This window comes from Nitrospirota bacterium (assembly GCA_030684575.1).
In the GTDB taxonomy this organism is placed as follows: Bacteria; Nitrospirota; Nitrospiria; order Nitrospirales; family Nitrospiraceae; genus Palsa-1315.
In genome coordinates, this window is record JAUXVD010000003.1 from 1 (window position 1) to 57008 (window position 57008).

59 protein-coding genes and 1 riboswitch (1 of these 60 running past the window's edge) are annotated in these 57008 nt (G+C 58.7%); of the genes, 50 read left to right on the top strand and 9 right to left on the bottom strand.

Features of this window, described 5'->3' with window-relative positions; genetic code table 11:
* Positions 1-425: 425 nt before the first annotated feature.
* From Q8N00_00300 to Q8N00_00500, 41 genes are all read left to right on the top strand, one after another.
* Positions 426-728 (top strand): hypothetical protein, encoded by a 303-nt coding sequence (locus Q8N00_00300; protein MDP2381222.1) that lies wholly within the window; start codon positions 426-428, stop codon positions 726-728.
* Between the two features lie 508 nt (positions 729-1236).
* On the top strand, positions 1237-1719 hold the full coding sequence (locus Q8N00_00305) for a P27 family phage terminase small subunit (protein ID MDP2381223.1): 483 nt from the start codon (positions 1237-1239) through the stop codon (positions 1717-1719).
* Positions 1720-1734: 15 nt separating this feature from the next.
* Positions 1735-2091 (top strand): hypothetical protein, encoded by a 357-nt coding sequence (locus Q8N00_00310; GenBank protein MDP2381224.1) that lies wholly within the window; start codon positions 1735-1737, stop codon positions 2089-2091.
* 52 nt (positions 2092-2143) lie between these two features.
* A complete protein-coding gene (locus Q8N00_00315) occupies positions 2144-2536 on the top strand; it encodes a YkgJ family cysteine cluster protein (GenBank protein ID MDP2381225.1) in 393 nt (130 codons plus the stop codon).
* A gap of 153 nt (positions 2537-2689) precedes the next feature.
* Positions 2690-4498, top strand: a complete 1809-nt coding sequence (locus Q8N00_00320) for a terminase large subunit (GenBank protein ID MDP2381226.1) — start codon at positions 2690-2692, stop codon at positions 4496-4498.
* Complete coding sequence (locus Q8N00_00325; protein ID MDP2381227.1) at positions 4458-4670, top strand: hypothetical protein; 213 nt, start codon at positions 4458-4460, stop codon at positions 4668-4670. Before Q8N00_00320 ends, Q8N00_00325 begins: the two co-directional genes overlap by 41 nt.
* A gap of 521 nt (positions 4671-5191) precedes the next feature.
* Complete coding sequence (locus Q8N00_00330) at positions 5192-6514, top strand: phage portal protein (GenBank protein ID MDP2381228.1); 1323 nt, start codon at positions 5192-5194, stop codon at positions 6512-6514.
* Positions 6508-7245, top strand: a complete 738-nt coding sequence (locus Q8N00_00335) for a Clp protease ClpP (protein ID MDP2381229.1) — start codon at positions 6508-6510, stop codon at positions 7243-7245. Before Q8N00_00330 ends, Q8N00_00335 begins: the two co-directional genes overlap by 7 nt.
* A 14-nt stretch (positions 7246-7259) precedes the next feature.
* Positions 7260-8507: a phage major capsid protein gene (locus tag Q8N00_00340; GenBank protein MDP2381230.1), complete on the top strand. Its 1248-nt coding sequence runs from the start codon at positions 7260-7262 to the stop codon at positions 8505-8507.
* A gap of 92 nt (positions 8508-8599) precedes the next feature.
* Positions 8600-9043 (top strand): hypothetical protein, encoded by a 444-nt coding sequence (locus Q8N00_00345; GenBank protein ID MDP2381231.1) that lies wholly within the window; start codon positions 8600-8602, stop codon positions 9041-9043.
* A gap of 2 nt (positions 9044-9045) precedes the next feature.
* A complete protein-coding gene (locus Q8N00_00350) occupies positions 9046-9252 on the top strand; it encodes a hypothetical protein (protein MDP2381232.1) in 207 nt (68 codons plus the stop codon).
* A gap of 3 nt (positions 9253-9255) precedes the next feature.
* Positions 9256-9840 (top strand): hypothetical protein, encoded by a 585-nt coding sequence (locus tag Q8N00_00355; GenBank protein ID MDP2381233.1) that lies wholly within the window; start codon positions 9256-9258, stop codon positions 9838-9840.
* A complete protein-coding gene (locus Q8N00_00360) occupies positions 9840-10238 on the top strand; it encodes a hypothetical protein (protein MDP2381234.1) in 399 nt (132 codons plus the stop codon). The genes Q8N00_00355 and Q8N00_00360 overlap by 1 nt, the downstream gene beginning before the upstream one ends.
* On the top strand, positions 10235-10684 hold the full coding sequence (locus Q8N00_00365) for a hypothetical protein (GenBank protein ID MDP2381235.1): 450 nt from the start codon (positions 10235-10237) through the stop codon (positions 10682-10684). Before Q8N00_00360 ends, Q8N00_00365 begins: the two co-directional genes overlap by 4 nt.
* A 21-nt stretch (positions 10685-10705) precedes the next feature.
* On the top strand, positions 10706-11134 hold the full coding sequence (locus Q8N00_00370; protein MDP2381236.1) for a phage tail tube protein: 429 nt from the start codon (positions 10706-10708) through the stop codon (positions 11132-11134).
* A gap of 42 nt (positions 11135-11176) precedes the next feature.
* Positions 11177-11554: a hypothetical protein gene (locus tag Q8N00_00375; GenBank protein ID MDP2381237.1), complete on the top strand. Its 378-nt coding sequence runs from the start codon at positions 11177-11179 to the stop codon at positions 11552-11554.
* Positions 11555-11613: 59 nt separating this feature from the next.
* A complete protein-coding gene (locus tag Q8N00_00380) occupies positions 11614-12009 on the top strand; it encodes a hypothetical protein (protein ID MDP2381238.1) in 396 nt (131 codons plus the stop codon).
* An 8-nt stretch (positions 12010-12017) separates the two neighbouring features.
* Positions 12018-12326, top strand: coding sequence for a hypothetical protein (locus tag Q8N00_00385; GenBank protein MDP2381239.1), 309 nt, complete (start codon positions 12018-12020; stop codon positions 12324-12326).
* Complete coding sequence (locus Q8N00_00390) at positions 12323-14764, top strand: hypothetical protein (protein ID MDP2381240.1); 2442 nt, start codon at positions 12323-12325, stop codon at positions 14762-14764. The genes Q8N00_00385 and Q8N00_00390 overlap by 4 nt, the downstream gene beginning before the upstream one ends.
* Positions 14761-15096, top strand: coding sequence for a hypothetical protein (locus tag Q8N00_00395; GenBank protein MDP2381241.1), 336 nt, complete (start codon positions 14761-14763; stop codon positions 15094-15096). The genes Q8N00_00390 and Q8N00_00395 overlap by 4 nt, the downstream gene beginning before the upstream one ends.
* Positions 15097-15099: 3 nt before the next feature.
* A complete protein-coding gene (locus Q8N00_00400) occupies positions 15100-15558 on the top strand; it encodes a hypothetical protein (protein ID MDP2381242.1) in 459 nt (152 codons plus the stop codon).
* A 9-nt stretch (positions 15559-15567) separates the two neighbouring features.
* Positions 15568-17247, top strand: coding sequence for a hypothetical protein (locus Q8N00_00405; GenBank protein MDP2381243.1), 1680 nt, complete (start codon positions 15568-15570; stop codon positions 17245-17247).
* 92 nt (positions 17248-17339) lie between these two features.
* Positions 17340-17840: a hypothetical protein gene (locus Q8N00_00410; protein ID MDP2381244.1), complete on the top strand. Its 501-nt coding sequence runs from the start codon at positions 17340-17342 to the stop codon at positions 17838-17840.
* A gap of 2 nt (positions 17841-17842) precedes the next feature.
* Positions 17843-19765, top strand: coding sequence for a hypothetical protein (locus tag Q8N00_00415; protein ID MDP2381245.1), 1923 nt, complete (start codon positions 17843-17845; stop codon positions 19763-19765).
* The gene (locus Q8N00_00420; GenBank protein MDP2381246.1) at positions 19743-20519 is read left to right on the top strand and encodes a hypothetical protein; all 777 of its coding nucleotides are present in this window, start codon (positions 19743-19745) and stop codon (positions 20517-20519) included. Before Q8N00_00415 ends, Q8N00_00420 begins: the two co-directional genes overlap by 23 nt.
* Positions 20513-22057, top strand: a complete 1545-nt coding sequence (locus Q8N00_00425) for a hypothetical protein (GenBank protein ID MDP2381247.1) — start codon at positions 20513-20515, stop codon at positions 22055-22057. Before Q8N00_00420 ends, Q8N00_00425 begins: the two co-directional genes overlap by 7 nt.
* 18 nt (positions 22058-22075) lie before the next feature.
* Positions 22076-22444, top strand: a complete 369-nt coding sequence (locus tag Q8N00_00430) for a hypothetical protein (GenBank protein ID MDP2381248.1) — start codon at positions 22076-22078, stop codon at positions 22442-22444.
* A 75-nt stretch (positions 22445-22519) separates the two neighbouring features.
* A complete protein-coding gene (locus tag Q8N00_00435) occupies positions 22520-22804 on the top strand; it encodes a hypothetical protein (GenBank protein ID MDP2381249.1) in 285 nt (94 codons plus the stop codon).
* 137 nt (positions 22805-22941) lie between these two features.
* On the top strand, positions 22942-23253 hold the full coding sequence (locus Q8N00_00440) for a hypothetical protein (protein ID MDP2381250.1): 312 nt from the start codon (positions 22942-22944) through the stop codon (positions 23251-23253).
* Positions 23254-23264: 11 nt separating this feature from the next.
* Positions 23265-23783, top strand: a complete 519-nt coding sequence (locus Q8N00_00445) for a hypothetical protein (protein ID MDP2381251.1) — start codon at positions 23265-23267, stop codon at positions 23781-23783.
* 135 nt (positions 23784-23918) lie between these two features.
* The gene (locus tag Q8N00_00450; protein ID MDP2381252.1) at positions 23919-24263 is read left to right on the top strand and encodes a hypothetical protein; all 345 of its coding nucleotides are present in this window, start codon (positions 23919-23921) and stop codon (positions 24261-24263) included.
* A gap of 13 nt (positions 24264-24276) precedes the next feature.
* On the top strand, positions 24277-24837 hold the full coding sequence (locus tag Q8N00_00455; GenBank protein MDP2381253.1) for a hypothetical protein: 561 nt from the start codon (positions 24277-24279) through the stop codon (positions 24835-24837).
* 81 nt (positions 24838-24918) lie between these two features.
* A complete protein-coding gene (locus Q8N00_00460; protein ID MDP2381254.1) occupies positions 24919-25248 on the top strand; it encodes a hypothetical protein in 330 nt (109 codons plus the stop codon).
* Between the two features lie 28 nt (positions 25249-25276).
* Positions 25277-25510, top strand: coding sequence for a hypothetical protein (locus Q8N00_00465; GenBank protein MDP2381255.1), 234 nt, complete (start codon positions 25277-25279; stop codon positions 25508-25510).
* A gap of 200 nt (positions 25511-25710) precedes the next feature.
* Complete coding sequence (locus Q8N00_00470) at positions 25711-28665, top strand: DUF748 domain-containing protein (protein ID MDP2381256.1); 2955 nt, start codon at positions 25711-25713, stop codon at positions 28663-28665.
* A gap of 93 nt (positions 28666-28758) precedes the next feature.
* Positions 28759-29394 (top strand): peroxiredoxin, encoded by a 636-nt coding sequence (locus Q8N00_00475; GenBank protein ID MDP2381257.1) that lies wholly within the window; start codon positions 28759-28761, stop codon positions 29392-29394.
* 160 nt (positions 29395-29554) lie between these two features.
* A complete protein-coding gene (locus Q8N00_00480) occupies positions 29555-30034 on the top strand; it encodes a hypothetical protein (GenBank protein ID MDP2381258.1) in 480 nt (159 codons plus the stop codon).
* A gap of 186 nt (positions 30035-30220) precedes the next feature.
* Positions 30221-31480, top strand: coding sequence for a TolC family protein (locus tag Q8N00_00485; protein MDP2381259.1), 1260 nt, complete (start codon positions 30221-30223; stop codon positions 31478-31480).
* Positions 31481-31501: 21 nt separating this feature from the next.
* Positions 31502-32686, top strand: a complete 1185-nt coding sequence (locus Q8N00_00490) for an efflux RND transporter periplasmic adaptor subunit (protein MDP2381260.1) — start codon at positions 31502-31504, stop codon at positions 32684-32686.
* Between the two features lies 1 nt (position 32687).
* A complete protein-coding gene (locus Q8N00_00495; GenBank protein MDP2381261.1) occupies positions 32688-35774 on the top strand; it encodes a CusA/CzcA family heavy metal efflux RND transporter in 3087 nt (1028 codons plus the stop codon).
* Between the two features lie 11 nt (positions 35775-35785).
* Entirely contained in the window at positions 35786-36115 is a 330-nt protein-coding gene (locus tag Q8N00_00500; GenBank protein ID MDP2381262.1) for a YnfA family protein, read from the top strand.
* 100 nt (positions 36116-36215) lie between these two features.
* Here Q8N00_00500 and Q8N00_00505 read toward each other — a convergent pair whose 3' ends face one another.
* From Q8N00_00505 to Q8N00_00515, 3 genes are all read right to left on the bottom strand, one after another.
* Positions 36216-38402 (bottom strand): radical SAM protein, encoded by a 2187-nt coding sequence (locus Q8N00_00505; GenBank protein MDP2381263.1) that lies wholly within the window; start codon positions 38400-38402, stop codon positions 36216-36218.
* A 46-nt stretch (positions 38403-38448) separates the two neighbouring features.
* Positions 38449-39789, bottom strand: coding sequence for a DUF3391 domain-containing protein (locus Q8N00_00510; protein MDP2381264.1), 1341 nt, complete (start codon positions 39787-39789; stop codon positions 38449-38451).
* A 210-nt stretch (positions 39790-39999) separates the two neighbouring features.
* The gene (locus Q8N00_00515; protein MDP2381265.1) at positions 40000-40353 is read right to left on the bottom strand and encodes a flagellar basal body rod C-terminal domain-containing protein; all 354 of its coding nucleotides are present in this window, start codon (positions 40351-40353) and stop codon (positions 40000-40002) included.
* A gap of 105 nt (positions 40354-40458) precedes the next feature.
* Positions 40459-40553: riboswitch (cyclic di-GMP riboswitch) on the bottom strand.
* A 265-nt stretch (positions 40554-40818) separates the two neighbouring features.
* Between Q8N00_00515 and Q8N00_00520 the strand changes: the two genes are divergently transcribed.
* Positions 40819-41382, top strand: coding sequence for a DsbA family protein (locus Q8N00_00520; GenBank protein MDP2381266.1), 564 nt, complete (start codon positions 40819-40821; stop codon positions 41380-41382).
* 26 nt (positions 41383-41408) lie between these two features.
* Here Q8N00_00520 and Q8N00_00525 read toward each other — a convergent pair whose 3' ends face one another.
* Positions 41409-43409 carry a hypothetical protein gene (locus Q8N00_00525; protein ID MDP2381267.1) on the bottom strand — a complete coding sequence of 667 codons (2001 nt, stop codon included), beginning with the start codon at positions 43407-43409 and terminating at the stop codon, positions 41409-41411.
* A gap of 185 nt (positions 43410-43594) precedes the next feature.
* Between Q8N00_00525 and Q8N00_00530 the strand changes: the two genes are divergently transcribed.
* The 3 genes from Q8N00_00530 (at position 43595) to Q8N00_00540 (ending at position 45994) form a co-directional block, all read left to right on the top strand.
* Positions 43595-44029: a CoA-binding protein gene (locus Q8N00_00530; GenBank protein MDP2381268.1), complete on the top strand. Its 435-nt coding sequence runs from the start codon at positions 43595-43597 to the stop codon at positions 44027-44029.
* A 55-nt stretch (positions 44030-44084) separates the two neighbouring features.
* A complete protein-coding gene (locus tag Q8N00_00535) occupies positions 44085-44534 on the top strand; it encodes a DUF4112 domain-containing protein (protein MDP2381269.1) in 450 nt (149 codons plus the stop codon).
* Between the two features lie 107 nt (positions 44535-44641).
* The gene (locus Q8N00_00540; protein ID MDP2381270.1) at positions 44642-45994 is read left to right on the top strand and encodes a dicarboxylate/amino acid:cation symporter; all 1353 of its coding nucleotides are present in this window, start codon (positions 44642-44644) and stop codon (positions 45992-45994) included.
* A 777-nt stretch (positions 45995-46771) separates the two neighbouring features.
* On the opposite strand, the gene Q8N00_00545 is transcribed toward Q8N00_00540, so the two are convergent.
* Entirely contained in the window at positions 46772-47326 is a 555-nt protein-coding gene (locus tag Q8N00_00545; GenBank protein ID MDP2381271.1) for a hypothetical protein, read from the bottom strand.
* Between the two features lie 32 nt (positions 47327-47358).
* Here Q8N00_00545 and Q8N00_00550 point away from each other — a divergent pair, with 32 nt between their 5' ends.
* The 4 genes from Q8N00_00550 (at position 47359) to Q8N00_00565 (ending at position 49438) form a co-directional block, all read left to right on the top strand.
* Positions 47359-47535 carry a CPXCG motif-containing cysteine-rich protein gene (locus tag Q8N00_00550; protein MDP2381272.1) on the top strand — a complete coding sequence of 59 codons (177 nt, stop codon included), beginning with the start codon at positions 47359-47361 and terminating at the stop codon, positions 47533-47535.
* Between the two features lie 162 nt (positions 47536-47697).
* Positions 47698-47883 carry a hypothetical protein gene (locus Q8N00_00555; GenBank protein ID MDP2381273.1) on the top strand — a complete coding sequence of 62 codons (186 nt, stop codon included), beginning with the start codon at positions 47698-47700 and terminating at the stop codon, positions 47881-47883.
* Positions 47884-47976: 93 nt separating this feature from the next.
* Positions 47977-48948, top strand: a complete 972-nt coding sequence (locus tag Q8N00_00560; protein ID MDP2381274.1) for an aldo/keto reductase — start codon at positions 47977-47979, stop codon at positions 48946-48948.
* Between the two features lie 136 nt (positions 48949-49084).
* Positions 49085-49438 carry a hypothetical protein gene (locus Q8N00_00565; GenBank protein ID MDP2381275.1) on the top strand — a complete coding sequence of 118 codons (354 nt, stop codon included), beginning with the start codon at positions 49085-49087 and terminating at the stop codon, positions 49436-49438.
* Between the two features lie 45 nt (positions 49439-49483).
* On the opposite strand, the gene Q8N00_00570 is transcribed toward Q8N00_00565, so the two are convergent.
* Positions 49484-49606 (bottom strand): hypothetical protein, encoded by a 123-nt coding sequence (locus tag Q8N00_00570; GenBank protein ID MDP2381276.1) that lies wholly within the window; start codon positions 49604-49606, stop codon positions 49484-49486.
* A gap of 392 nt (positions 49607-49998) precedes the next feature.
* On the opposite strand from Q8N00_00570, the gene Q8N00_00575 reads away from it, so the two are divergent.
* Positions 49999-51927, top strand: coding sequence for a response regulator (locus tag Q8N00_00575; protein ID MDP2381277.1), 1929 nt, complete (start codon positions 49999-50001; stop codon positions 51925-51927).
* Between the two features lie 150 nt (positions 51928-52077).
* On the opposite strand, the gene msrB is transcribed toward Q8N00_00575, so the two are convergent.
* From msrB to lon, 3 genes are all read right to left on the bottom strand, one after another.
* Complete coding sequence (gene msrB, locus Q8N00_00580) at positions 52078-52497, bottom strand: peptide-methionine (R)-S-oxide reductase MsrB (protein MDP2381278.1); 420 nt, start codon at positions 52495-52497, stop codon at positions 52078-52080.
* Positions 52498-52934: 437 nt separating this feature from the next.
* A complete protein-coding gene (locus Q8N00_00585) occupies positions 52935-55058 on the bottom strand; it encodes an SEC-C domain-containing protein (protein MDP2381279.1) in 2124 nt (707 codons plus the stop codon).
* Between the two features lie 461 nt (positions 55059-55519).
* Positions 55520-57008, bottom strand: the 3' portion of a protein-coding gene (gene lon / locus Q8N00_00590) for an endopeptidase La (protein MDP2381280.1). The gene runs 908 nt beyond the window's last position; the window shows 1489 of its 2397 coding nt (coding positions 909-2397); its start codon lies off the right edge, out of view; it ends in the stop codon at positions 55520-55522.

Consider the following 57008-nt stretch of genomic DNA (forward strand, 5'->3'; position numbering starts at 1 on the left):
TTATCAGTCTCCTCACTTGCCGGTCCGTGACCATGCGCCCTCCCTTGGTAGAGCGAAGAGGGTACAGGACTGGCGGTTAGGAGGCGCGGCACCCCGCAATTCTAGTTGTCGTTACCCCGCAATTCTAATTGTCGCTGAACACAGGGGATTAGTGCGAAAGACCCGAAGCGGTTTCTGCGGGACGGTCATGGGCAGGAGCCTTGGAGAGATTGGATTGAACCGGCCAAGCCACCCGCTCAGACCGCGCCTCCACAAGCGCGGTGTGTCTGGGTGAACGGCGGAGGCTGTGAGGAATATGCGGCGCATCCGTCGAGGTATTGCGCAGAGCATCGGTACAAACTGAGGGCGATCCAAGGGAAAATGAATCGGGCGCCGCATGCTGCACCGATAGCTGGTCTGGATCAGGCAAGTGCAGGGAGTGGTCCATGACGATGCGAACCATCCTGAATCCATCGACGGGTCTGACGTGGCGACTCTGTCCGTGGGATGGCGTCTGCCAGATGCCGGTGAGTACGACGCTCGAAGGGAAGGATCACTACTGCCGATGGCATGCCCGCTGTTGCAACTATCCCGCGCAGGCCAGGGATTTTGATTTGTTCACCCAATGGTTGGAAGGGATGCAGCGCGCCTATCCCTCGTTGGGCTGGTGGGGTTGGGATGCTGAGCTGATCTGGCCCGTTCTGCAAGGCGTCGAGACGATCGTGGCCGCAGAGGAGAAGGCTGCATGATGAGGGAAATGACATGCCGAATCTGCCATTAAGACCCTGTTCATTCTCCGGATGTCCCGTGATTGGCCCATGTTCGACGCATCAGCGGAAGGCGAGGCCAACACCAGATGTGAGGCTGTATGACGATCGACGTGGAAGCTCGACGCAGCGCGGCTATGGATACAAGTGGCAGCAGTTCAGGAAGGACTATATCAAGCGTCATCCGTACTGCTGCAAGTGCGCCGCTGCCACCACAGACGTTGATCACAAGATGCCAAGGGCAAATGGTGGGACGGATGACGAACGCAACCTACAGCCTTTGTGTAAGCGCTGCCACAATATCAAGACAGGAAGGGAGCGCAGCAATGCTGATAGGGGGTAGGGGGGTCGAATCTCTAGGTGTTTTGACTCTAGACCGACTGTCTTCCCTCACGCTATGCCGCCGCGAAATTGCAAAACAAAAAGATGCAGGAATGATGATGAATAGCGGTGAAACGGTTGCGCTATCCAGCGCATTGGGAGGCCTATCATGAAGGGTCGAAAGCCTAAAGATGTCGAGATGAAACTGCTCAGTGGCAACCCCGGCAAGCGACCGACTTCGCCCGGATTGCCATCAGGGTCCGCGGCGCCGTTCACTGCGTCGGAGCTAGAGAAGCCCGATTATCTCGACGAATACGCATCGCAAGAATGGGATCGACTCGTCTCGACGCTTTCAAAGATTCTATCGCCTGCGTCGGCCGGCATGGTGCTGGTGGCCTGTGACGCCTATAGCGAGATGCGCACCGCGATGGACGTATTGAAGGACGGCAAACTGACTTATGAGACCGTGAGTGCAAAAGGTCCATCGATGACTCGCGAGCGGCCAGAGATCGGCATTAAGAACCGGGCCCGCACAGCCTATCAGCGCGCTCTGAGCGAGTTAGGCGCCTCTCCGGTCGGGCATACGCGAGTTAAGCAACTTCCTAATGAGAAACAGACGGAACTGCCAGGGATTGCCCGGTTGATGGCGTAGACAGGGAGGGATCTCGTGGGCTGGTCGATCGGCTATGACGACAAGTGGCAGCGTGACATCGGCTACGGCGTGCCGGCGGAGTGCGATCATCCGGTCTGCAATGAAGAGATTAACCGTGGCCTGAGTTATGTCTGCGGCGGTGAGCCGTATGGCGGGGAGCGCGGTTGCGGATTGTACTTCTGCGAGGCACACCGAGTTCTCTCGGCTCGATTGCCGATGTTGTGCACGAGGTGTAAGCAGCGCAAGCGGCCGTTTGATGCGAAGCCCGATCTTCCGGAATGGATCCAATGGAAGTTGACCGATGACAGCTGGGCCGAGTGGCGGCAGGAGCATCCTGAGTTTGTGCGAGATCACAGCAAGGTTGACGTATGAGAATTAAGGGTCCGCAATCATGAGCGCAGACGTCTGCAGAGAGGGAGAGAGGATGACCGACGAACATCGAGCAGCGTGGGAGCCGGAGTCTGGCTGGATCCGGCAGGGCGAGTGCAACCAGTGCGGGGATTGCTGCCGGCAGGCGACGAATCTCATCACCGTGGGCGTGCCGATCGCCGACGAGGCCTATGGCCGGGTGCGCTATGGCGAGCCGACTGGGCGCATTGAGCAGCTCGGAGGAATTCCCGTGTTTCAGATTCGCGGGCCGGTGTTGATGCCCTGTCCGAAGCTGGATGGCGATCGCTGCTCGATCAACGACACGAAGCCGGACTATTGCCGTGACAAGCCGTCTCTGCCGGAGGATATCGACGGCCTGCCGCGCTGCAGCTATTGGTTCGTACATCGCGAGACGGGGGAGGTCAAGGGCCATGCGCAGAGCACGTGACCTGTTGCTGTACGTGAGATGTCTGATCGGATGGCATCTGCGGGTTCGGATGGAGGTGAATCATGAACATTCGAACGGGGATTACTATTGGCGCGTCTGGCTGCGTTGCGCGCATTGCAAACGAGAAATTACCGTGAAAGAAGAGAGCATGTCGTGACCACCATCACCACCGAGACTGCTGTGCCGCGCAGGCGCCGTAAGAGCACTGTGCCACCACCTGCGCCGTTGTCGCCGATTGCGCAGACGGTGCAGCGGTATATGGCTGGCGTGCTAGATGGGACCATCCCGGCAGGGGAACTGATTCGCCTGGCGGTGCAGCGGCAGGTCGACGATCTGCGCGAGGGCCCTGGCCGCGGCCTGCGGTTCGATCCGGCGAAGGCCGAAGAGGCGGTCGAGTTCTTTTTCTACCTCAAGCACAGCAAGGGCGAATGGGCCGGTCAGGAATTCAGGCTGGAGCCCTGGCAGATGTTCACCATCTGGGTACCGTTTGGCTGGATGAACGCCTCCGGGTACCGCCGCTTCCGTACGGTCTACGAAGAGGTCCCCCGGAAGAACGGAAAATCGACGAAGGCCGCCGGCGTCGGGCTCAAGCTTGCCTTTGCCGACGGAGAGGACGGGGCCGAAGTTTATTCTGCCGCGACCAAGCACGATCAGGCGCTGATCGTCTGGAGCGAGGCGATGCGCATGGTCCGGGCCACGCCGGCGCTGTCCGAGCGCATCCAAGTGTTTAAGAACAACCTCAGCCGGCTGGAGAAGTACCAGAAATATGAACCGCTCGGCGCCGACGAAGACACCCTCGACGGCTTGAACGTGCATGGGGTCGTCATCGACGAGCTGCACGCGCACAAGACGCGGGGCGTCTTCGATCTAATGGAGACCGGCACGAGTGCCCGCCGGCAGCCGATGTTGTTTGCCATCACCACCGCCGGGACCGATCAGTCGGCGGCCAGCATCTGCTGGGAGCAACACGTCTACGCAGAGCAGGTGCTGAGGAAGATCATCACCGACGATACCTATTTCGCCTTCATCGCGTCGATGGACGAGGGCGACGATTGGCAGGACGAGCGGAACTGGTTCAAAGCCAACCCGAACCTGGGCGTGAGCAAGAAGCTCGATTACATGCAGGACCAGGCCCGCAAGGCCAAGAACATGCCGGCGAAGCTCAACAGCTTTCTCCGGCTCGATCTCAACAAGTGGACCCAGCAAGTCAGTCGCTGGATCGACATGCTGCTCTGGGACGCCAACGCGGGTCCACCCATCGATGAGGAGGCGCTGCGCGGGAGACTCTGTTATGGCGGGCTCGACCTCTCCAGCGTCTCGGATCTCACCGCCTGGGTGCTGATGTTTCCAGACCCTGTGGTGACTGACCGCATCACGATCGTGCCACGGTTGTGGTGTCCGGAGGCGCGACTGCACGACGAAACGCGCAACCAATACCGCGATCAATATCAGGCCTGGTCCCGCGATGGTTGGCTCCTGACCACGCCGGGCAACGCCATCGACTACGACACGATCAAAGCGCAGATCCTGGAGGACGCGCAGAATTTTCAGCTGCAGGAAGTCGCCGTCGACCGGCTGTTTCAGGGCTATCAGCTCTCCATGCAATTGGCCGACGAGGGCCTCACGGTCGCCGCCTGCGGCATGGGCTTCATGAGCATGGCCGGGCCCTGCAAGGAATTCGAGCGCCGTCTACTTGAAAAGCAGCTGCACCACGGCGGGCATCCGGTACTCAAGTGGATGGCGAACAACGTCGCCGTGCGCGAGGATCCCGCCGGCAACCTGAAGCCAGATAAGGCGAGCAGTCAAGGGAAGATCGACGGCATCATTGGCATTCTGCTCGCGCTCGATCGCGCCATGCGGCATACCACCACCACCTCGGTGTATGAGTCCCGAGGCCTGCTCACACTAGGAGGCTCATCCAATGGCGATACGCCGGACACGGAAGGCCGGACAAATGTATGACCCGAACGAATTGTTACGTAAGACGAAGATGCTACGTGAGGAAGCGGCGTTTCTCCTGGAGGTCACGCCGCGCACAATCGATCGGTATATGACCGAGGGGAAGCTGGAATATAAGTCGACGCCCAGCGGGAGACGGAGGCCGTTGACCGAATCGATTAAGAAGTATCTTTAGTGCATATAAGGAGAGAAGGCATGAGAATAATCAATCTTGACAGGGTTGACTATCCACCGATTCCGAGGTCGATAGCCTTGAGTGAGCCAGCATCGCCAGTTCCTCTAGCTCTCCCTTCAGATCGGTACACGGAAACTGGTCGGCGGTCACGCGACCTGTATTTACGTCGAAACTATGGGATTGGCCTAGATGGGCACGATGCGCTATTGACGGCGCAGGGCGGCGCCTGTGCCATCTGCAAGCAGGCGCCGTCCGACCGCGGTTCGCTGCATGTCGATCACTGCCATACGACTGGACGTGTGCGTGGACTGCTCTGCACACATTGCAATCGCGGTGTTGGCGGATTCAGAGATAATCCACAGTGGTGTCAGTTCGCCTCCAAATACCTGCTCGGAGAGTAAATCATCTCGATTTTGCCATTGAACATTTTCCGAGACATACCCAGACGTTTTGAGACGTTGCGGGACATTACGGGACAAACTGACGTATCGGACGTTCGTTGATGCTGTTATCACAGCACCATGAACTGGAAGTTCTGGGAACGATCCAACGCCGTCTCGAACGCCTCGCCTGAAAACCCGAGCACGACCCTGAGCAATCCGGCGTCGTGGCTCGTCGACCTGTTCGGCGGCACCACCGATGCCGGCGTGCAAGTCAGTGAGCAGAGCAGCATGCGGACCAGCGCGGTCTATGGCTGCGTGATGCTGATCGCGAAAACCATCGGGTCTCTCCCCTTGAAAGTCTATCGCCGGAAAGCCAACGGCGATTCCGTGGAAGTCCCCGACACGCTGCCCTACTACCTCCTGCACGATGAGCCGAATCCCGCCATGACCTCCTGCGCCTGGCGCGAATTCCTCACGGCGAACGTGCTGCTGGGAGGAAATTCCTATGCCGCCATCGGGCGGAATCACGCCAATCAAGTCATGGATCTATTTCCGATTCATCACACGATGGTCAAGCCCAAGCGAGTTGACGGTCGGAATAAATATGCTGTCGATGTGGGTAACGGACAGACCGAAACGATCGATCAGTCCGATATGATCCACGTGCCAGGGCTCGGATTCGACGGCGTCAAGGGCCTGTCGGTCATCACGGCGGCCGCTCGTCAAGCGGTCGGTCTTGCGCTCGCCACTGAACAGCACGGCTCGAAATTGTTTTCGAATGGCGCGCGGCTCGGCGTGGTGCTGAAGCACCCCAAGACGCTCAGCAAAGATGCGCAGACGCGCCTGAAGGCACAGTTCGATCAGCAGCAGGGCGGGCTCTCGAACGCCTTCAAGTCGATGGTGCTCGAAGAGGGCCTCGACGTGACGAATATCAGCATGACCAGCGAAGACGCGCAATTTCTGGAGACGCGCCGATTCCAAGTGGAGGACATCGCCAGATTCTTCGGCGTGCCACCCCACATGATCGGCCACACCGATAAGCAAACCAGTTGGGGAACCGGCGTCGAGCAGAACACGCTGGGCTTCCTCATCTTCACGTTGCTGCCCTGGCTCACGCGGTTTGAGCAGGAGTTCAATCGGAAATTGTTCCCGCGCTCGCCGTTCTACGCGCAGTTCAAGGTGCAGGGCCTCATGCGTGGCGACTCTGGCGCGCGATCCGCCTATTACGCCAGCGGCCACCAGAACGGCTGGCTCACCACGAACGAGATCCGGAAAGCTGAAGATCTGTCGCCTGTTCCGGGTGGTGACACGCTGTTCGTGCAAACCAATCTCGCACCCATGCAGCAGCTGATCAATACACCGGCTTCGCCAAGCCAGACGCGCAACGCGCTCGACGAACAGACCGATGCCGCAGCCTGGGACGCCGTCGCGCCGAAACTCACCTGGAGTGACCGATGCTGAAATCATTACAGGCTCGCGCCATCCACGACACAGCCCGCTCCTGGTTTTCTATTCAGAACAAGGTCGCGTCCGATCAAGCCGACGTGCTGATCTATGACTACATCGGGTGGGGCGGCGTGACGGCTGCTGATTTCGCCAAAGAACTCCAAGCGCTTACCGTCAAGACGATCAACGTCCGGATCAATACCCCAGGTGGCGACGTGTTCGACGGTCTCGCTATTTTCAACAGCCTGAAGAGTCACGGGGCCACCATCAACGTACAGATCGACGGCATCGCGGCCAGCATCGGCAGCATCATTGCCATGGCTGGCCAGACCGTCACGATGGGCGAGTCGGCTTTCCTGATGATTCATAACCCTTGGGCGCTCGTGATCGGCAATGCTGCCGATATGCGCGAGATGGCCCTGACGCTCGACAAGATCGGCGGGAGCTTAGCCGGGATTTACGCCACGCGCCAGGGCGTCACGAAAGATCAAGCGCAGGCCTGGATGGATGCCGAAACCTGGTTTACCGCTGAGGAAGCCAAGGCGGCAGGATTAGCCGATGCCGTAGCTGGCACCACGACCAACGCGCAGTCTCGCAGCGCATTCGATCTCTCCGGCTATGCCAAGGTCCCGCAGGCGTTGACGGAGACACCAGCAGAGACCCAACCCGATGCCGAGAACACGCGCCGCGCCGCGCTCATGCGCCGACGATTGGCGCTCGTGGAGCGGAACGAGCCGTCACAGTAACCAAGGAGGATTCCATGTCGTTCGAGAAAATCAAAGCCCTTCGGGAACAGCGCGCCAAACTCGTCGCCGATGCGCAGGCGATTCTCAAGCACGAGAAGATGAGCAAGGAGGACGAGGCCAAGTTCGATACCATGATGGCCGATTCTGACGCCATCAAGGCGGAGTTGGACCGGCACGAACGGGCATCGAGCGCCGAGCAGGACCTCAGCCGCCGCATCGAACAACGAGCCGGACGAGAGCATGTCTCGCCGGACCAGGCCGAGGACGACACGAAAAAGAACAATGCCGCGTACTTGAACTATGTGCGCTTCGGCATTGCCGGGCTGAGCGACGACGATCGCGCCCGCATGTCCGCTCGCTATGTGGGCGATCCGCGCATGGGCGGTGGACTGAACATTCGTGCGGCCCAGGGAGTGGGGACCGGTGCAGGCGGAGGCTACTCGGTACCCGACGAAGCGATGCGCCCCATCGTGGAAGCCATGAAGGCGTTCGGCGGGATGCGCGCCGTGTCGACCGTTGTGCCCACGACCAGCGGTGCCGATCTTCCGATCCCCACGGATAACGACACGGCCGTCGCCGGCGAGATCATTAACGAAAACACGGTGCACAACGATGGGGATATCACCTTCGGCCAGGTGGTCCTGCAGAGCTTCCTCTACAGCTCCAAAATCGTCAAGGTCTCGCGGCAATTGCTGCAAGACAGCTCCGTCGATCTGAACGTCTACATCGGCCGCAAGCTCGGCCAGCGCATCGGGCGTATTCAGAATACGCACTTCACCACGGGTGACGGGTCTGCGAAGCCGCGTGGCGTCGTCACCGCCTCGACCCTTGGCAAGACCGCAGCCGGAGCCGCCGCGATCACCTACGACGAAATGGTCGATCTCCTGCACAGCGTCGATCCGTCCTACCAGGACGGCGGGCGCTACATGCTGAACTTCACCACACTCGGTCTCGTGCGTAAGCTCAAAGACTCATCCAATATGCCCGTATGGGCTCCGATGGCGAACGGGATGCCGGACACGATCCTGGGACGTCCCTACATCATCAACCAAGACATGCCAGCGGCCACGACCGGCCTCAAGAGCGTGCTCTTTGGAGATTTCTCGAACTATCACATTCGCGATGCAGGGAACGTGATCCTGCTTCGCCTGGAAGAGCGCTACGCCGACGCCCTGCAGGTTGGGTTCTTGGCCTTCTTGCGGTCGGACGGTGATCTGGTGGATGCGGGGACCAACCCGGTCAAGCATCTAATCCAGGCCTAAGCCTGACGACGTGAAGACGGCATCCTGATCACGCGCTGACCCCTCTTCGGAGGTGCCAGCGACAGGATCAATCTCGGAGATGAGGAGGCACTATGGGACCGATCGGCAATCTACTCGAAGAAACGAAAATCACCAAACTCAATGACGCCACCGCCGCCGGGACGAGCGCCATTAACTCTGGCATCGTCGATATGTCGGGCTATGACGGCGTGGTGTTTCTGACCTCGACCGGTACGGTCCTGGCAACGGGGACCGCGACCATCAAGGCCCAGCAGGGAGCCGTCTCGAATATGGCGGACGCGGCGGATCTCATCGGCACCAGCCAGGCCTTCATCGATACCGATGACAATAGATCTGTGGCGATCGACATCAAGCGCCCGAACGAACGCTACGTGCGCTGCGTGATTACACGGGCGGTCGCGAACAGCGACTGGGGCCCAATATGGGCGTTGCAGTATCGGGCCCGCAAGGTGCCGGTGGCGCAAGGACTCGATAAATACGAATCGCACACCAACCCGATTGAGGGCACGGCCTAACCATGGTCCAGGATTCGCTCGTCACTATCCGGTTCAGCACCTCGCGGGCCACGCTCTGCGGGGTACATCTCAGTGGTGTGGAGTATGCCGTCTCGCGGGAGTTCGCGAAGCAAGTCGTCGAAGGTGAGGGGGTCGCGGCCTACGTCAATCCAGAGCCTGAGATGCTTCCTGGCAGCGTCCAGGTGCATGTGTCGAAACGGAAACGATAGCCCATGCCTATCACCACCGTCCCAGCCTGCAAAGCCTTTCGCAGCATCGATCCTGAGAACCAGGAGCACGATGCCGAGCTGGCGCGCCTGATTACGGCCGTGCAGGAATGGCTGGAGCGGGAATGTCAGCGCAAGTTCGAGCAGGCGACGGTGACGGAGTACTACAGCGGCTGTCACTGGCGCGAGCTGATCATGGTCGCGCGTCCGCCGATCGCGAGCATCGCGAATCTCTGGGACGACCTGCTCAGGGTCTACGCCACACCGATTCCCGTCACATCCTATGTGGTCCCGGCTGTGGATTCCGAGGAGAGCAAGGCAGGGATTGTGCGGCTGGATCGTCTGCGATTTCAGGATGGCATCCAGAACATCAAGATCACCTACTCTGGCGGCTTCGCCACGATCCCCACGGATCTGGAGCAAGCCGCCATCGAAATGGTCTGGGCGGCGCGCGAGAAGGGCCTGAACAACCTGGTGGGGGTTCGTTCGCGCTCTGTGGCCGATGGGAATGTGCAGTACATGAATCTCGCCTGGGAGAGTTTGGCGGACGGCATCCTGGCGAACTACCGCCTGCATCTGGGGGTAGCCTGATGGCGATCGTGCGGATGAAGGTCAACGGCGCGGGACTCCTCAACTACGCCAAGGCCGGGAAAGACGCCGTGCAGGACATCAAGAAGGCGATGCGCCGCGTGTTGAACGTGGGCCGCAAAGAGGCCCGGCAGCAGATCACCGCGCAGTTCACTCGGCGCACGGGGTTTCTGCAGCGGCAATCCCGCAAGATGCAGACGAAGGTGAGCGTGAAGGCCGCCGAGATCAAGGGGCAGATTACGCCGCTTCCGAGACTGCTGAACATCTTTGAGCATGGGGCCACGCTGGCGCATGGGCGCGGCATCCTGAAGCCTCGCCCGGTGATCGCCCCGGCCGGACAATCCATGGAAGCCATGGCCGAAGGTGAATTCGGCAAAGTCCTGCAGCAGGTGGGCCGATGAGCGCACCAGCGGTGAGCACGCGAACGATCCTGCGCGACACCGCGATGCAGCAATTGGCGGTGCGCAAGGGCCAGGCGAGCGTGCGCGTGAAATCGTTTGCCGTGAGCCCACGCTTTCTCACCGAACAAGAGACGAAGCAGGCGAATACCTATTGTGTCGTGGTCACGGATGAGCAGATGCAGGGATTCACGCAGGCGAAGCGGGATGCGAGCCTGACGCTGAAGCTCGTGCTCTACGCCTACGACACGGCGGATCCACGCGCGGTGCTGGACGCCATGATCGAAGATGCGCACGACATTGTCATGGGTCTCGCCAGTCATCCGGATCTGCAGGGTCTCGTGTGGAATATCAAGCCGGACAGTATCACGACCGACGAGGCGACCACGGCCGCCGGGCCGTGGGCACAAGCCCTCTGCCAATGGACCGTGCAACACAGCCGCGCCTAACGACGAACAAGGAGGACCGCAATGGCCACGCAAGCAATTTCAGGATACGGCACCCTACTCAAGCGCGGAGACGGTGGCGCCCCGGAGACGTTCACGACGGTGGGCGAAGTCCGCTCCATCAGCGGTCCCTCCATGGAGACCGACGAGGCCGATGTCACCACGCACAGCTCGGCCGCTGCCGGCGCGTTCAAGGAATACATCTTGACCCTCATCGACGCCGGGTCGGTGGAGTTTGAAACGAACTATGTGCCCAGCGATCCGACCCATATCGGACTGCGGCAAGACTTCCTCGCGCGCACCAAGCGCAACTGGCAGATCGTGCTGCCTGGCGCGATTCAGACCATCAGTTTTGCGGGCTACGTGAAGTCCGCGCCGTTCGAATTTCCGACGGACGATGCGATCACGCAGAAGATCAGCATTCGCTGCACCGGTGCGCCGACGTTCAGCTAACGACGATATGTGACGACGTTCGACCGATTATAAGGAGGCTCTATGGCACGCACGACGATCCCCGCTGCATCGATCATCACCCCGCTCGGGCCTTATCCCACGTTGCCGGTGTCCGCCTTGGCGCTGGACCTCGCCTGGCAAGCCGCCGATGCGTCGAACTTGAACCAGTTCGCGCTCGGGACCGGCAAATACATCGTGCTGGCCCGCAATGTTCATGCGACGACGCCCTTCACCGTCACGTTGACCAGCTCTGCCGATGCCCGGAAGCGCAGTGGCGACATCACGACCTATTCCATCGCGGCCGGCAAGCAGATCGCCTTCTTGCTCGACCAGCAAGAAGGATGGATTCAGAGCGACGGCATGTTCTATCTGACCGGCAGCGATGCCAACATTCAGTTCTGCATCATTCGACTGACCTAGCACAGCGTCCGAGATCCTGGCGCGCCGCGCGCGCCAGGAGCAGGGCACGGAAAGGGACCATGGAGTTTCTCTCAAAAGACGACATTCTCAACGCCGACGACATCCTGACGGAAACCGTGTCGGTGCCAGAATGGAAGGGGCACGTCATCGTCTGCGGGCTCACGGGCGCCGCGAAGGACGCCTACGACAAGTCGATCATCGAGATCAAGGGGAACAAGCGCACGGTGAACCTGGACCATCTCCGGGCCAAGCTGTTGGTGCGCACCCTGGTCACGGCCGATCGGCAACCGATCTTCACGGAGTCCGACATCATCAAGTTAGGCACCAAGAGCGCGGCGGTGCTCGACCGGCTCTGTGCCATTGCGCAGCGGCTGTCCGGGATGCGGGCGGAGGATGCCGACGAACTAAAAAAAACTTCCGAGACGACCCCGACCGACGCTTCCGCTTCCGTCTAGCGCTGGCGTTGGGCTATGCCGATCCGGACCGTCTCGCACAGCAGTTGAGCGCCAGGAAGCTACGCGAGTGGCAGGCCTATGCCGAGTTGGAGCCCTTCGGCCCACCGGCAGGATTTTGGCGGGCCGGGTTGATCGCCAGCGTCGTGGCGAACGTGAACCGGACCAAGAAGAGTCAGCAGGCCTTCAGCGCCGAGGATTTTATGCCGCGCACCATGGTGACAGAGGCGGAGAAGGATGATGCGCCGGACGTGGGCGCCTCCGTGCTCCGGGCGTTTCAGGATCTCGCCACGCTGCAGCAGTCGAAGGGCCGTTCATGAGCAAGCTCGTCCTCGAACTCATCGCCGACACGAACAATCTGATCAAGAATCTTGATCGCGCGCAGGCGTCCGTCGACAAGTTCGTCGACAGTTCCGCTACGGCCGGCCAATCGCTCGGGGGCGGCGTGAATCGTGCGCTCGATGCCTTTACGGACCTGGCCAAGGGCGGCGCGGCGGCCGCCGGGGTCTTGGCGGGTGGATTTGTCGCCGCGGCTACGGCCGCGGTGCTCATGACGACCAGCGCCGGACAGCAGATCGAAGCGATCGACCAGTTGAGCCAGAAGACCGGCATTGCGCTGCAGAGCCTCCAGCAATGGTCCGTCATCATGGCCGAAAACAGCTTCCAGGCCGAGACTCTCTCTGGAGGTATGCGCACGCTGTCGAAACAGATGATCGAGGCGCGCAATCCGGCGAGCCAAGCCGCGACCACGTTCGACGAGCTCGGCATCTCGATCACGGCACTGGGGTCGACAGAATCGACCATCCGGGCCGTCGCCGATAAGTTCAAGGATTTGCCTGACGGAGCCGACAAAGCGCGGCTGGCGGTCACACTCTTCGGGAAAGCCGGGCTCGACATGATTCCGATGCTGAATCGTGGCGCGGCCGCGTTCGATGCCTCGCGTGCCGCCTCTGAACGGTTCGGCGTGGTGCTGTCCACACAACAAGTCTCCGCCCTCACGGCCGTGGACGACGCCTCAGATCGTCTTGGTGTGTCGCTCCAGGGACTCAAGCTGCAACTGTCGGCCACGTTTGCGTCTTCCGTGGAGGCGGCCATTAACGCCACCACCGAGTCGATTGCCAGAATGACCAATTCGCTGGTCACGTCGAGATCTGCGGTGAGTGACTTCTTTGAGGAATTCAAGAAGAACCATCCGCTCATCTCCTCAGCTCTGCTGGGTCCTGTTGCGGGGCGTGCGGCTCCCACGCCGCTCTTCCCCCCAGCCGTCACAGGCCCACAGCAGGATACCCACGTCGCAGACTTCGCCCTTTCCAGCGGGCAGCAGCAGGAAGCGCTCGGCCTCAAGATCCGCGATCAGCTCATCGCCAAATACAAGCTGCTGCAGAGCGAAGGCCATGCCCAGGAGGCGCTCGGCAAGATCACGACGACCATCTTTCAGCGCGAGACCGCGGAACGCAACGCCAACTTCGCCATGATGGTCGAAGAAGAAGATCGAGTCCGGATGCTGAACTTGGAGCTCTCGAAGCCTCCGGATAGCGGCCCCTTCGTCGAGGCTATCAAACATAAAGAGGCCGCGCTCCAGAACCTCCTCACCATCATGCCGGAACTCACGCGAGACCAAGCGATCCTGCAGACGATGGAGCAGGATGCCGCAGGCCTCGCGATCGTGCAGGCCGGCACGGAGTCCTGGTTGCACCGGAACGACGCACTGGACATCGCCGTGCAGGATACGCAATCCCTCGACGCCGCGCAGCATGCGCTCTTCCAGAGCGAAGCGGGCTTGATTGGAGCCTCCGATGCTGCCAGGCAACAACGCTTCGCGCTGATCGACGCAGAAGCCGAACGAGAGCGAGTCCGTATTGACGAGACAATCTTCAACGAACAGCGCAAAGCGCAGGCGTTGCAGAGCTTGGACACCGATACCGACACCAAGCGCCGCCAGGCCGTGCAGGCCTTTCCCTCGTTCTTCGAATCGCAAATGCAAGCCATCGTAGCCTCCAACGCCTTCAGTATGGGCTCCATGGTCTCGACCTGGACCGGTGGCATCGCCCAGATGGCCGTTCATGGCGGCAACCTGCAGGCGGTCTGGGAGCAAACCCAGGTCGCGCTCGTGCAGGCGGCGTTGAATGCCGGGGTCCAGCAGGTGGCGCAAGCGGCACTCTCAGCCTCGGTGGAGATGGGCATTGTGTCTGCTGGCGAGGCGGCGAAGCTCGGACTCAAGACGGCGACGAATACGGCCGTGGTGGCGAGCGATGCAGCGGCGGCTGGGGCCAGTGTCGCCATCTGGACCGGTGCCTCAGCGGCCATACTCGGTGCCTATGCCTCGGTGGCGGCAGGATTTACGGCGATATCGGGCGCGCTTGTGACTGCGCTCACGGCCGTTGGCACATTCGTCATGGGTGTCTTGAGCGCGATCGCTGAAGCCTTGACCGCCACGGTGTTCGGTATTCCCTATGCCGGGGCCATCCTCGTTGGCGTGGCTGCCATCGCGGTCGCCTTAGCGGCCACCGGCAATCTTGGATTTAAGGAAGGCGGCATCGGCAATTTCGGCAGCGGGACGCCAGCGACCCTGCATGGGCAGGAAGCCATCATTCCGCTCAATGGCCGCGGCGCGGCCTTTATGCAACAGGCGTTCGGATCGGGCGGGGGCTCTTCGCAGCGCATTGAAGTGCCCGTGTATCTGAATGGGCGTGAGATTGCCCGCGCGACGGCCCGGCACATGCCGTCTGCTTGGCGCTCCGAAGGGGCCCCGGCATGATCAAAGCGCGGGTGAAAGAAACCAGTACGACGACAGGGACGGGGACGCTGAATCTTGCGGGGCCCGTCGCCGGGTTCCGATCGTTCGTGAATGCGTTCGGTACCGCCCAACCCTGCTACTACGTGATCATCGATGGGACGGCCTGGGAAGTGGGGATCGGGCTGATCACGAGCGGGTCGCCGGACACCTTGGAGCGCACCACAGTACTCGATTCCAGTGCCGCAGGGGCGAAGCTCTCGCTCGGGTCTGGCGTGAAATCGGTCTTTAATGATGCCCCGGCACAGATCTATCTGGAAGCGCTCGCGACTGCGCTGCTCTTTGGAGGGAAATAAATCATGGGTGTCAAAATGGTGCGGTCTGGAGATGTGGCGCTCGATGCCGTATCGGATCTGATTCTCCTGTATGGATTCATCGCGACCGATGGCAACGTCACGCATCTGCGTGCGCCGTTTTCCACGTCTGGCTATCAAGTCACGGCCGGCAAGACGTTATATGTCGCGCGTGTGAAAGTGCTGGGGACTGGCGCGTCGGGCTGGTGGAAGTTCGGCTATGCCGACAACGATGTCGGGCTCAATACGGCCACCGCGCGCACGAATGGCGTGATGGCGTTAGGGCTCGACGATACCGGCTCGAACGGGGCGCTGCTGTTGGAATCGAATCTGGCGACCGTGGCCAATCCCGCGCCGCAGGACAATCTGCTCTGGAAGCTCTCGATTGCACAGAAGTTCCCGTTTATTCGGCGCGTGGGCGCGACGCCCAATCAGACAATCATGGTCTGGGCCTTTGAGTTGTAGGAGGGTCGTGTGGCCATCGCGGACGCCGCCATCGGGGAAGAGCCGGTCTTAGGGAGCGAGGTCCTGTCCTGGATTGGATTGGACTACTGGCTGCTGGTCGGCGGCCTGCGCGAAGGCGCGGCTCGCATGGACACCCTCAGCATTGAGGAGTCCGGCGATGGGAAGTCCAGATGTCGCTGCGTGGTGATCAATCCGACGGTGCCGATCGTCGACGGAAAGACCTGTGCGGTGATCTGGCGCGGAGAAACGGTGTTCTCGGGGCTGATTCGCACCCTCACGATCGACGGCGATCAGTCCGAGGCGGTTTTCCTGTACAGCATCGAGGCGGACGGGTGGGATTCGCTGCTCGCGCGGCATACGATCACAAAAACCTACACCAACGTCATGGCTGGGCAGATCCTCCGCGATGCCATTCCGGCGAGCGGTCTGAGCCTGGACGGCGTGACGGCAGGCCTGGTGGATGATGGCATTCAGCTGTTGCTGGCAGAGGCGAACCATGTGCGCGTGGCCGACTTTATCCGGGACATCGGCGTGGCGGGCGGCGGGGTCGCCTTCATTAATCCCTATAAGCAGATCGTGTTTCGTCCGTTGTCGGTGGATGCGGCTGATGTCGTGATTACGAATGCGCGGGCCGAAACGATTCAGCATATGAGCGATTTAGATAATTATCGGAATCGGCAGATCGTGAAAGTGACCGGCACGGGCGGCGCCACGGTGACGGAAACGCGCGACGATTTGGCGCAGCAAGCCCTCCGCATCGCCGACGAGGGCGGCAGCGGAATCTATGAAGACTATCAGGAGGTGAAGCATCCCACGTCGAACGTGGTGGGCGAATTGTCCATCATGGGGCAGACGGTGGGGTTCGTGCAGTTGCGCACCTATGCCAAGAATGCTCGGCGTGTGACCGTCACGATGCGCGAGCCCGCGCCACGGATCGGACAATTGACGACGCTGAACCTGCCAGGATTCGGGCTGTCCGGCACCTTCCTTGCCATGCGCAAGACCTGGCGTGAGTCGTCCGGGGCTTTCCTGTTTGACGTGGAATTCTGGGAGTCGAGCTTTCAGCAGTTCGCGCTGGAATCGCTCTTGCGCATTGTGGGTGCCGGAAAAGCCGCGGTCTCGATCTCGGCCAACGTGTTTCCGAACGTGCAACTGTTCAGCACACCAGGGGCATTTACCTGGACGGTGCCGGCCGGTGTCACTACGGCGCAATTTGCGAATATCGGGGGGAGCGCAGGCGGCGGCGGCGGCCGTCGATTGTGGGGCTTCAGTGGAAGCTGCTTTGTCATTGGATTTGCGACAGGAGGCGATGGAGGGAATAGCGGCAAGGCGATCACCATTCGAGCGGTATCGCCGGGGCAAGTGTTTGATCTTGTTGTGGGAGATGCAGGGACCGCCGGCATCACCGGAGAGGTGGCCAGTATTTGTACGGGGGGTTCGACGATCTCGGATGGTGGAGATGGTGGCCTGTCATCCGTAAAGCTCGGCGCAGTAACTGTCTGCCAGGCCGATGGCGGGACGGCCGGATTAAGCGGGGCAGGCGGGACGAATGGCGCGGATGGCGTCGCGGGCGGAGGCGTCGGAGATGCCGTCAGTGTGGGCGGTGGGAATCTCGGCGGGCAAGGCGGCAAGAGTTATGACGTCGATGGCATTGCCGGGATGGGCGGTTTGATCGAGGTACGCTGGTAAAGGCCGAAATGGATAGTTTGGTCAGCAAGACACCGGCGCCGGTGCGCACTGAAGTACTGACGATTTATCGGAGTCTGTAGGAGGAGCGACCCATGTCTGATGCGAGCGTACAGGTTCCGGCCGATAGTACGGGAAAGAAGATCGATGCCGAGCAGCTCACCGTCGGTGGGCAACCGGTGATCCGGCAGCGGGTCAATATCAGCGATCCGGTCACGGACGTCGGGAATGCCCGCGTGAAGAACCAAGTGCCCGCCGCCACCGATTATGGGCTGACGGTACGGCAGGCTCCATCAGGGATCTTAGAGGCGGTGATCAATGTCGCCACGGCGGCCGATCATGACATCGTCGCGGCCGTCGCGGGGCAGGTGATTAAGGTCTGGAAGTTGGCGCTTTGGTCGAACGGCGATCAGACCCTCACGATCAAGGACGGCGCGACGGCGCTGGCCGGCGCGATGGATTTTGCGCAAGGCGGGAAGCTGGTCTTGCCGAAGGATGCCGACCCCTGGTTTACGCTGTCGGTGAATAGTCCGTTTCGTCTCACCATAACTCAGGCCGCGCAACTGTCCGGCCGGGTTTATTACACACAGGGGTGATCATGACACGATTGAGATTACTTGCGTGCACCTTGGTCCTGCTGCTCTCGCCGGGGCTGGCCTATAGCCAATCCCAGACCCAAAAAACCAGCTCGGTCGATGGGGCTCATACGACGACCGGGGCGAGGGCGAATACGGCCGTCACCGATTCGACGACGACGAACAGCCTGATGAGTTTTCTCAAGGGCCTGGTCAAGATCTTTGCTGACGTCTGGGACGATCCGAACAATCGGCTGAATGTCGCGATTCAGAACACGCCGACGGTGACGACGCAACAGTCGAACGTGACGGTCGATGCCGATACCGGCGGCGGGACACAGACGCTAACCCTGTTCGGGATCGCGCTCCCGGCGTCCGGAGGATCGGTGATTGGCGGCACCTCGACGAATCCCTTCGTCGTGAGCGGCACAATCAACGCGGCGCAGTCCGGCACCTGGACGATGCAGCCCGGCAACACGGCCAACACGACGCCCTGGCTGTTCTCGATCTCGCAGGGGGGCAATACCGCCGCCGTCAATGCGAGCAGCCAACTCTCAGTCAATTGCGCGAACTGTTCCGGATCCGGCGTCTCCCAGCAGGACAATACCGGCTTCACGGCGGGCACGACCAACATGGTGCCGCTGGCCGGATTCGTCGGCTCAACCGCCGTCACCTCCGGCAATGCCGGCGCGGTACAAATGACGGCGGATCGGATGCTGTTTACGAATCTCGGCAAAGTCGGGGGCACCGCGATCGCGCTCGGACAGACCAACATGTCGGCCTCGCTACCGGTGACGCTGGCCTCCAATCAATCGACGCTGCCCGTCAGCCTCGCCTCGGTCCCCTCGCATGCCGTGACGAATGTCGGCACGTTTGCCACACAGGAAAGCGGCGCGGCGCTGACGGCGCTGCAGTTGATCGACAATCTCGTGGCCACCATCGGCTCGACGACCAGCGGGCAAAGCGGCGCGCTCAGCATGGGGGCGGTGACAACGGCCGCCCCGTCGTACACCACCGCGCAGACCAATCCCTTGTCGCTGACGCCGTCCGGCGAGCTCCGTGTGCGCATGGAGAGTACGGCGGTCGGGAGCACCTCGACCGACGACGACAATGCCCTGCCGAGTGGCACGACGGCCATGTCGGAAGTCATCGATCGGATGTATGCCTATAACAGCGACAGCGCCTCGACGGTCTATACGCGCTGGTCGCATCAGCCGCTCGATTTCGATAGCGGGGCCGGGACGGAAAATCTGTCGGTAATCGGGATCGGGCTGCCTGCCTCCGGAGGACCGGTGATCGGCGGCACCTCCAGCAATCCGTTCAATGTGGTGTTTCCGTCTGCGCAAAGTGTGACGCTGCCCGCTGATCCCTTTGGCGCAAATGCCGATGCGGCCAGTGCCACCGGCTCGATCAGCGCCAAACTACGATTCATGGCCAGCACAGGTATTCCCATCACAGGGACCGTCACCGTGGGCTCGCATGCCGTGACGAATGTCGGGACGTTCGCCACACAGGCCGCGCAGAGCGGCACCTGGACGATGCAGCCCGGCAATACGGCCAACACCACGCCCTGGCTGGTCTCGCTGGTGCCTCCCACCAGCGGCGGGACCACACCCTGCTACATCACGTCGGCTGCGACGACGAACGCGACGAATTGCAAGGCCTCGGCCGGACAACTCTATGGCTATGAGCTGATCAATACGACCGGCACGCTCTACTATCTGCGGCTCTACAATCTCGCGTCGGCGCCCACCTGTTCGTCGGCGACGGGATTCATCCGGAGCATTCCGATTCCTGCGGCCACGACCGGCGCCGGTGTGACGCGCTCGCTCGCGAACGGCGAAGCCTACGGGACTGGCATCGGATTCTGCCTGACGGCCGGCGGGGCCTCCACCGATAACACCAATGCGGCCACGGGGGTCTATGTCTCGCTCAATTACAAATAGGCCGACCTCGCAGTGTCGAGCGCTCGCGGCTGTTCTTGCACTCCTCCTGCCGGTCCACGGCTGGGCCGACATGACCGTGGTGCAATTCGGCTGCCAGTCCGGGAATATCTACACTGAGACCGTCAACAGTAATCCCAATACCGGCTACACCTACACGTACCCTTCAGCAGTCGGGTCCGGGCACCTGGTGGTGTTTGGGGGGATCAACGAGACTCGGTCCATTATCGGTGTCACCGGCACGAACATCTCATTTTCTCTCAATGGCGCGAATACCAATAATGCCACCGCCGGGTGGAATGCGAGCCAATGGAAAGGAGTCGCAACGGGATCGGTCGCGAGTTCGCAGCTGGAACTCTCAGGCGCATCGACGGTCAATAACGGAATCTGCTTTATCGAGTTGGCGAACAACGAGAGCGATCAATCAGGCTCTGTGGCCAACGGGGCCTCGGCTGATGCAACGACAACCCACATCAGTGGCAGCGTCACGCCCCCCAGCGCCGTCAATGCCGTTGTGGCCACGTCCTATGTCAGTGGCGGGACCGTCACACCAGATGCCGGGCTCACCTCGATCACGACCGGCTATGCCTCGATGTTTTTCGCGTACCGGCTACAAACCGCCGCGACGGCACAGCAAAACGACCTGGCCACGGATACGAGTCGCTATTCCGCCATGCGGATCGGCGCGTTTGCTGGCACAGCTAGTGGAGCGACCTGTGCACGATCATTAATGCTCATGGGGGTTGGCGGGTGTTGATTCGCCCATTCATCACGATCCTGCGCGCGCTGCTCATTGTCTGGCAGCTCGGTCTGCTCCCACTGGTGGCCTACGCCTTCGACAACTCCCAGTACCGCGTGAATACCTACGGGTCGTCGTCGCTCTACTGCGATTTGACCCTCCCGATCGTCACGCCTTCGGGAACTGGGACGTTTGCCGATCCGTGGAATGCCACCAACTGCCTCTCACAACCTGTCGCCGGCAATGTGGTGCGGGTGAAGGCCGGCGTCAGTCAGCCCATTCTCACGACTGACAATGACAACATCCCCGTGTTTCAACCGGCCAACTCAGGCACGGTCGGCAATTCGATTGTCTACGTGACCGAGTGGGCCTCGGTCGGGCTCTCCAGCGTGGCCACGAATGCGAATCGCACAGAGCTCCGTCACTCTGGCGTCGCCCCGACGATTTCGATTCCTGGTGGCGTTGGGGTGGGGGATGGCGCTGCCATACTCGGCGGTAACGGGAAGAATTACGTGGTCTACGATGGGTTCTACATCGACGTGACGCACGCTTACCCGAAAGAAGACTCAGGTATCATCCGCGATGAAAACACCATCGGCCTACAGTTCAAGAACATCTACATCAAGGGGGCCACGCTCACGCTCGCCAGTAACGCCGTCGTGTGGCGAGCCGCCAACTCGCTCGACACGGTGCTCTACAATATCAAGACGGTCGATTACATCAACGATGGCACGGGGTCGGCGACCCCTCAACCGAGCGGATGGGCGGACGCCTACGGCGCGAAGAACTTCAGTCTTCGGCACTTTGAAATCTCCAACTGCGGACTGGGTGTATTCCTCAAGGGGTCAGCGGATAGCGGGGCCGCGTTGAACTACGGCCTCATTGAATATGGGTACGTCGACGGGGGACTCGGGGGCATTCAGCTTCATGCCCTGCACGGGACCAATCTGACGACCGTGCGCTACGTGCGCGTGTCGAACTACGTCAGGCAAGCGTTTTTTCTGAGCAACGAAGTGGTGGAGTCGCAAAACATCCTGCTCGATCATGTGACGGCGGCCAACGGGGCGACGGACTTGGGTGGGGCGGACGGGGGTGCCCTCTACAGCGTGCGCGGGGGAGGTGCGAACGATATCGGCTTCGCCAGCAACATCACGTTCACCAACTCGATCTTCGATTCGCCCGTCACCGCCGCCAGCAAGACCGTCAATTTCGATGAGTTGATCGTCGCGCAAGACACCTTCACCTCGAACTATAACGGCTATATGCGCGGGGCGAATGCCGCCAGTTTTGGCATGGAGTCCACGACGGACACGACGATGGCGGCCTGGCGGACTCGGATCGGGCAAGACGCGAACAGTTTGATTCTCGTCACGGAGCCCTTTGTGAACCGTGCAGGGGGAGACTTCAGGACCTCACCGGGTCACGCCGTGAAAACGGCCTCCTCAACGGGTAGTGAGATTGGGGCCTATGCGGGGAGTGAGACGGTAGGGCTGGATCTCAGCGAGGCTCCGGCGGCCAGCGCGGGCCGGTTCGGACCATTCACGCTGAGGAAATAATAATTGAGGAGGGACGCGATGGTACATCAACGGCTGATGCTAGTAGGGCTTATAGGATTCGTGGTGTTGAGTGGAGTCGTCGGGTCGGCTGACGCCGCCACGGTGGAGTGGGATCGCAATAGCGAATCCGATCTGCAGGACTATCAGGTCTGGGCCTGCTTCGCGCCGAACTGCATCGTGGTGAAATCGCCAGCGACGTTGCAGCCTGGCACCGTCGCGCAACCCGCGGCCGGCGTCAAGCCGTCCTATGTGATCAACATTACGGGCCGCGAAGGGGCGGTCGCCATCAGTGCGCGTGATCGCTCCCTGAACGAGTCAGGGCTGAGTGTGTCCGTCCCTTTCGATCTGGTGGCCCCATCGATCCCTGTCAACCTGATTTTTCGGTGAGCCGTATGGATCTGATGCGGTGCCTGCAGTCGATCAAAGCGTTGTTGCAATAGCGTCGAGAGGAAGGGAGTCTCCATGGTTGCAGTACAAGTGTGGTGTCTCGTGCCGCTGCTGCTGGTTGCCGCGTGCGGACCGGCGATGGCGGAAGATAGTGGGCCGTCGTGCCAGGAGCAGCTCCTAGTGAAGCTCACGCACGATCAATTGGTCGTGCAGAAACGGGCCGAAGTCGAAGACCAGCTCGCGCTCGTGGCCGCGCAGGCTCAGGTGCTCGAACGTAAAGTGCAACTGCTGACGAAAGAGAATGCCGACCTGAGGGTCAAGCTGGAGAAAACGGCTGGGCCTGAGAAGTCGAAGGAGTAGCCCATGCTCGCGACACGGCTCTTTTTTTGGTGGGACTCATTGTTTGCACCGCCGATCAATGTAGTGGAGGTCGACGTATATTTTTCCACCGTGGTCTCGCGCGAGGCCCAGTTTTAACGTGTGATGCGGAGGTGCTCATGGGTGCAGATCTGGTTGCTGGCGATCGCGGGTCTCTGCTGCGGGTCACTTGTCGCGACAATGCCACCAAACAGGTTATCGATCTCGCAGGAAAAACCGTCACGTTGCGCTATGCGATCAATGAGGCGGCGCCGGTCGATAAAGTGATGGCGGTGCTGGAGCCTGCGACGAATGGGAAGGCGACGTACCAATTCGCCGCGGCTGATCTGACGCCGGGGGCGTTTACCGGTGAGATCCTGCTGCAGTCCGGAGCCGCCGATCAGGTCACCAGTGTCGGCCTCTTTTATCTCACGGTCCGAGCCGCGCTGTAGGAGGCGATAGCATGAATCAACATCTCGAACGCCTGGACGGCCTCGCGCCCTTTCTGGGCCCAGTCGTCCTTGAGCTGATCAACCGCTGCGAGCGGGATCTCAAAAGAAAGCTCCTGGTGGTGCGCGGCTGGTCGTCCTACGCGGAGCAGCTGCTGAAATATCAGCAGGGCCGCACGCTCGATCGGGCGACGGGCCAATGGGACGTCACGGCGCCGACGCTGGTGGTGACGGATGCGCCGCCCGGCCTGAGCGCCCACAACGTGGTGGTGCAGGGCACGATGGCGAAGGCGGCTGTGGGGGTCGATCTGATTCCGTTGCTGCCTGATGGGACGCCGGACTGGAACGTCGGGATGGCGTTCTGGGACCGACTCTATCCCATTGCCTGGAAGTGTGGGCTGGATCCGCTCGGGGATATCGTCGGGGCCTACCTCAAGGGCGATCTGGGGCATCTCGAAGAGCCCGCGTGGCCACTCAAATTGTCGGGCCTTGGGCTGATGCGGCCGACGATCGGCGATCCGGTCGGCGTGTGACGGCGCAGGGATCGGCCACGATCGAACGACGGCCGGGAGAGCCGTTTCGGTGCGAACAGTGCGGCGCCGAATATCCGCACGATGGCGGCTATCGGCATGAATGTTTCGAATGTCCGACGCGAACAGGAGCGACGCATGGTCGAGGGCACGGCGGAAGAATCAATTGAGGTCAAGCTGGCCGGGGTGCCGATCAAGATTCGTGGCCGCGAGGTCATCCTCATTCTGATCATCCTCATCTTGTTGGCCTCCATCGCCTGGTTGGTCAATCACGGCCTGACGAGTTGGGGTAAGCCGTTCAACGTCCAGGAACATTTCGACCAACATCAGACCGAGATGAATACCCAGCATACGAACTACGTCAACGGGGTGAATGAACTCACCTACGTGATGTCGGTCTGTCTCAATAAGGCCAGGCAGGCGGAGTGCGAGCGGTTGCGGTTTACCATGCCGGATTCGCTGTACAGGAAACTGAAAGATTAACCAAGGAGGGGCCATGGGAACGATTCTAGGGTTTCTGCACAATCTGTTCGGCGGATCTAGTCCGATCACGGGCTATCTGGGAAGTCTCGGGATTCTCAGTAGCGGGGCCGATCTGCTTCGCGAGGCCGTGGAGACCAATGGCCTGCCGGCGAATCGGGCCGAATGGCTGATTCTGCTGCTCTCGATCGGCGTCCGCATGGCGAAAGACGCCAACCGTTCGAACGCGGTCAATCCTGTGGCTGTCGCGCACACCGTGCAGGCTCTGCTGCTGCCGATCCTTCTCCTCGGCCTGGTTGGATGTAGCGGTACGCAACTCCAACAAACCCAGGCGGTACTCGTCAAGCTGAAAGCCGATGCGCAGACCGTCGCGATCGCCGGTTGTGCAAATGCGCCGCTGGCCGAGCTGCTCCTCTCGACGGCGTTGGAGCTGTTGCCGCCGGGCACGACGATTGACCAGATCCATGCGGGGATGACGCTGGCCCAGCCGCAGATCGCGGCGTTCTGTGCCAGGCTGCAACAACTCCACGCGCCAGCGGTACCGGTTGTGCCGGCAGGGACGCCGGGCGTCTCATGATTGCGATTCTGATTTCCTTTGGCCTCTCGTGGCTCTCGAAGCTCGTGCTTCGAGAGCTGGAGAAGCATCAGAAAGGGACCGATGCCGAAACAATCTTTCGTCTCACGGCGACGAATCAGCAACTACGGGGGGCTGTCCATGCGTGGAAATACAAGGCCGGGGCTGCTCGCGATCCTGGTACTGGGGACCTTCGGGTGCGCGACGGCGCCGCCACCGTCCCACTACCAGGTGGAGATACCGCTCCTCCAGGCCCGTCCCACTGACTATCAGGCGGGCGAGGGGATCTGGTACCGGTGCTATCGGCGCGAGGATGCCATCGCGATCGTGACGGAGTTCAAGGCGGCCTGCCTCGCGCTGGGAGGCTCGCCGGAGCAATGCCAAGCCATCCTGCCGCCGGGAGATCCGCTGTGATGGAGTGCAGACGTCTGCAAGCCACGCGATGACCTGTGATCGCTGCGCGGGCTGTCTCGTGCGGGACGACATCTACCCTGGTGCCCGCTGGTGGTGGAAATGCCTGAACTGCGGCGAGCGGGTCGACGGCGCGATTCTGCTGAATCGGGCCGAGCAGGAGCTGGCAGAAGCGCGGCAGCGGGAATCCATGGAGCGGGATCTCAAGGAATGGTCCGAATGGATGGCGAAAGTGCCCCTTGCGCCACTGGTCTCAATTCCGTAGAGTACTGCCATGCGCGGCCTGAAAAAGTTTGCAGTTCGTTCGCAGTTACCCGGTCTGTTTTGGGCATTTCCTGTCCGTCTATGGCCGCGTGAATCGTGTCTTTTCAATGAGTTCCGCGTAGAACATCCATCCGGCGCAGCCTTCTAAGCTGAGGGTCGTTGGTTCGATCCCAACCGGGCGCACCATAGGGTTTCCTATTCATGCGTTGGCTGTTTCGTCCTTCCCGTCTTGCGATCCTTGCCCTGGGCTCGGTACTTTGCTACACGCTGGTTGGATTTTTCCTCCTTCCGTACCTCATCAAGGCCTACGCGATCCCGGCTGTTGCCGAGAAGCTCCATCGTCCTGTGTTGGTGAAAGAGGTGGAGCTGAATCCCTTTGCGCTCTCGATTCGGGTGACGGGCTTCGAAATCCGGGAATCAGACCAATCTGCGTTGCTCGGCTTCGACGAGTTCTTCGTGAATTTTCAAGCGGTCTCCCTCATTCGCCAGGCCTATGTGTTTGATGCGATCCGTATTGCGATGCCGTTTGTTTCTATCAAAGTGGCCGGAGACGGTCGGCTGAATCTCAAGTATCTTCTGCCACCTGCCGATATGTCCGCCGCGCCAGTGCCTGAGAAGGCTGAACCATCTGCCGGAATCCCTGCTGTGGAAATCGAGCATTTCGAGATTGCGCGAGGCATTGTCGAGTTTCTGGACAAATCGAAACCCACGCCGGTCTCCGTCGATATTGTTCCGATCAGCATCGTGGTAAGAAATTTCCATACCAAGCCAGGCGGAGATAACACCTATGCCTTTACGGCCGAATTGGAAAAAGGGGAAAGGCTGGATTGGAAGGGGACTATCCAGCTTGAGCCTCTTCGCTCGGAAGGCACGCTCTCACTCGCCGGCGTGAATATCCCGACGTTGTGGCCGTATGTACAGGACCGGTTCAACTTCGAGATCCCGGGCGGTACGATTGATGCGAAGGGCAAGTATCGGTTCGATGCGGGGACTTCTCCGATCGGGTTGGTGGTCTCCGATACCTCGCTGCACCTTGCGGACGTTCGCTTGGTCGGGAAGGGCGATTCGGAGCCTGTGATTGCCATTCCTTCGCTGAACATCGACGGAATTGATCTCGATCTCCGAGAGCGGAAGGTATCGATCTCGTCTATTGCAATGGCCGATGCAACCGATCGTGTCTGGCGCAATTCCGATGGGTCGATCAATCTGCAATCGCTCTTTACTCCGATCAATCAGGATTTGTCCGCAGCACCCGCCGCCATAGCTCCGCCAGAACCTGCCTCGCCTCAAGCCGTTGAGGAGGCACCTTGGTCCCTCTCTATCAAAGAGGTGGGGGTAACCAACCATTCCATTCATTTTGAGGATCGCTCGCTCGCGCTGCCGGTGCGCGTGAACGTGACTGGTCTGTCGGCTAAGACCCATGACTTTGCGTTTCCGATCACGAAGCCCATTCCTCTGACCGTGGAGCACCTGCTCAATGAAACGGGTAAAGTGGCGGTCGATGGACAGATCACGGTGAAGCCGTTCCAGCTCGATCTATCACTGGCCCTCAAGAATATTGAACTCCAGCCCTTTCAGCCCTATGTTGAGCGGTTCGCGCGCATCGCGGTGGATTCCGGGGCGATCGATCTGGACGGACAGATTCATCTGGCCGTGGTGCATCCGAAGGCCCCCTTGATGACGTTCCGCGGGAACCTCGGTGTGAAAGCGCTCGCCATCGCCGACCGCAACCAGGGTTTGCCAGTTGTATCCTGGAAGCAGTTCCACCTGAGAGAGCTTGTGCTCGCGGTTGATCCCACCGTGGTCAGCATCGAGGAAGTAGGACTCGAGCAGCCGATCATTCATCTGGCCGTTCTGTCCGATGGGCAGCTCAATCTGAAGACCTTGCTTCCGCAGGTCGATGCGGCGACTCCCCCATCTGCGCCGGAGGCTGCGCCAGCGACGATGAAGAAAGGTCCCTCGCCATCGATTGCCATCAAGACGGTGAAGCTGTTGAAGGGGATCGTCACCTTTCGGGACGCATCGATGACGCCGACGGTCCAAACCGGGCTGTACGACCTCACGGGCACGATCAAAGGCTTATCGTCGAAACAGCTCGCCAAAGCCGATGTGGAATTGGCCGCCAACGTGGACAGGGTTGCTCCGCTGAAGATCGTTGGGACCATCAACCCATTGATCGAGAACGCCATGACAGATCTCACGGTGACGCTTGGGGGGATGGACTTGACCGCGGAGAGTCCCTACAGCGGTAAGTATGTGGGGTATGGATTGTCCAAGGGGAAGCTCTCACTCGATTTGAAATATAAGGTCTCGCAACAACAACTTGAAGCCGAGAACAAAGTCTTGATCGATCAACTGACATTCGGGGAGAAGGTCGAGAGTCCCGATGCTACCTCGCTGCCTGTGCCCTTCGCGGTGGCCCTGCTCAAAGATCGCAAGGGGCGGATCGAGATCGATCTGCCGATTCGCGGCGACCTCAAGGACCCCGACTTCAAGTATGGAAAAGTGGTGGTTTCAACGTTGCTGAATATCCTGGGCAAGTTGGTGGCCTCTCCCTTTGCGCTCATGGGAAAATTGATTCCAGGCGGTGGCGACGCTGAAGAACTGCAATACCTCGAGTTTGGTCCTGGCGCTGCCGTGCCGCTTCCAACTGAACTCAAGAAAGTCGAAGCCATCACGAAGGGGCTTGAGGAACGGCCTGGTTTGCGTCTGGAGATCACCGGCACGGCCGATCCGGTTCGAGATCGACAAGAGCTCGGTCTTCAGAAACTCAAGGCGCAGCTGCTCGCGAGATGGCGGCAGGAGAAGGGCGCCTCACAGGAGGCGAGCCTGCCGATGCGTGACGAGGAACGACTGATCAGGGACCTGTACGACCAGCAGCGCAGCCGGCAGCCGGTGCCTGCGCCGGCTATGGCCACTGGCCCTGCGCCGAAGCCGCCGACAGTCGATGACATGCGTCAGCAGCTTGTTGCGGCCATCGCAGTTTCTGACTCGGATCTTCGAGCCTTGGCGCAACAACGGGCGGATCAGGTGCGTGGACAGTTTACCGGTGAAGGGAAGCTTGCCATCGAACGTGTGTTCTTGACGGAAGTCGATCTGGCGGCCTCGGATCACGACAGGGTCAGAAGCCGATTGAATATCACCGCTGGGCAGTAAGCGGTTCTCCCCCTTGCACTTGATCTTAGAGAGACAGTATCGTAGTGCTGTTCTGTGAGTAGGCCGATGTTTTGTGTAACCACGGAGGATATCATGGCAATTCGATTAGGCGATGAGGCACCGAATTTTACGGCAGAGACGACCGAAGGAACCATTAACTTTCATGAGTGGCTGGGCGGCGGGTGGGGGATTCTCTTCTCGCATCCAAAGGACTATACCCCGGTCTGTACCACCGAGTTGGGAACCGTGGCCAAGATTACGCCCGAGTTCAAGAAGCGTGGCGTGAAAGTCATCGCGGTGAGCGTCGATCCTCTGGACTCGCACAAGGGCTGGATCAACGATATCAATGAGACGCAGCACACGACGATGAACTATCCTATCATTGCAGATCCCGAGAAGAAGGTCGCGACGCTGTACGACATGATCCACCCCAATGCGCTGGACAACATGACCGTTCGTTCAGTTTTCATCGTTGGGCCGGACAAAAAGGTCAAGTTGACCTTGACCTATCCAGCCTCATGTGGCCGGAACTTCGATGAGTTGCTGCGAGTCATCGATTCGCTCCAGTTGACCTCGAAGTTCAAAGTCGCCACGCCAGCCAACTGGAAGGACGGCGAAGATTGCATCATCACTCCAGCCGTGAACGATGCTGAAGCGAAGACCCTCTTCCCCAAGGGTTTCAAGACCGTGAAGCCATACCTGCGCATTACGCCACAGCCAAATAAGTAACGAAGGGTATGACCTGTATCGAGGGCGGGAGATGCTTTGGGCGCCTCCCGCCCTTCGTGTTTTCTGAGCCGGCCTCCATTCGATTCGACCGTCTTGCAGTGGGTGGGGAAGGGGTCGGTTGATTGCTGGGTCTGGATAACTGTGCTAGGGTAAATGCTCAATGCGACAGATCTGTGGCAAGCCATCCTGTTCTCGCGTGCTGGTCCTCATGTGGGCATCGCTCTGGATGCTCATGGTTCCATTTTTCCACGTGCATCCCGAGGCGGATCATCATCATGGAGATGCGAGTCATGTCCATGGTGGTACTGTTCATTCCGTGTTCTCACAGGACCTTGAGTGCGAGTACACGGATGACATCCATGATCCGGCCTGTCCTGAAGCAGCGCAGCAACACCTGCACGCTCTGGCGCATTCCGGTCATGCGTTCAATCACCCAGAGATTGAATTCTCACTGCTGACTGTTCCGATCGATCGTCCCTTGCCGAAACCGGGGGTGACGGGCTTGGAATTAGGAGCGATCGCAAGTACTACGGTTCAACGAGGCGTGGCCGTTGCTTCGTTCCCGCCCGGTACCTCTCACACCATTCTGTTTCTCTCCACCGCACTTCCGCTGCGCGCTCCTCCCTCTCAATCGCTCTAATTCATTTTCTCGTATCCAATTGGTCGAGTCATGCAGGCGTATGCCGTCAGATGTCGGTGGAGGGCGGTGCCCTTCCTGTTTTCTGACTGCGGGTCTTTCCGGAGATCGCGACCGCTTCCGCCTTGAGCTGTTTGGCTTATGGGGGATGGTTGGACCATGCCGTTTGTGAAAGGGAGGAGACAATCGATGACACGTCAACGAATAGTCTGGCTTGCGGTCGTAGCGTCTGGGCTCGCGAGCCTTGGCCTGAGCACCTATGAGGCTGTAGCTGCCGACGAAAACACCAACACCCATACAATAGATTCAGTGCTTGAATTGGCACTCGCGCACAATCCAACCATGGCAAGAGCTCAGGGGGACATGCGGCAACGTCGAGGCCAACAGGTCGCTGCCGGGGCCTATCTCAATCCTTCGATATCCGGTGCAGCCGGGCGAGGAAACATTCGAGATCCGAGCACGGGGGTGAAGGTCACTGAGCGAACGGTGACGGTCGAACAGCCCTTGGAGTGGCAAGGGAAACGTCGCGCGAGGCAGCAGGCAGCGGATGCAGGGGCGGCAGGGGCCAGTGCGGCAATGGAAGAAACCCGTTTGAACGTGATTGCTGAGGCGAAGGTGGCATTTTATCAGGTGTTATTCGCTCAGCGAGATGCCGAGTTGACCGGCCAAAACTTGACGATGGTCGAAGAGGTCCTGCGAACCGTGAAGGCGCGGGCGGCGGCGGGCGAGGCCACGCTTTTTGAATCGATGAAGGCCACCGTCGAGGTGCAGAAGGCAAAAAAAGAAGTGTCACGCGCCCAGAATGCCTCGGTGGTCGTAAGGGCCAAGCTTGATATGGTAACTGCCGGCATGTTGGGCAAGCAGTTCTCAATCCAGGGGGACTTCGACTCACTCCAACAGGAGCTTGACCTTGACCTGTTGGCTACCCGCGCGATGGAACAACACCCGACTCTCCGGCGGCTCGGCAAGCTCGTCGAGCAGGCGCAGTTCAGCGCGACGCTCGAACGTGAATCCAGGATTCCGAACGTCACTGTGCTGGGCAGCTATCATCGTGAGGCAGGGGATGAGTCCGTCGTTGCAGGGCTTAGCGTTCCCCTTCCGCTCTGGTACCAGCGTCAGGGGGAAATCGAGAGCGCGCTTGGGGCCAGATATCGCGCCGAAGCCGAGCGGCTACGGGTGCAGAACGAAATTACTCAAACCATCACGCAATATGTGCAGGATGTCCGCACTGCGAACGAGCAGTTGCAGGTATTCGAGACCGGACTGCTGAAACAAGCGGAGCAGACGCTCCGGGTCGCACGCATCAGTTTCCAGCAGGGTGCCGCCAGTCTCTTGGACCTGCTCGATTCCCAACGGGTGTACAGGCAAACGCTGCTCGAGTATGTCCATGCGCGCGCAGACCTTTCCATCGCCCTCGCGCAGTTGGAACGTGCCGTTGGTGGAATCTGACTATTCAGAAGGAGGCTGACCATGAGAATCAGATGGACAACGCTGACCGGGACCTCTGTGTTTGCGCTGTGTCTGTTCGTCACGGCCTGTGGAGACCGCGGAAATGAAGAGCCGGCTCAGCCGCCGAAAGCGAGCACACAGTCAAGGGTGCCCCGCACCAGTACCATTCAGGCTCCGGCATCCGTGCGGAATCGACTCCGTACCGACAGGGTCGCAGCACATGTGGTTCCAGAAGTGGTGACGGCTCCTGGCGAAGTCGCGCTCGATCTGAAGCAGGTCGCCAAGATTGCGTCACGGATTGAAGGGCAAGTCCAATCCATCCATGTCCAGTTGGGTGATCGTGTCCGTCGCGACCAGCCATTGTTGGCGATTGAGAGTCTGCGCTTGGACGAGTTGGTGCAGGAATACCTTGTGACGAAGGCCCAGGCGGATGTGGCCGAGAGTGGGTACCGGCGGACGAATAAGTTATGGGCCGAGCGGATCGTGACAGAGCGTCGACTGGTCGAAGAACGGGGCCGTAACCTTGAAGCACAAGCTCGCCATCAGCATGTCCGTGAAAAGCTGTTGAATATGGGTATGACGACAGGGGAGCTACGCGAGTTGGAGCATGGAAGCCACCAGGAGGGCCATCGCTATACCCTCACCTCGCCGATCGCTGGGACGGTGGTCGCGCAAAATGTCGTGCGAGGGCAGGGCGTCGCTCCCGGCAATGAATTGTTTGAGGTTGTCGACACGAGCCGGGTCTGGGTCTTTGCAAGTTTGCCGATCGAACAAGCCAGAAAGTTCAAGGAAGGCGATGTGGGCACGATTCTGCCAAAGGGCGGTGAACCGGTTACGGCTCCGCTCACCTATCTTGCGCCGATTGCGGATGAGACTACGCGCACAATACGGGTTCGTTTTGAAGTCACGAATGAACAACAGAGGCTGAAGCCACGAGAATATGTGGACGTTCAACTGGCCGTCGCGAGTCCGCCGACCTTAGCGGTCCCCGTCTCTGCCCTGACGATGGTAGACAACGTGCGTGGAGTCTTCGTGCAACGGGAGAACGGCTATACGTTCGTCCCGATCGAAGGCGGCCGTGAAGGCGGGGGTTGGGTGGAAGTGAAGAAAGGACTGAGCGAGGGCGAGGTTGTGGTGATCGATGGCGTTTTCGATTTGAAGAACGTGCTGCTCAAAGAGCATATCGAGTCCGGCGAGGAAGGGTAAGATGGAACGGCTGTTTATCCTTTCGCTGCGCTACCGTTTTTTCACCCTGGTCGCGATGAGTCTTGTCATCGTCGTCGGCCTCTGGTCTTTCAATCACCTTACCATTGATGCCATGCCGGATCTGACGCCGGTCCAGGTTCAAATCCTGACACGATCACCGGCGCTTGGCCCGGTTGAAGTGGAGCAGTTCATCACGTTCCCCATTGAAGCTTCGTTGAGCGGATTGCCCGCCCTGCGCGAACTTCGATCGGTGTCTCGCTATGGGCTCTCGGCCGTCACTGCGATTTTCGAAGATCGGATGGATGTCTACCGCGCGCGGCAGTTGGTGACCGAGCGGCTGACCCGCGCGATGGAACGTATCCCGGTCGAGTATGGCAGGCCTGTTATGGGACCCCTGACGACAGGATTGGGCGAGGTCTATCAATTTACCTTGAGAGGAAAGGGCTACAGTCCCATGGCCCTCCGAACGCTTCTTGAGTGGGATATTGGAATGAGGCTGCGGACCGTACCGGGGGTCGTCGAAGTGAACATTTGGGGGGGAGAACCTCAACAGTTCCAGGTTGCGGTGGATCCAGCGAAGCTCCAGTCCTTCAATCTTTCGCTTCGGCAGGTGTTCGAGGCGCTTGAACGCAACAACGCCATCGCCGGCGGCGGCTATATCGAGCATCAACGCGAACAATTGCTCATTCGCGGAGAAGCCCTGGCAACGCAGGTGGCCGATCTTGCGAGGATTGTCGTGGCGCATGGCCCAGGGGGAGTTCCGATCTTCATCTCGGACCTCGCGGAGGCGAAGGAGGCGTCGGCGCTCCGCATCGGCGCAGCGACCGCAATGGGAGAGGGTGAAACCGTCATCGGCATGGTCCAGATGTTGGCGGGCGAGAATGCGCAAATGGTCGTCGAGCTGGTCAAAGCCAGGGTGAGAGAGATTGAAGCGACCCTCCCTCCGGGAGTGACCATCGAACCCTACTACGATCGAACAATATTAGTGTCGAAGGTGATCCAGACCGTGCGCAACAACCTGCTCGAAGGTGGACTCCTCGTCATTGCCGTGTTGTTCCTCTTTCTTGGCGATCTCCGCGCAGGGGTCATCGTGGCGTCCGCCATTCCCTTGTCAATGCTAATTGCGTTCAGCGGGATGATGCAGGCCGGGATCTCAGGCAACCTCATGAGTCTCGGTGCCATCGACTTCGGCTTGCTCGTGGATGGCTCAGTCGTGATGGTGGACAATATTCTCCGACGATTGGCGAAGAAAGGCGTCATGAGCCGAGAAGAGCGGCTGAGTGAGATTTTGGCAGCCGGCCGCGAGGTCCTCTGGCCTATGACCCTTGCCGTCGGTATCATCATTCTCGTGTACGTGCCGATCCTCGCGCTGACCGGGATCGAGGGAAAGATGTTCCGTCCGATGGCGCTGACCGTTATCCTGGCGCTGGCCGGCTCTCTGCTCCTCGCGGTGACGGTCACTCCGCTGTTCGCTTTCTGGTTTGTGCGGGCTACCGCAGGGCATGAGGACACCCGTGTGATTGGAATGCTGCGTCGCCTCTACGAACCCTGTCTCAGGTGGGCAGTGGCGCGCCCGGCCTGGGTGGTCACGCCGGCCGTCGGGCTGTTTGTCGTGAGCCTCGGGATCGGCACATGGCTGGGCATTGAGTTTGTGCCTCGACTCGACGAAGGAGATATGGCGATTCAAGTGTGGCGACTGCCCAGCGTGTCGCTGAGTGAATCGGTCCGGAATGCCGTAGATGTCGAAAAGGTGCTGCTCACATTTCCAGAAGTCCTGCAGGTGGTGACCAGGACCGGGAGTCCCGAGGTGGCAACCGACGTGATGGGAGTGGAGCTGTCCGATGTGTTTGTCATCCTCAAGCCGCGGCAAGAATGGACGACTGCCGGCAGTCGCGAGGACCTGATCGCCAGGATGAGGCCTGCCATTCTTGACGCGGTGCCAGGCGTAGGCCTCGGTTTTACGCAACCGATTGAGATGCGGTTCAATGAATTGATCGCGGGGACACGCTCCGATCTTGCTGTCAAGATTTTCGGGCCTGACCTGGACGTGCTCAGGCAGCAGGCCGAGTCCGTCGCGCGTGTCTTGGAAACTGTGCGCGGCGCCGCAGACGTCAAAGTCGAACAGGTCGCGGGACTTCCACTGCTACGAGTCATTGTGGATCGGGCTCAGATCGCACGGTACGGACTCACGGCAGATGAGGTGCTCACCCTTGTCCAGGCCACACGCGTGGGACATGTCGTCGGCACTGTCGTGCAGGGGCCACGACGTTTTGACCTCGTCGTCCGCTTAGCCGATAGCGTCTCTGCCGATCCTGCTGCATTGGGCAATCTGCTCATCCCAACGAGTCATGGGGAACTCGTCCCTCTCTCCCGGGTGGCGGCCATTCGGGTGGACACGGGACCGGCTCAAATCAGCAGGGAGCATGTGCAGCGACGTATCGTGGTGGAGAACAACATCAGGGGAAGGGACTTAGGGAGTTTCGTGACGGAGGCACAGCATGCGGTGGCACGCGAGGTCTCGCTCCCGACAGGGTACGAATTGACCTGGGGTGGACAGTTTCAACATCTTCAAGAAGCCACGAGCCGGTTGGCGGTGATCGTGCCCATCACTCTTCTCATGATTCTGGGTGTGCTGTCGGTCATCTTCGGGGCCATGCGACCAGCGCTGCTGATTTTTCTCAATGTGCCATTGTCCTTATCCGGCGGGATTCTGGCCCTCTGGCTCCGCGGGCTGCCACTCAGTATTTCAGCGATCATCGGATTCATTGCCCTGTTTGGCATTGCGGTGCTCAATGGTGTGGTGCTGGTCAGCCACATCCGGCAACTCGAAGGAGAAGGGCTTCCGACCGATCAGGCAATCGTGCAGGGTGCGATGGACCGGCTCAGGCCCGTATTGATGACGGCACTCGTCGCGAGCCTCGGCTTTCTCCCCATGGCGTTGGCCACCAGCATGGGAGCCGAAGTCCAACGGCCCCTTGCCACGGTGGTCATCGGAGGCCTGGTCACAGCGACGATGTTAACCCTGTTAGTCATCCCGGCGCTCTACGGACGGATCGGCGGCCGGCGGTTGGTCCCACTCACACCATAAGGAAGGCGCAGATGTCTATCGTGTCATCAATGGGGCTCTATATATTCGCCGGTCTATGCGAGATCGGTGGCGGATATCTTGTGTGGCTCTGGCTCCGCGAAGGGCGACCGGTCTGGTACGGGATCGCGGGAGCGGCCGTTCTGATTCTGTACGGCATCGTCCCGACATTCCAAACGGCCCATTTTGGCCGAGTCTATGCGGCCTATGGTGGCATGTTCATTGTTCTGTCGCTTCTTTGGGGTTGGGCGATGGATGGCACGAGACCGGACCGGTTCGACAGCATGGGAGCTGCGCTGTGTCTGCTCGGGATGGGATTGATCATGTATGCACCCCGCGACTAGTTCTCTGCGTATCAGCAGCCCTAGTGCAGAGATCTGTCAGGAGACGGATTTTTTCTAGCAGGCAAGGTTGAGTATTCCGGAAGGCTGATACGATTCAGGTCTACACGAGCAGGAGGCCTGCAGCCCGCACCTGCTTCCAGGCTGTCGTTTTGAGAAAGGAATCGAACTCCCGGGCCGTGCCTGGAAAGGCCGGCTTCGAGTCCCGGAGCAGCGGGTAGGGACGGGAAGGATTGTGGTGCGGAGTGGATTGCAGGATCAGATCGTTCAGCCACTCAGCCTGTGGGGTGGGGAGGGTAACTGCGCGATCGCTCATCCGTCCAGGCAGAATCAATCTTGTTCTTCTTCCAACCGGCTCACAGACTGGTTGCCCACCTAGCCACACAAACCGCCGTTCTGCCCCTGGATCATCTTCAACCACTCGGCCCTTGAGGAGACGCGGCACCCAGGTAGAGGAGACGCGGGGCTTGGGAGTGGCATGGTCGAACCATTGGCGGACGTCCAGAGTCAGTCCCTTTCCTTCCAGATAATTGAGCATCGATCGCCGCAGTCCTTCACCGAGCCAGTCAGGCGTCTCGCCCTCCCGGTCCTCATGCTGAAGGTCATTTTCCGCGAACCCCTGAAACGTCGGTCCGAGGATACGCAGCCCATGCGCGGCCGGTTTGAGGCCGATCGGGCTGTGAGCCGTCGCGGTGAACCGATGCCAGAAGGCGGATTGCATGAGGTCTGCCGCGACCAATTGACGGACCCGCTCCAGCGAGTCTACGGTTTCTTGGACGGTCTCGGAGGGACAGCCGTACATAAGATAGGCATGGATCAGGATACCTGCATCTTTGAAGGCCGCCGCCACAAGTGCCGTCTGATCGACGGTAATCCCTTTCTTGATCTTCTCCAGCAACCGGTCGGAGGCGGCTTCGAGTCCTGCCGTCACCGCAATGCAACCGGAGGCAGCCAGCAGGCGGCAGAGGTCCGGTGAAAATGCTTCTTCAAAACGGATATTGCCCCACCAGGAAATGGTGATGCCCCGTTCAAGCAAGGCCAAGGCGAGGGCCTTCAGCGCAGCGGGAGGCGCCGCTTCGTCGACAAAATGGAACCCCCGGCGGCCTGTTTCGGCAATCAGTTGCTCGATCTGCTGGATGAGCCGATCGGTCGGCGTCATCTCGTAGCGACTGATATAGTTGAGCCCGACATCGCAGAAGGTACATTGCTTCCAGTAACAGCCGTGGGCGACCGTCAGTTTATTCCAATGACCTTCCGACCAGAGGCGATGCATGGGATTGGTGCTGTCTAAGATGGTGAGATAGCGACCCAGGTTTAGCCCGCTATACGTCGGGCAACCGACCTCACCCATACTGAATTCTCGATCGGACATCTCGTTTGCAAAGACGACTCGATCCTTCTCTCGGTAGAACGTCCGGCAGAGCGTGGTCCGCGACCTGGTTCCTGCCAGATGTTCGATCAACGACAGCAGGGGCCGTTCCCCGTCGTCGAGCGTGACGAAATCGACATAGTCGAACACGCGTGGATCGGACAGACGCCGAAGCTCTGTGTTGGCATACCCGCCGCCAAGAGCAACGGTGATGTCGGGCCGTCGTTGCTTGATCGAGTGGGCGATACGAAAGGCGCCGTAGAGGTTTCCAGGAAAGGGCACGGTGACCGCTACGAGAGTGGGTGTGTGGCGGTCGAGATGCTGCCACAGGGACTCGAGCATGAATTGATCCGTCAAGGTCGGAGGGACCGCGACGGCCTCAATGATGGTCTCAAACGACGAGGCGGCTCTGGCGATATGTTCGGCATAGCGGCTCAGGGAAAAATGGGGCGAGACCGTCGCCTGGATCAAATCGGCCAGGTCTTCAAGATAGAGGGTGGCGAATCGTTTGGCGCGATCCTGCTCCGATAGGGCATGGACTGACGAGGATCGTCCTCGATGGCCGGCAAAGCGGGGGCCTTGAGGCAGGTATCCTGGACGGGCGAGGAGCAGGGCTAATGAGGGATTGCGTCCCTGGAGAAACTCGATGACCGGTTCGATGGTATGCAGATAGGCCGGCTCGACCGCGAGCATCTGCCTGGCTTCACCGGGCAACTCATCTTCGCGTTCGCGCACCTGCTCGAACACCGCCTGGAGCCCCGATCGGCTGAAGATCTTGAGCACCATTTCGATGCCGAGATCGGCCTGGGAGGTTTCAATCCCACGACCACGGAGAAAGCCGGTGAGATAGGCCGTGGAGGGATAGGGTGTATTCAGTTGCGTGAGCGGAGGGATGAGGAGCAAGAGTCGCGGTGTCGGCATGGCCGTTGACATAACACAGGAGCGGTTTACAACGCCAGATGACGCGTTATGCCGCCTGTTCTTCCTGCAGGGCCTCCAGGGAGGAGTTGATGAAGTAGCCTGTCCACCGGCTCAGGCTGAGATAGTCTGATACCTTGTGGGACAGCTCACTTCTCGGGATACTCCGTGCGATCGATCTGGTGTTGTCGTGGCTGAGATTGGCAATATTCGGGTTGGTTTGATCGACCGTTGGGTCGTACATGATGATCAGCGGGCGCATGCGGGCATGCAGGTTGATGCTGATGACCAGCCCGATAGATTTGTCGGAGAGTTCGACGACCGTCCCCGGCGGGTAGACGCTCAAGACTTGAATCAGTGCGACGATCACCTCTTCGGAAAATGTCGTTTTGCCGCTCAGATACAACTTCGAGAGCGCCTCAGTCGGGGACAGGTTCTTGCACACATCCGGCGCATTGATGAGGCTTTCATATTCATCGACGGCCATGAGAATTCTGGAGTGCAATGACAATTGCTCACCTTTCAATTGAGCAGGATAGCCGGATCCATCGATCCGTTCATGGTGCTGCCTGATCATGGTGGCGACGGCATCGGGGATTCCGGGAAACTGTGTCAGCATCGTGAGCCCGAGATCGACATGTTGCTGAAAGGCCTTCCGGTTGTCGGCAGTCAGGCTGCCGCCTCCATTGTGGAGGTGTGAGGGGAGTTTTTGTTCGCCGATATCGTGCAGGAGACCGGCAATGCCCAGCATCTGCGTGTCTTCATGGCTCAGGTCAAATTGCCGCCCGACCATCATCGAGAGCACGGCGACGTTCATGGCATGGAGGACCCCAACATCGTCGAGATCCTGGGCGCCCAATAAACTCCCCATGGCACCAGAGGTGGTGTCGTCTACGATGAGATCGGCCAGACTGCTGATCATGTCCTTTGCCGTAGAGAGACCCTCACTTGAGCCGCTCCTGATATCGTGAAGTGCTTTCGAACTCTGGGTAAGAGTCTGTTTGTAGACCGCGTCAGCCTGCTGCAGGCTCTCGGTGTATCGGGTGATGGTCTGCTGTGGGCTGGCATTCTCAGAGGAGGACTTGGCCTGTACCGGGATGTCGATAGGAACGGTCGCTCCATCTGCTCCGTTCACGGAATCCTCTGTTGGTAACTGATCTGACCCTTCTCGATCGGACAAGGCGGGGTCGACAAGCACGATGCCTAACTTCAGGCCGCGGATGATCGCCAATTCATTTTCTGACGTTATTTTGAACGTTTTGCTGGCAAAGGGATGCTTAAACCAGGAACAGTTCAGGTCGACATACATGCCGACTTTGAGTTCATCCGGTTTGGTCTGAATGAGCTGTGCTTGTGGTGTGTTGGACGGGGGAGGCGCGTGTTTTGCCATCTTGGGCAGATGTCCTTTGGTGAAGAGGTCATTGCGCATCAATGCGATGAGTTCATATCGGTCGGTTCAGGATTATCTTAAATCTGGGAGCGTTCGTTGAGGCGAATGGGTCGGCGCTGTCAGGTCAATGGTAGTGGTAGAGAAGAATGTCGTGGGGCTCAGCCGGGATATGGTCTCGCCGGCTGGGCCCCTATTTGAGGCAGGGGCTGACTATTTTTTCATATCCAAAATGGTTCCCAACATCCCGTCCGCTGTATGGAGGGTGCGGAGATTCGCTTCAAATCCACGCTGTGCAAGGATCTGGTTGACGGTTTCTTCCCCGAGATCGACATTCGATAACTCGACGAGGGCAGGATTATAGCCGGTGTTGTTCAAGACCGTAGGACCGGCGGAGTTGTCCTTTTGCACGACTGGAAGGACCCCGCCGGAGGCCACTGCCACAAATTCTGTCCGGGACTTCTTAAACCCATTCGTATTGACGTTGGCCACATTATGAGCCGTGACCTCAATCTCTTTCTCAAAGGCCGCGAGTCCGGAGAGGGCTGAGTGCATGGCGGATAACATCGGGCACCTCCATTTGAGCCGGTTAGAGCTTCAGGTTCGCGCCGTGGGAGAGAGACGTAGCAGGGGGGGGATAGCCGTTATCGATCGTGCAACCTCGATCGGTCATGTGGCGGCTAGGCTGACCCTGGAACATGCTTCGTCCCTGCTTAGGTCCCTTGGCTTTGCGTCCCATCCTCTCGGATGGTATGCCTTTGTCACCTGGCGAGTGTCGTGCAACAGCTCAGATTTACTCGACGCTCGACTAGCAGAAGTATAGCATCAATCGCGGGTGAGCAGGCTCTTAGAACCAGGCAGAACAGGCACTAACGAGAAGTAACCGATGGGTGGCCGATCACGTTCTTGGCGCCTGACACGTGGAGATCTCTGCCGGTTTTACCCTGTGAACGATGCGAAAAGATTGTTGGATTGAGGCGAATGGACTTCGCTACGATCACGCCATTGCTGTTTTTCTGGTAAAGAGTCTCTATGGATAATGTCGGCATCCTCTATAGCGATTTCAATTGTCCGTTCTGTTATGCGATGCATGAGCGGCTCTATGAGATGAGCCTGCTCGATCGTTGTGACTGGCGGGGTGTGCAGCATGCGCCGTATCTGCCGAAGCCGATGGCGCGTTGGAGCGGTACGGCGGGAGCGGAGCTGGCGCACGAAGTGCAGATGGTTCAACGATTGGCGCCTGGGCTGGTGATCTCCCTGCCGCTGGGCAAGCCGAATACCAGATTGGCCATCGAATGGGCTGCGTCGCTGCTCAGGCAGGATGTCGCTCGGGGCATGGAATTCGTACGCCAGGCCTATCGGGCCTTCTGGTGTGAAGGGCGCGACCTGTCAGACCCGTCGATCTTGCAGCAATTGGCGGGGGAGTCGGCCATCGATGGCGAGGCTGAAGAGAGTCACCGCATCGTTCAGGCATGGGAGACGGCCTGGCACGAGACTGGCCAGGCCGGCGTTCCCTTGCTGATTTCGCCGGAGGGAAACCAGCTTGTCGGCTGTGTATCCGTTGAGGAGATTCGACGTTTCATGCATACGGATTAAAGGTATTGGACCCCTACGGCATCGCGTTACGCCACATCGAGATTCATCACATAATGCTGGAGTTCCCGCCGCTGATCCTCTTCCGTGACCTTGAGGGCTTCGATGTCTTTTCGGAGTTTCTCCAGCTCGCTCTCTTGTAGATCCAATTTTTTCACATATCGATTATAGAGATCGGAATTCTGCTGGAGCCGCTGCATGTTCTCGCGAATGCGGCTATGTTCCGTGGTGATCTCGCCGATACGCTGTTCGAGCCTCGTTCGTTGTGCGCGGGTGTCGTCGAGTTTGCTCCTGAGCTGAACCACCCGTTGCAGGGCCGCTTTGACCTGTTGGCTGATTTCTTTTGCCTGCTGGTAGTAGGCGATCTGGTCGATCCCGCTTTCCATCAAGAGGATAGATTCCTGGATCGGTAACGTTTCCTTTACATGCAATGTCGCACGTTTTCCCGGATCGACTGCCACGCTGAATCGATACATATCCCTGGTGCGTTCGGTCGGCTCTTTCGGCTCGACCAGTTTCCAATCGGCACGGTAGGCCTGTTCGATCAAGAGGGTCTTGGCCTTCTGGTCACGATTCTTGATGAGATAGGTCCGGTCCTCAACCAGGCGGCGAGACACCAGCATCGTGCCTTTCTTCAGGGAGACCGTCGCCAGTTCCTGTGTGCCTCCTACGAAGGTCGCTTCCACTTCGGTCTTGAGGTCGAGCGCATAGCTGATCAGCCGGTCTTGCCCTGGAGGAAGGTCCTCAATGCGCGCATCGCCCGCGTAGCTGCCGCTATCGAAGAGCGTGATTGGCCCCTGCATCAGATGAAGGGATGACGTGTTGGTCAGCCGATACCCGTTCAAGGGATGTTTGGCGTTGACGGTCTGATTGTAGACGGAGACTTTCTGTCCCTTCAGGCTCTGGCCGACGATCGGCAGCATCGCGCTGGTATGTTTCGCGAGCGTGACAGGCTGGTCGATGCGATATTCGAAGAGCTCGCCCTTATCCTCGCCCATCGCCATAGAAGCGATTCCTTGATCGAGACGACCCATGTCCATCTCAGATGCCTTAAGGGACTGCTCCGGTGCATTCGCTCGTGCACTGGCGAGGCCTTGCGCCATTTTCCCGAGTAACCGCTCCTTCTTCATCTCACTCCTGGCAGGAGACGCAGGCGACAGTGATTTCGGTTCGTCCATCGTGTCGCCATATGTCTGGGGAAGGAGATTGGCATAGAGCTCCGGCTGGACGACTGGCCGTGGATTGTAGAGGGGCTGATAGAGATCCATGGTAAAGGATATAGGCCGTCCAGAGACGAGCGAGAGCGCGACGTGTTTCCAGTCCTGCTCGGTGGTGTTCTCCACAATGGCCCAGCCTTGCAGATAGGGGGCCTTCTCTTCATCCAACACCAGTCGATAGGTGGTCTTCCAGACGGGTGTTTCCGTCACATAGGCCACACGTGCTTGGCGGCTGCCGGTGCCGTCGAACAGAATCGAGACGGTCTTTTTCTGGGCATCATGATTTGACGCCAGCGCAGCCAAGGCCTGGTGCAGTTCGGCGTTCAAGGCCTGGTCCAGCAGCTTGACCCGTTGGATTTGTGTGAAGGGAAGGGAGCGAAAGCCCTCGTCGGTGAGGAGGTTGAGATATTCTTGCTCGATGACACGACGGGCTTGGCCATCGGACATCGACTCGGTCTTCTTTTCAACCCCAAGAATGGTGCCCAGCAGAGGATTGGGAGCGGCCACCTCAACCCGTTCGCCACGCACTTGGGTCAAGATTTGGCCCAACGTGGGATTGCCGTTCAGGTTCACGCCGAAGCTACCGAGCATTTTGGTCACGGGGTCTCGAGATCCATAGGTGACCATCGAGATTGTGTCTCCGCCGAGATCTTGAACCACCAGGCTCTTGAGGATGTCGTTGATTTGGGTGACGTTGAAGCGCAGATCGAGTTGCGTCCGGTTTTGTATCGTCCCGTCATGTTGCATGTAGCCCACGCCGCTGGAATAGAGGACGATTTTCGAGAGGGGAAGAAGGGCAGGCTCCTCAGCCATGACGGGCCAGGGTAACAGTACACAGGAAAGGAGGATCAGACGCCTCATCAATCTGTGACAAACGTGACGTGACAATGCGCACATACAGGCCTCCATCGTAGTTGTTCCCCTGTGATCTATCCTGTCCCCGTTATGTCGTCAATAGGGCGATCCTTTCACCAGACTCTATCCTGTCGGATTCACTCATGGTACTGTTCATTCCCATGAACTACACCGACGAGAAGACGATCACCAATGTTCTCAGTGACTGCCGCACCATCGCAGTGGTGGGTCTGTCCTCGAATCCGGCGCGGCCTTCCTTTGGGGTGGCGAGCTACATGCAGGTGCAAGGGTATCGCGTAGTTCCCGTGAACCCGAACGAAACAATAGTCCTCGGCGAGCCGGCGTCTCCATCACTCGCCGCTGTGTCACAGGCCATCGATCTGGTGAATATCTTCAGGAAGTCGGAAGAAGTCCTTCCAATCGTCGACGAAGCGATTGCGTGTGGCGCCAAAGCCATTTGGATGCAAGAAGGGGTGGTGAATGAAGCTGCAGCGCACCGGGCAGCGCAAGCGGGTCTTCTCGTCGTGATGGACCGTTGTTGGCTCAAAGAACATGCTGCACGGTCGCACCGTGGCTGAGCCAACCTCACCGCTGACTCCGGAGGCACCTGTTCTCGATCCGCAACGAGACGCTATGCTGGCGATGGCCGACCTCTTGGCCAAGATCCTGGATACCACCGTTAAAATCCCCGGCACACCCTTCTATCTCGGCCTCGATCCCTTGCTCGGGCTCATTCCTGGAATCGGCGACTTGCTGGCCAATCTGATGGGGACCATCATCCTGGGGTTGGCTGCGCGGCTACAAGTTCCGCAGATCGTCATCGCCCGCATGAGCTTGAATCTCCTCATCAATGGAACGGTCGGGGCGATTCCCGTTGTCGGCGATCTTTTCTCCGTCTGGTTCAGGAGTCACGCCAGAAACGCCGAACTCCTGCGCCGCGCTGCGACAGAGCCCTATCGAGAAACCAGGCAGGCCAGGCTCTATGTGGTCGGTATCATCGCCGGGACCGCCATGTTGTTGCTACTCGCCATTGCACTCGTCCTTTGGATCGTCGTGAGGCTCTGGGCCGCAATCGCGCTGTAACCAGACGTGGTCGCTTTCTCAGCACTCAGCACCTCCTCTCCCTCCTCAAGACGGAGTGCTTTCCAGGCGAGAAACGGGTATTCTTCCGCAGCCCACAAGAGATCGTGATGCAAGCCACTCCACGCTGGTTTTCTCTCCCGCTCTATACGCAAGTGCTCATTGCCGTGACGTGCGGCGGGCTGCTGGGTGTCGTCTTTGGTCAAGAACCCTATCTGGGTGGTGTGCGCAACGAGCAACTGGGCCGGCTCGGGCTGTTCGTCGTCACGCTCCTCAAGATGCTCGCCATTCCTCTGATCTTCTTTGCGATCCTCGACGCACTGATCCGCACGAGCCTTCCGATGCGTCAGGGGCTCAAGTTGCTGGTCATTTGCCTCGTCAATGTCTCCGTGGCCATGACGATCGGTCTCCTGTTGATGAATACCTGGCAGCCGGGTCTGACCTGGTATGGCCACGTCGACGAGTTACTGCACCTCGTGCCTGGTTCCCCGCCGTCAGCAGTCAGCCTTGCGGCGGTGCAAACCGGGTCGCAGAGTCCAATCGAGTACCTCGCGTCCTATATTCCCCGCACGATCATGTCGCCGTTTTCCAGCAACAATATCATCGGCATCGTCTTCCTTGCCTTGGCGATCGGGGCTCTGCTTCGCCGTTTGCTGGGTACTGCCGGGCAGGAAAGCGGGGCAATCCATACTCTGGCGCGGGCGATTGAGCGCATCTATGGCTGGCTGGTACAGGTATTGGGGTGGATCATCCTTGCCGTGCCGCTCGCGGTCTTCGGGGTTGTGGCGCAGGTCGTCGGTAAGGCCGGCATCGGCGTCTTCACCGTCCTCTGGATTTTTCTCGCGGCCATGCTCCTGGGGCTCGCCATCCACGCGCTCCTGTACTATCCGCTCGTGGCTTGGCTGGTGGGTAAAAAGTCGCCGAAGGTCTACCTGGGGCAGGGAGCCGATGCGATTATGACCGCCATGTCCTGTAACAGCAGCCTCGCCACCGTGCCGGTCACGCTCCGGTGTCTCGATCGTATGCAGATCTCGCCTCAATCGGCGCGCCTCGCGGCCTGTGTCGGTACGAACCTCAATAACGACGGCATTACCCTCTATGAAGCGATGGCGGCCCTCTTCCTCGCCCAAGCGCTGGGCTTTGATCTGCCGCTGGCGAATCAGGTCTTGATCGTCATGGCGTCGATCATCGCGGGGGCCGGCGTGGCAGGCATTCCTGAAGCCGGTCTAATCGTCTTGCCGCTTGTCCTCTCAGCGGCAGGTTTGCCGCCAGAGGTCATCGTCGCGGCCATTCCACTCATCATGACGGTGGATTGGATCATTGCCCGAGCCCGGTCTGGTGTGAATGTGATGAGCGATATGCTGGTCGCCATCCTCCTCGATGTAGGGCATGTCCCACCCGCTATCGAGCCAGGCGTGGCTCCATCTCAAACCGAAAGCTCTTCCGCACCGCAGCCGTCCTAAACGGCTAGCCGGCAACCAAGAGATGGGTTTGATGGCTCAAGGTTCTCCTCACCTAAGCATTCAACGAGGAGGCTGGAGGGTTCTTCCTATTATCCAACAGAGTGAGCTTGCGACTGCTGTTCCGTGATCCAGGGGAGTCCTCGGGCGTAATCTGCCATCTCCCGATACCAAAATCCCATGGTTTAGGGTGCGTAAGAGGCCTGTTGTCCCTCCTCCAGAAAAGGGCATCCTGACAAGATTATTTTTCAAGTTATTGATTATATTGAAATAATTTTTCTTCTTCCTTGGGAATGTTCATGGTATGATCTGCGTGCTGCTTTCTTGGACGCCATGGCTCTCCCCTGGTGTAAAGAAAGTCGGGGAGGTGATGTGGCCATCACCTCCCCATTTTTTTGCCTCTTGCCTGTTCAGTCGGTGATCCCTGCCCACGAACCTCGGTTCTCTCCCTATCAGACTTCTTCTTTCAGATTATGTTGTGGCGGTTGCATCGATCTCGTTATTTCTGATCCAGTATTCAGATGGTGAGGGGGTGACCCCATCGTGACGATTCCGTCACGATTGAAGTGAACCTATCCGGTTGTATCCAGACATGCTCGTCCGTTTCAATTCGAAATCGGATAGGTCATGCCGATGTGATGTAACGGTACCCGGGTGATCGAAGGGTTGGAAACTTCTGCTGGGGAATGTTTGGTTGAGAATGTTGCCGATGAGCGGCGGTTTGGATCTGAGGGATATCGAGGGAGCAAGAAGTGAGGGGGCGACGTGGCCGCCGCCCCCTCAAAAAACTACTTCTTCTTCTTTGCCGCCTTCTTGACGGGCTTCTTTGCTGCTGCTTTCTTCGTCGCCATGTGATCTCCACCCCCCTTCGATGTAAAAATGTTGAACAGTGTGTGAGAGGTATATCAGAGTTTGAGCGCGGAGTAAAATTTTCTCTTCAGAATTCTTTCGGTCGGACAGAGCGAGGGAGATGTCCGGGTTGTCTGAAATCGGCTTGTGACGGTCCGGGTGACTCTGATTTTCTCCCACTTCGGTGGATACTCGGCGCATTCGGCGATAGAAGACGGTGAGATATTCAACGATGCCCTGTGTCCCCTGATCCCGCGTCAGGAGCGGGCGACGATAGATGAGCTCACGCGTGACTGTCCCGAAGAAGCGCTCTACGCAGGCGCTGTCCCAGCAGTTTCCCCGCCTGGATACGCTCGTGGTTAGGCCGTGCGCGGTGAGCAGGTGATGGTATCCGGTAGCGGCATACTGGCTCCTGCGATCCGGCAGCGCAGCAACTATGTCGATGCCCTTCCATGTTGTCCTGTCCCTGCTTGCGTCATTTGTCATGCGACTGGGGTTTGGGGTACCGTATTCGTGTCATGGAACATTCCTTCACTTGTCCTTTTTGCGGCGAAGAGATTTCAATGGTCCTGGATCCTTCGGTTCGCCGTCACACCTACGTCGAAGACTGTGAGGTCTGCTGTAACCCCATCGAGATCAGCTACACCGTCGAAGACGAGGTCCTGACTTCCTTCGAGGCCAAGAGTTCAGAATAAGCGCGTCCCAAGGAGCGGGAGTTTGGTCTCAGCGCACCCAACGGGGGCTGTACTCCGGGACATGCGCAGCTAGCCAAATCCGGCTGGCAAGCCGGTGAGATTGAACGGCCTGCGCCTTGCTCCCCTTCGGTATACCAATCTACTCAGGATCAAGGAGGTCTCATGTCCACTGTGCCGACATTCGCCCTCTCCGTATTCTTGCTCACCATGACCGGCTGCGTAGCCTCCAGCCCTCCTCCCGCTGCACAGCAAGAGCCGGGTAAGAAAACTTCCACGCTGAAACCGGCCAAACATGATGAGGAGAAGTCGATGAATGAGGATAGTCACAACGCCGTGATGGATCGGTAGACCCTGGAATCAGCCTTCTTTCTTAACGGAGCATAAGAAAGGGGAGGGGTGTGTAGAATGTCTTATCCGCAGATCTGAAAAGGAGTAGCTCTTATGCAATACGTTCATCTCGGTCGGTCAGGCGTCAAAGTTAGCCGACTCTGTCTCGGCACGATGAACTTCGGCCCGGAGACGAGCGAGGCGGACAGTTTCGCCATCATGGATCGAGCGCTGGAACTGGGCCTCAACTTTTTCGACACGGCCGACGTCTATGGGTGGAAGGTGGGCGAGGGGTGGACTGAGCAGATCGTGGGGCGCTGGTTCGCTCAGGGTGGGGGGAGGCGTGAGAAAGTCGTGTTGGCGACGAAAGTGTTCGGTCGGATGGGCGAGTGGCCGAATCAATCCCGCCTGTCGGCCCTCCACATCAAGCGGGCCTGCGAGGACAGCCTGCGGCGCTTGCAGACGGATTGTATCGATCTGTATCAAATGCATCATGTCGATCGGGAGACGCCGTGGGAGGAAATCTGGCAGGCGATGGAGCAGTTGGTCCGAGAAGGCAAGGTCCTCTATGTCGGCAGCAGCAATTTCGCCGGGTGGCACCTGGCGCAGGCGCAGGAAATGGCGCGCAGCCGGCACTTCTTTGGCCTCGTGTCGGAGCAGAGTCTCTATAATTTGACCGAGCGGACGATCGAGTTGGAAGTGATTCCCGCCTGCGAAGCCTATGGGATAGGCCTGATGCCCTGGAGCCCGCTTGCGCGCGGACTGTTGGCCGGGGCATTGGAACCGACGAAGGTCGGACGACGTGCTGACGAGGATTTGAAAAAAGCAATCGAGACACATCGCCCCAGGCTGGAGGCGTATGGTGCACTCTGCACCCAGCTAGGAGAATGCCAGGCCGATGTGGCGCTGGCCTGGCTGCTGCACCAAAAGGCCGTCACGGCTCCGATAATCGGGCCGCGCACGATGGAGCAATTGAACGGCACGATGCGCGTCCTGAATCTGACGTTGAGCCATGAAACGCTGAAACGGCTCGACGATATTTTCCCCGGACCTGGCGGGCCCGCACCGGAATCCTATGCCTGGTGACAAGGGCCAGGCCTGGACGAGCGGTGCATCGTAAACGAGCAGAGGACATCACAGGCTCCCTGCGACAGACTTGCATCCGTTTGCTGGCGTGGCGCAGGCTCGTATCATACTGAAGTTTCTTCTACGGGAGGTCGGCATGTGGCTTTTGGTGCTGCCCTTCGTACTGTGGTCCGCTGCCTCCAGCTTCGCCGAATCCGGCTTCCCTGGGAAATCCGAACGCCGCTCCAACTTCTTTAATCCTTCCACGCTGGTAGCGCCGGACAATCCGCTGAACCCGGCAGAGAAGTATCCCGCGCCAGCGAATACCCCCAATCCCAGGTATCGCTCCGATCCAAGTAACCCCACCAATCCGGCGAATCGCTTCATTCCCAGCAACCCGTTCAATCCCGCGAATGAATACAAGCCTCAGCGTCCCTTGAACCCAGCCGATGGCTACCGCCCAGGCCGGCCCTTCTCGCCGCTCGATCGCCCCTCTGGGTCTGATCGCTAGCCGGCAGGGAGGACACGTACCGGAAGTATCGTTTCGCCGCTCAGCTCACAGCTCCTCTATCTTCTTTTTTTTCTGCTCTTTGCCGTACATGAGGACGTGGCCGCCCGTCAGCGCTTCACCGGCGTAGGAAGGTGAAACGAATATTACCGCCACTGCCATGATCGCCATCAATATGTTTTTCGTCGTCTGTGATCCCTTTGGAATGTGTGAGGATTGTGTCGTTCAGCAGCGCTCGCCGAGAGTATACGGAAAGCGTGGCGCGAGGCCATTCCTTTGTGTTTTCCAGAAGTAGCCTGTTTCACCCTGTTCCTCTAGCCCGGAGCTAAGCCCTAAAAGTGAGCAATAGTGAACAGAAATGCATCGACTTCCTAGGTAGTGTTATGTACATTTAGGGTACCTGATCGGTGGTTGCATAATCTGCGCGCGTACCTTGTCGGTATGGAGACTTGGGTTTTGGCTATCTTCAGCCCCGGGCTGCAACCATTGGCGGTGGCTGGGGCTATGTGTGACCGGTATCAGTGCGCCTCCCTGTCCCTCGGGCCCATACGAAAGGAAGGATGATGGCTGCCAGTAAAATTCTCGTGCTTGAAGATGAAGCCTGTGCCGCAACAGACATTCAGCAGCGGCTGGAGAAATTGGGCTATGCCGTCTGCGAGGTGGTCCATTCCGGTGAGACCCTTCTCGCCCGTGTCGAGGCTCTTCGCCCGGATCTCGTGATCATGAGTACGTCGGTGCAAACCGAGCTGGCTCGGCACGAATCCACTCAGCACCTCATCGAGCAATTGCAGATTCCTATTCTATATTCCACGACGCATGCCGACCCGGTCGCAGTGCAATCCCTGGCACGCAAGGAACCGTTCGGCTATGTGCGGACGCCGTTGGACGATCGGGACCTGCACCACACGATTGCGATGGCCCTCTATCGGCAGCAGACGGAAACCAAATTGCGAAAGATGGAGCGGTGGCTTGCGGCGACGCTGAATAGTGTGGGGGATGCCGTGTTAGCCACCGATATCGAAGGACGTGTCACCTACCTCAACCCCAGCGCGGAATTGCTAACGGGGTGGACCCTTTCCGAAGCCACAGACCGGCCCGTGTCTGAGATATTTCAGACCATGCGTGGCGACGCACATACTCCCGTCGACAGTCCTGTCACGCGGGTGATTCAGGAAGGAGTCGTACTGGAGCTGGCCGAGGGGACGTTGCTTCAACGAAAAGATGGAACCATGCTTCCGATCGATGATAGCGCCGCTCCGATTCGTAACGAAGAGGGGCAGATCATCGGCGTGGTGATCATTTTTCGCGATGTCTCGGTCCATCGGCGTCTCGAGGAGCGATTGCGTGAGGCCCAGAAGCTCGATGGCGTCGGTCAATTGGCCGGCGGCATTGCGCACGATTTCAACAACCTCTTAACGGTCATCAATGGCTGTTGCTTCATGCTCCTCAGAACGATGGCTTCGGACGATCCGCAAAAGGCCAAGGTCGAGATGATCAAGGAAGCCGGAGATCGCGCCGCCGTACTGACCCATCAGCTCCTCGCCTTCGGCCGCCGACAGGTACTGGCTCCCAAGGTCCTCAATCTTAACGATGTCGTGGCGACGATGGAGCGGCTGCTACGAGGGCTGATCGGCGAGGACATTGAATTGCTGACGATCCTCGACCCCACTGCGGGCTCTGTGAAAGTCGATCCCGGACAGGTCGAACAAGTGATCATGAATCTTGCCGTCAATTCCAGGGATGCCATGCCCTGCGGGGGCACACTGACCATTACGACCAAGAACATCGACATCCATGATCAGGAAGTCCGCGACGACTATGACGGCATAGACAGTCCTTCCGTGATGCTTGCGGTATCGGACACGGGGGAGGGCATGGACGTCGACACGCAACGGCATATCTATGACCCATTTTTTACGACCAAGGCGATCGGAAAAGGCACAGGCCTCGGGTTGTCCATGATTTACGGAATCGTGAAGCAGAGCGGCGGCCGTATCGCATTCTCGAGTGCGGTCGGGAAGGGCACCTCCTTCCGTATCTATTTTCCGCGGGTCGCACAGGACGCCGCCATGTCTCCGGCTCTCCCGGCCAACACCGAAGCCGCGCACGGCTCGGAGACGGTTCTGGTTGTGGAAGATGAGGGTCTCGTCAGGAAACTGGTGCGGACTATTCTGGAATCTCGCGGGTACGCTGTGCTGGATGCCCAGAGCGGCGACGAAGCCTTCCAGGTTTGCAAGAATCATCAGGGGCCCATTCACCTGCTGATCACCGATGTGGTGATGCCCAGGATGAACGGCAAAGAGGTCGCTGAGCGACTGCTGCCCCTCTATCCGGAGATGAGGGTGCTCTATATGTCAGGATACACGGCTGATGCGATCGATCAGCATGGGGTCTTAGAGACGGGCATTCAGTTTCTTCAGAAACCCTTCACACCAATCGTTCTGGCCAATCGGGTACGGGAACTGCTGGATAGTCGACCGGCGGTCTCCTAGGCGCTGTCTTTACAGGATAAAGAATCTCCCGGTTCATGCCGGCGGGTGACAGGGACCGGGCCGGACTCTGTGCACGAAGCACATGCCGGATCAGGATGCGCCATCCACCCGCTGTTACTTGCAGCCGCGGCCTATTCTCCTGCCTGCAAATTAAGCCGGAACAAACTTGAGCGAGACGCCGTTGATGCAGTAACGGAGTCCGGTCGGCTGAGGGCCGTCATCGAATATATGTCCCTGGTGGCCGCCGCAGCGAGCGCAATGTACTTCGGTGCGGGTCATGAAGAATTTCGAATCGGTGCGCGCCTCCACCACCTTCGGATCGATCGGCTGCCAGAAGCTGGGCCAGCCGGTGCCGCTGTCGAACTTGTGCTCAGACGAATAGGCGGGCAGGTCGCAGCCCGCGCAGTAGTAGATGCCGGATGCATGATTCTCATGGAGCGGACTCGAAAACGCCCTCTCCGTGTCTTCATGACGCAACACCTGATAGGCCGCAGGAGATAGCTGCTTCTTCCATTCGTCGTCGGCCTTCGTCACTTTCACAATGGCAGGGACCTCAATCTTTGGTGGCATGGGTGATCTCCCTTTCTTGTAGGGGGGTATGGCCAATCAGTCGAATCACAATGGCAATCCTTACATAGAGACTTACGGAAGGGCAAGGTGAGTGGATGCGGGCTGGGGCTCAACTGCTCTCGCACCTCCCGGAGCGACCCAATCGGGCTCCGCTGAGTGGCAGCCTTCGGAAATTCCCTCGCGGACTCGGTCAGTTTCCGCTTTCCTTCTCAGCGGAGCCTCGATGGGGCCCCGCTGCTACGGTAACGTTCGCGCTGAGCCCCAGCCCCACCATTATTTTTACGCAAGAGGAAAAGAAGGGGAGAAATGCGGTGGAGAAGTGGCGAACAACGACCGACGGTTCACAAATGACGAATGGCGACACGCCACGTGGAGTGAATGGTTCCTGACATCGTTTCCTTTTTCATTTTCTTGACCTCGACCCCTTTCTTGTTCCATCAAAAGCCGTGGCACTTTTTGTATTTCTTCCCACTGCCACAATAACAGGGTTCATTTCTTCCTAACTTCTGCATCTGGCTATCCAAGGCAACACCTGGATTTTTGATAACAACCTTTGATAGCTCGGCGAGCTTCGAATCTTCAATCCAAGGTTTTGCACTGTAAACGACTGCATCACCCAAGCCCTCGCTTCCAATCACGCTGCCCAGTCCAAGCCACTCATCAGCTTTCATCTCGTGCTTCTTTAGCATTGCAGACATGAGGGTCGATTCCTCAATGTTTGTCGTGTTATTGGGGGCGGCAAGATAGGAGAGTCCCCTTTTCCCTTCGCTAAGCATCATTGTAAACATTTGCTGTTTGCCCCTTGCCCGAGCCCTAGACCGAGTTTTTTCAATTGCGTTCATCAATGAGTCGGCACCGCTGCCGGATAGGTCGAGCAGGAGGAAGACACTATCGGTGACTCTTGGGTGGCAGGACCACTTTATTTGAGTCAAGAGCTTTTGGAAGCCTGTGTTTCTCCATTTATGTTGGAGCTTTTCATATGCCTCTGTTTTCTTCTGAAATCCACGGGCTGCTGGATAATTGGCATCAATGAGTTGAGCGAATTGCTGATCAACCATTACGAAGTTTGCCCCTTCTCGCGGGTATAACTTCTGATTAAGATGATATCCAAGCAAGGCCATTTCCTCGCCGTGAAAGTAGGAAGCTAATTTGGTCCGTTGACGCAAATAGTAAAAGAGGTCGAATGGATCGCTGAGGTAGAATGTCAGAATTTGTAGGTCAAAAACGCTTATGACTATTGGAAAAGGATCATTTGTTGTTTTCGAGAGATATGCATCGACTTGATGCATGACCGCCGGATACTCGTCCGATGTGACGCATACAATATAAACATCGTTGATGGCCTCACCGATCTGTATCTTTTGCCCTGTGAGAGAGGTGAGCTCAGTGTTACGATCTGAAATGGAATTTCTGCAAACTAGTCCTTGCTCATAGGCTTTCTGGATCCCTTCTTTGAAATCCGACCGCAGCTGTTCTTCATCCCCTTGCTTTGCTAATTCGGTCAGCTTTTTCGACTTGGCCTGGACAACAATAGCTTTGCTCCCAAGCAATGCTAGGACATCAATATCTGATATTGTTTCCCCCTTATTTCGAGAGATTTTTACATTCCTGAAAACCTTGTCCTGTCCACAGATGGCCGCTAGCATCTCGTAACAGATTTCTTCTGTCACATCGCCTCTGTGCTTGAAAGAGGTTTCTCGATACTGGCTATCCTTGAGCATCCAATAGAACGGACTTTCATAGATTGATTGAGCGAGATTGAACCAAATGGGCAAGAAGTATTCGTTAGGGCCTAAAGCGATAAGGGGGTGAGATTCGACCTGGTTGTAGCTACCAGGGGCAGCAAATTTTTGGTTTGCAGTGCCAGGAGTCAGAGAGAAATGCTTTAAGAATGACTTGCGAGCCTTTCTGCTGACAGAAATCAGTTCGTCCTCGTGCAAAGATAGAATTGCAATGGCTGTATGGCAGGCATCTTCATGGTTTGTAGTGGCAGGTCGTTCTCTCGCTTTTCTTTCTTGAAGCGCTTTGATTTCCTGTGCTAGCGCCGCCATTTCTTCGGCGCTAATCTGATTTTTTTCGGCAAGCCACTGTACATCAAGCTGATACCGTTTTCTTGCTAGCTCAAGAAATTGGAAGCCGTAAGCACCTGAACCGCCGTAGAAAATAGGTTCAGTCATCCATTCGCCACTTCCGATTAGTTTCTTAAAGTCTTTTTCGAGTTCTGTTTCAGTCTTGTGCTCTTTTCCTGCTAGGAGTTCAGGCATCTTATCTTTGATAAAGAGCATGTGGCATTCATGGAGCTGGTGCAGCAACTTGTAGGTAGTATCAATATGCCTCTGAATATCCTCCGAACTTGGGAGTTCTCTGTTGATTGGCTGCTTCACCAGTAAACCGAAGAGGAAGGAAAATTCACGAAAAGAGATCCTGGCATGCCAGTCAATTTCCAATATTTCTAGAACGTTTACAGAGAGGTCACGCATCACCATGAGCGCTAGAGAGTAGAGGTAGCCTCGTTCTCTACTCAGACTTTCTAACGTATCAAGAATATCAGTCTTGGTCATGATTGGCCTTAACGACAAGGAGCGTGTGGTTGAGGCACAATATCAAGGATCCCGTGGTTATTCAAAAATGCTTGCGAAGATTCGAAATGAACATTGCTGGAGTGGTTCGTCGGCCAATCTTGCTTTTTCCTTTCAATCCTTAGTGTTATAGGGGAATGCCCTCGACTTGAGCGAGCATGACTGGCGGACCGAGGCATTCGTTGTTGCCAACCTCCTCCCAGTATTGGAGGGGCGGCCTGGCTGGTTCCCATCGTGCGCGCGTCCAACGAGGGCCTTCTGAGGCCGCGCGTTGCGCGAGCACAGAAGATCATCAGGCTCCATTCCGTCCTCTGTTCTGCGAGCAAGGAGGGCACCTGGCCGCTCCCCACCATTGCTTAAGTTGAGCGAGGAATACCGAAGGAAAGTTGGAGGGGCTTGAGCCAATGGGTAAGGCCCCGGCGTTGCGCCGGGGCCTCTAGAGTTTACGAAGCGGTCGAGGTCGCGAGCGGTTCGTCACGTTCTGCTGTCTCGGATGATGTTGCATCCTGATTGAATGCCGCCGGGAGCACTTCTTCAATCCGCTCGGCGAGGATGAAGGTCAGCTCGTTCCGCACTTCCTGCGGCACTTCCTTGAGGTCCTTCTCGTTCGCCTTGGGCAGGATGATGCGTCGGATACCGGCGCGATGGGCTGCCAGCACCTTTTCTTTGATTCCTCCGACCGGTAATACCAATCCGCTCAGGCTGATTTCGCCGGTCATGGCGGTGTCGCTCCGCACCGCTTTCCCGCTATAGGTTGATGCGAGCGCGGTAGCCATGGTGATACCGGCCGATGGTCCGTCTTTCGGGATGGCACCGGATGGCACATGGATATGTAACCCGTTCCGTTTGAAGCGTGAGATATCCAACCCCATGCTCTCGGCATGTGACCAGAGATAACTTCGCGCTGCGCGGGCAGATTCCTGCATGACGTCTCCCAACTGACCGGTAATCGTCAGTTCATGACTACCGGGGAGCAAGGTGGTTTCGATATAGAGGACATCTCCACCGCTCGGAGTCCAGGCTAGTCCCGTGGCGACTCCAGGAGGCAAGACCTTGCGTGCCTCCTCCGGCATGAAACGCTCGGAGCCGAGCCAGTCCTCGAGAACCTCGGATTTGATGGTCACGGGCTGTCGCTCCTGGCCATCCGGCAGTTCCGCGAATGTCAGCGCGACTTTTCTGGTCAGGCGACCGAGCATCTGCTCGAGTTGGCGCACACCAGCTTCCCTCGTGTATCGGCTGATGACGAGATTCAACACCTCATCCGACAGCAGGGCTTGGGTGGCATCCAGGCCTGCCTCCTTGAGCCGTCGCGGCCAGAGGTAGCGAATGGCGATCTCCGCCTTCTCCCGTTCGCTATAGCCTTGCAGGCGAATGATCTCCATGCGATCCAACAGCGGCTGGCTGATGGTATCCAGCGTATTGGCGGTCGTGATGAAGAACACCTTGGACAGATCGAACGGAAGATCCAGGTAATGGTCGCGGAATGTATGATTCTGCGCCGGGTCCAGGACCTCCAGTAAGGCTGCAGCCGGATCGCCGCGGAAGTCGCGGCCCATCTTGTCGACCTCGTCCAACATCAGCACAGGATTATTCACGCCTGCCCGTCGCATGGACTGAATGATTCGTCCTGGCAGGGCACCGACGTAGGTCCGGCGATGGCCGCGCAATTCCGCTTCATCATGCACGCCACCCAGGCTGAGACGTTCGAACGTGCGTCCCATCGACCGGGCGATGGACTGGCCCAGGCTGGTTTTGCCCACGCCGGGAGGTCCGACGAGGCAGAGGATGGGTGCTTTGGCTGTGGGATTGAGTTTCAGCACGGCCAAATGCTCGACGATCCGTTCCTTCACTTCTTTGATGCCGTAGTGATCCTCTTCCAGGACCTGACGCACCTTGCTCAATTCTAAACGGTCCTCCGAGGATTTCTTCCAG

Bases quoted from the DNA above. Each gene is read 5' to 3' on its own strand.
- Q8N00_00300 (MDP2381222.1), top strand. From the start codon at position 426: ATGACGATGCGAACCATCCTGAATCCATCGACGGGTCTGACGTGGCGA.
- Q8N00_00305 (MDP2381223.1), top strand. From the start codon at position 1,237: ATGAAGGGTCGAAAGCCTAAAGATGTCGAGATGAAACTGCTCAGTGGC.
- Q8N00_00315 (MDP2381225.1), top strand. From the start codon at position 2,144: ATGACCGACGAACATCGAGCAGCGTGGGAGCCGGAGTCTGGCTGGATC.
- Q8N00_00325 (MDP2381227.1), top strand. From the start codon at position 4,458: ATGGCGATACGCCGGACACGGAAGGCCGGACAAATGTATGACCCGAAC.
- Q8N00_00330 (MDP2381228.1), top strand. From the start codon at position 5,192: ATGAACTGGAAGTTCTGGGAACGATCCAACGCCGTCTCGAACGCCTCG.
- Q8N00_00335 (MDP2381229.1), top strand. From the start codon at position 6,508: ATGCTGAAATCATTACAGGCTCGCGCCATCCACGACACAGCCCGCTCC.
- Q8N00_00340 (MDP2381230.1), top strand. From the start codon at position 7,260: ATGTCGTTCGAGAAAATCAAAGCCCTTCGGGAACAGCGCGCCAAACTC.
- Q8N00_00345 (MDP2381231.1), top strand. From the start codon at position 8,600: ATGGGACCGATCGGCAATCTACTCGAAGAAACGAAAATCACCAAACTC.
- Q8N00_00350 (MDP2381232.1), top strand. From the start codon at position 9,046: ATGGTCCAGGATTCGCTCGTCACTATCCGGTTCAGCACCTCGCGGGCC.
- Q8N00_00355 (MDP2381233.1), top strand. From the start codon at position 9,256: ATGCCTATCACCACCGTCCCAGCCTGCAAAGCCTTTCGCAGCATCGAT.
- Q8N00_00360 (MDP2381234.1), top strand. From the start codon at position 9,840: ATGGCGATCGTGCGGATGAAGGTCAACGGCGCGGGACTCCTCAACTAC.
- Q8N00_00365 (MDP2381235.1), top strand. From the start codon at position 10,235: ATGAGCGCACCAGCGGTGAGCACGCGAACGATCCTGCGCGACACCGCG.
- Q8N00_00370 (MDP2381236.1), top strand. From the start codon at position 10,706: ATGGCCACGCAAGCAATTTCAGGATACGGCACCCTACTCAAGCGCGGA.
- Q8N00_00375 (MDP2381237.1), top strand. From the start codon at position 11,177: ATGGCACGCACGACGATCCCCGCTGCATCGATCATCACCCCGCTCGGG.
- Q8N00_00380 (MDP2381238.1), top strand. From the start codon at position 11,614: ATGGAGTTTCTCTCAAAAGACGACATTCTCAACGCCGACGACATCCTG.
- Q8N00_00390 (MDP2381240.1), top strand. From the start codon at position 12,323: ATGAGCAAGCTCGTCCTCGAACTCATCGCCGACACGAACAATCTGATC.
- Q8N00_00395 (MDP2381241.1), top strand. From the start codon at position 14,761: ATGATCAAAGCGCGGGTGAAAGAAACCAGTACGACGACAGGGACGGGG.
- Q8N00_00400 (MDP2381242.1), top strand. From the start codon at position 15,100: ATGGGTGTCAAAATGGTGCGGTCTGGAGATGTGGCGCTCGATGCCGTA.
- Q8N00_00410 (MDP2381244.1), top strand. From the start codon at position 17,340: ATGTCTGATGCGAGCGTACAGGTTCCGGCCGATAGTACGGGAAAGAAG.
- Q8N00_00415 (MDP2381245.1), top strand. From the start codon at position 17,843: ATGACACGATTGAGATTACTTGCGTGCACCTTGGTCCTGCTGCTCTCG.
- Q8N00_00420 (MDP2381246.1), top strand. From the start codon at position 19,743: ATGTCTCGCTCAATTACAAATAGGCCGACCTCGCAGTGTCGAGCGCTC.
- Q8N00_00430 (MDP2381248.1), top strand. From the start codon at position 22,076: ATGGTACATCAACGGCTGATGCTAGTAGGGCTTATAGGATTCGTGGTG.
- Q8N00_00435 (MDP2381249.1), top strand. From the start codon at position 22,520: ATGGTTGCAGTACAAGTGTGGTGTCTCGTGCCGCTGCTGCTGGTTGCC.
- Q8N00_00440 (MDP2381250.1), top strand. From the start codon at position 22,942: ATGGGTGCAGATCTGGTTGCTGGCGATCGCGGGTCTCTGCTGCGGGTC.
- Q8N00_00445 (MDP2381251.1), top strand. From the start codon at position 23,265: ATGAATCAACATCTCGAACGCCTGGACGGCCTCGCGCCCTTTCTGGGC.
- Q8N00_00450 (MDP2381252.1), top strand. From the start codon at position 23,919: ATGGTCGAGGGCACGGCGGAAGAATCAATTGAGGTCAAGCTGGCCGGG.
- Q8N00_00455 (MDP2381253.1), top strand. From the start codon at position 24,277: ATGGGAACGATTCTAGGGTTTCTGCACAATCTGTTCGGCGGATCTAGT.
- Q8N00_00460 (MDP2381254.1), top strand. From the start codon at position 24,919: ATGCCGAAACAATCTTTCGTCTCACGGCGACGAATCAGCAACTACGGG.
- Q8N00_00465 (MDP2381255.1), top strand. From the start codon at position 25,277: ATGACCTGTGATCGCTGCGCGGGCTGTCTCGTGCGGGACGACATCTAC.
- Q8N00_00470 (MDP2381256.1), top strand. From the start codon at position 25,711: ATGCGTTGGCTGTTTCGTCCTTCCCGTCTTGCGATCCTTGCCCTGGGC.
- Q8N00_00475 (MDP2381257.1), top strand. From the start codon at position 28,759: ATGGCAATTCGATTAGGCGATGAGGCACCGAATTTTACGGCAGAGACG.
- Q8N00_00480 (MDP2381258.1), top strand. From the start codon at position 29,555: ATGCGACAGATCTGTGGCAAGCCATCCTGTTCTCGCGTGCTGGTCCTC.
- Q8N00_00485 (MDP2381259.1), top strand. From the start codon at position 30,221: ATGACACGTCAACGAATAGTCTGGCTTGCGGTCGTAGCGTCTGGGCTC.
- Q8N00_00490 (MDP2381260.1), top strand. From the start codon at position 31,502: ATGAGAATCAGATGGACAACGCTGACCGGGACCTCTGTGTTTGCGCTG.
- Q8N00_00495 (MDP2381261.1), top strand. From the start codon at position 32,688: ATGGAACGGCTGTTTATCCTTTCGCTGCGCTACCGTTTTTTCACCCTG.
- Q8N00_00500 (MDP2381262.1), top strand. From the start codon at position 35,786: ATGTCTATCGTGTCATCAATGGGGCTCTATATATTCGCCGGTCTATGC.
- Q8N00_00505 (MDP2381263.1), bottom strand. From the start codon at position 38,402: ATGCCGACACCGCGACTCTTGCTCCTCATCCCTCCGCTCACGCAACTG.
- Q8N00_00510 (MDP2381264.1), bottom strand. From the start codon at position 39,789: ATGGCAAAACACGCGCCTCCCCCGTCCAACACACCACAAGCACAGCTC.
- Q8N00_00515 (MDP2381265.1), bottom strand. From the start codon at position 40,353: ATGTTATCCGCCATGCACTCAGCCCTCTCCGGACTCGCGGCCTTTGAG.
- Q8N00_00520 (MDP2381266.1), top strand. From the start codon at position 40,819: ATGGATAATGTCGGCATCCTCTATAGCGATTTCAATTGTCCGTTCTGT.
- Q8N00_00525 (MDP2381267.1), bottom strand. From the start codon at position 43,409: ATGGCTGAGGAGCCTGCCCTTCTTCCCCTCTCGAAAATCGTCCTCTAT.
- Q8N00_00530 (MDP2381268.1), top strand. From the start codon at position 43,595: ATGGTACTGTTCATTCCCATGAACTACACCGACGAGAAGACGATCACC.
- Q8N00_00535 (MDP2381269.1), top strand. From the start codon at position 44,085: ATGCTGGCGATGGCCGACCTCTTGGCCAAGATCCTGGATACCACCGTT.
- Q8N00_00540 (MDP2381270.1), top strand. From the start codon at position 44,642: ATGCAAGCCACTCCACGCTGGTTTTCTCTCCCGCTCTATACGCAAGTG.
- Q8N00_00545 (MDP2381271.1), bottom strand. From the start codon at position 47,326: ATGACAAATGACGCAAGCAGGGACAGGACAACATGGAAGGGCATCGAC.
- Q8N00_00550 (MDP2381272.1), top strand. From the start codon at position 47,359: ATGGAACATTCCTTCACTTGTCCTTTTTGCGGCGAAGAGATTTCAATG.
- Q8N00_00555 (MDP2381273.1), top strand. From the start codon at position 47,698: ATGTCCACTGTGCCGACATTCGCCCTCTCCGTATTCTTGCTCACCATG.
- Q8N00_00560 (MDP2381274.1), top strand. From the start codon at position 47,977: ATGCAATACGTTCATCTCGGTCGGTCAGGCGTCAAAGTTAGCCGACTC.
- Q8N00_00565 (MDP2381275.1), top strand. From the start codon at position 49,085: ATGTGGCTTTTGGTGCTGCCCTTCGTACTGTGGTCCGCTGCCTCCAGC.
- Q8N00_00570 (MDP2381276.1), bottom strand. From the start codon at position 49,606: ATGGCGATCATGGCAGTGGCGGTAATATTCGTTTCACCTTCCTACGCC.
- Q8N00_00575 (MDP2381277.1), top strand. From the start codon at position 49,999: ATGGCTGCCAGTAAAATTCTCGTGCTTGAAGATGAAGCCTGTGCCGCA.
- msrB (MDP2381278.1), bottom strand. From the start codon at position 52,497: ATGCCACCAAAGATTGAGGTCCCTGCCATTGTGAAAGTGACGAAGGCC.
- Q8N00_00585 (MDP2381279.1), bottom strand. From the start codon at position 55,058: ATGACCAAGACTGATATTCTTGATACGTTAGAAAGTCTGAGTAGAGAA.